This is a genomic window from Pseudomonas sp. 32A, assembly GCF_052682255.1.
Genome location: NZ_JBQYLY010000001.1, coordinates 2,456,881 through 2,514,551, shown reverse-complemented (window position 1 = coordinate 2,514,551; position 57,671 = coordinate 2,456,881). Strand labels below are relative to the sequence as shown.

Sequence of the window (57,671 nt, the reverse complement as noted above, 5' to 3'; positions counted from 1 at the left end):
CGTGCCGGCGTTGGTCGGCACACCGAACTGGGTGATGAAATCGCCTTCGTAGATCGGCGACTTGAGGCGCTGTTCACGGCATACCTCGTGAATATCCAGGTCGGTACCGCGGTACAACTGCGACACTGCAGAATAGGCCGTGGCCAGGTCCAACGCTGCGCTCTCGTTGCTCATCAGGATCTCCTATCTCTTGTTTTTATTGTCCGGGCACCGGCTTTACGTGCGGTGTCCGGGCTGCCAACCTATGGTATGCGCTCGTCCAGGAACGGGCAGTCCGATTCGTTTGACCCGGGGTCAAACGAAGTCCCCGCAAACAACACATGCCGGCAGAAGGAACAGAAGGTGGTGACGAAGACCGCAGACGGTGTCGAACAAGGCAAACGCAGCACCATGAATCGCCTGCTCGCGGCTGCACGCATCGAGTTCGCCCGCAAAGGCCTGGCAGGCGCGCGCGTCGAAGCGATCGCCAGTGACGCCGGGGTCACCAAGCAACTGGTCTATCACTACTACGGTTCGAAAGAGGGCTTGTTCGTGGCGGTGCTGGATGAGTCTTCGGACAACATCATGTCCGAGCTGGTCAACCTCAACGTAGAGTCGCTGCCACCGCCACTGGCGATGCGCACTGTGCTCAATCATTTCTTCGATCAGTACCGTTTTGACCCCTTCCTCGGCAGCCTGGCGCTGGAGGGCATCCGCTATCACGACGCCCACGAAACACCGCGTAACCATTTCCTCGAAATGGCCCCGGCGCTGATCGCCAAGCTCGACGCGATCCTCCAGCGCGGAGCGGCCAGCGGAGATTTTCGCGCGGACATCAACCCACGCCTGCTCCTGGCCAGCGCATCCCTGGTGACCACCGGCTGGTTTACCAACAGCTATTCCATGTCAGCCCTGGCGGGCCTGGATACCGATTCCGAAGAAGGCCTGTCGACCTGGCGGCAATACTCGGCGGATTTCGTCCTGGCGGGGATTTCCCTGCGCACATGAGATTTTTTTAGGCGCGAGCCTCAAGCCCCCGGCGTAAACCGCGCCGAGGGCAAGACATTATGGCGAGGAGCAAGCTCCCGCAGGAGTGCGCCGGGAGTGGTTCAGCGAGCCGTTTTCTTCAGGTACGCGCTCACTCGTCGGGCTGCCAACCGCCCAGCCATGCCATTGACCCCGCCACCCGGATGAATGCCCGCACTGCCTAGGTACAGGCCTGCTACCGGTAATGTATCGCCGCCCAAGCCATGGGCCGGGCGCATCGTGCTGGAGCGCAGTGACGTGGTGTCGATATGCACCACGCAACCGTTGACGGTATTCAAGCGCGCCGTAAAGTCCGGTGCCGCTTCGATGTGCCGGCCAATCACCTGGCCCTCAATGCCCTCGATATAGTCATACAACTGCGTCATCACCTGGTCAGCCACTTGCTCGCGCAGGCCATCCCAACCCTGGGTCGGGTTCACCGGCATCACCGGCGGGTAGATGTACAACACGTCCTGCCCCGCCGGGGCTTGGGACGGGTCCGCAGCACTCGGCGCGGCCACGGTGATATACGGCAATTTCGGCACTTCGCCGCGTGAAGAAGCGGCAAAATTCTCCAGCACCGCTTCCTCGGTTCCGATCAACAGGCAGGTATTGCGCAGGTCCACACCATCACCGCGCCACGCTTCAAAACGCGGCAGCGAAATCTGTCCGCGCAGGGCTACGTCCACTTTCAACGGGCCCGAACCCTTGGCGTTGGCTGGCGCCATGGCGATGCGCGTGAGCAGATGCCGGGGGATTTCGCCGGCGGTGACCATTTCCAGCGCCGGCTTGGGGTGACAGCCCGCGATCACGGCGCGCGCAGTGAAGCTGCGGCCATCGGCGAGCTTCACACCCTTGACCTGCCCGCCTTCGGCCACGATTTCACTGACACTGGCCGACACCAGCACCTGCCCGCCCAATTCCTCCAGGCGTGCCTGCAAGGCATTGCTCAACTGTTGCATCCCGCCCAGCACCCGACCTACACCAAAGCGATGAAGGAAGCCGAGCAACGCGTAGTAAATGCCACCGCCATCGGCACTGATATCCCCGGCCAGGCCGGTCAGCGCACACATCGCGGAAATGGTCACCGGGTGCTCGAAACGCTCGCGCGCCGCCTGCAACGCCGAGCCTGTCATCAATGCCATCAGCTCAGGCTTGAGCGCCTTGCGCTTGATCGCCGTGCCAAGAATTTTAAGCTTGGTGCCCAGGTTGGTCTGCGCCGGATCGACGCGCATCATCGGCAGCGCAATGTCCAGGAACAGGTCGATGACCTTCATGAACTGCAGAAATGCGTCCGCGTCCTTGCTGCTGAACCGGCGAATTTCGGCGGCGGTTTTCTCGCGGTCACGCCAGAACACCAGCGAGGTGCCATCCGGGTGCAGGTACACATACCCCGGCGCCATTTCCACCGATTTGAAGCCGTGCCGTGCCAGTTCCAGTTCAACCGGTACATGGGCGTGCACGCGCATGGACATCATGTCCAACGCACAAGGGTGCACCAAGTGCTGTGGCGCCTCGGGGATCAGGTAGCCCGAAGAGGCCATACCGCCAACCTTGTCGAGTGCTTCGAGCACCAGCACTCTCTTGCCTTCCATGCCCAGGTAGCAGCCCGCCGACAGGCCATTGCTGCCGCCACCGACCACGATCACATCAAAGTCATTGTTCAGCGCATGTGGGTTCTGATTCATCACAGGTTTCCAGGTGGTTCCCGCCATGGCGGCGTCTGGCGGCAATGGCGGCAAAAGAGACCGCGACGCGCCCGGCGGGCGCATCGCACCAGACGTTACATGCCGGTGCGGCCCATTTGCGCGAACAGCGCACGCATGGCCACCAACGACGGTGTATGGCTGCTGAAACCGCCATCGGCCACCAGCGTGGTGCCGGTCACGAAAGACGACTCATCACTGGCCAGGAACGCCACCACGTCGGCGATCTGCCGGGGTGTGCCCAATTCGGCGGTGCAGTGGTTATCCCGCAGGATATCCAGCAGCGCAGCGGGCATCGCATGCTCGGAGGGCGCCAGGCCGATCTGCACGGCATTGCCGCGAATGCCCTGCTTGCCGTATTGCGAAGCGACCATACGCGGCAACATCATCAAGCCGGCCTTGGACGTGGCGTAACCGGTCAACGACATGTCGCCCTGCATGCCCAGGCCCGAGGTGGCAAAGATGATCGAGCCCTGGCCGTGTTCCAGCATCACCGGGATCACATGCTTGGTGCACAGCACGGCGCCGCGCAGGTTGACCGCAATGGCGCGGTCCCAGGCCTGCATGTCGAGGTTGACGAAATCACGGTCCAGCTGGCGTTGTTCGGCGTTGAGAATAGCCGCGTTGTTGTGCAGCACATCGATACGCCCAAAGCGCTGGCGCACCTGGGCGATCATGGCCTTGACGTCGTCTTCGGAGGACACATCGGTGCGAATCGCCAGCGCCTGATGCCCTTCGGCCTGTAGCGCCTGGGCTACCGCGCTGGCGCCTTCAAAATTGATGTCGACTACGGCGATGCTTGCGCCATGGGACGCCAGCACCCGCGCGCACTCGGCGCCCAGGCCGCCACCTGCGCCGGTGATGATCGCCACGCGCCCTGCCAGTTTTCCTGTACTCATGTCCTGTTCCTTATGGTTGTCTCGGCACGCCTTTGCGGCTTATTCGCCGGTGAACTGCGCTTCGCGTCGTTCGCTGAATGCCAGCGCCGCCTCGCGGGCATCCCCGGTCGGGGCCAGCAAGGCGAACAGGTCCAACTCCAGGTTCAAGCCGCTCTTGAGGTCCAGTTCCAGCGCTGCCCGCGCTGCCCGTTTGACAAACGCCGACGCGGTCGGTGGTTTGTCGGCAATACGCTGGGCAAAGCCGCGCACTTCGCTCTGCAACGAGGCGCTGTCACTGGCCAAACGGCTGACCAGGCCAATGCGCTGGGCCTGCTCGGCACTCAAGCGATCGCCGGTGAGCAGCATGTCCAGTGCCTGGCCCGGCGCTACCACCCGCGACAGCCGTTGCGTACCGCCACCGCCGGGAATCAGCCCCAGGCCGGTTTCCGGCAACGCGAACACCGCGTCAGGCGCAGCGAAGCGAATGTCACAAGCCAATGCCAGCTCCAGTCCGCCGCCCATGCAATAACCATGAATGGCGGCGATCACCGGCTTGCTCACCGCGTCGAGCGATTCGATCCAGCGCAGTTTCTCCATGCGCTGGCGCACCTGCAGGCTGGACTCGGCACCACGGCGCTCCTTGATGTCGGCGCCGGCACAGAAACCCCGGTCGCCTTCTCCGCGGATCACAATCACGCGGATCGCCGGGTCCTGTTGCAACAGGCTCAGCGCCTGGGGTACGCCCAGGCGGATAGCGTCGTTGATCGCGTTGATTTGCCCCGGGCGCGTCAGAACGATCCAGCCGACCCTGGCCTCCCGCTCCAGGCGCACCGCCTCGTTGATCTGCACGACTGTTTGCTCAGGGTGCGTGGTGGTCATGCAGGGCACTCCTCAAACTCAAAGACCTGGCCGTTGAATTCCTGAGGGTCGACCTTGATCAGCGAGCGACCGTCCACCGCTTGCGACGACTCGATCCACTGGAATCGCGTGCCACGCGCCCGCAAGTCTTCAGCCTTGGCGGCCAGGTCGTTGACGCCGATCCGAATGTAATACGGACCGGGGCCCCAGTTGTTGACGTAGTGGCCGGCGTCGGTATTCCAGTAAGTCGCTTCCAACACATCGAGGGTCGCGCTGTTGGGCACCGTAAAGCCCATCCGCGCGCGGCGGTAGCCTTCACTCTGGATGTTTTGGACCGGGCCGCTTGGCTCCCAGTCGAGGTTGGTCGAGACCTTGCGCAGGGTTTCATCCAGGTCGCGTACCAGGAAACCACGGGCGGTGACGCGCACCATCTCGCCGGGCTTGAGGTCGTGCGGCTGTGCAGGTGGCAACTGGTAGGTTTGCGCCGGCATCTGCAACGGCTCGGTGGGCATGATCTCGATGCACAGGCCGCCATCCACCGACGGCTGGTAATACGGTTGCTCCGGGGTGGCGCCCAGCCACAGCCGGTCGAACGGCATTTCCGGGGTGCGCTGCGCCATGCGGAATGGCAAGCGCCGGCGCATCAGTTTGGCCACCAGGGCGTCGAACTTGTCGCCATGCAGGGCCAGCACGATGGAGTGGGTCAACATCGGCCGGTGATGGCCCTGGAAATCCTTCAGGCTTTCAAGAAAGTCATGGAACAGCGGGTCGCCGGGGTTCGGTCGATCCAGGTGCCATTGCGGCTCAATGCGTGTCGGCGACACGGCCAGGGACTTGTGCACACGCAAGAAATGCGCAATGTACGGGTGGTTATCGAACGCCTGACGCCAGCGTTCATGTTTGTAGATCCCCAGCTTGTCGACCAGCATTTCGGTCATTCCGTCCGGGTCCGGCACCATCATGTCGGCACTCAGCAATAACTCGAACATTTTTCTCTCCTGGCAATGTGCGGCCGGGGCCTGCCCCGGCGATTAAGTCAGCGGGCGCGCCGGGATAAGGCGGCCTTGGTCAATGCGTGGTTGCGCGAATGGGCCGCCGGCCTGTGGCTGTCTTGCTGCTGGCGTGCGTCCTCCAGGTCGAGAGCGGCCCCGCCCTTGGAGTTGCCCTTGGGGTTAAGCAAAAAGTGCGACAGCGCCGGGATCAGCACCAGTGCACCGAGCATGTTCCACAGGAACATGAAGGTCAGCAGGATGCCCATGTCGGCCTGGAACTTGATCGGCGACCAGGCCCAGGTGATCACACCGGCGGCCATGGTCAGGCCGACCAGCGCGACGACGCGACCGGTGAAGTCCAGCGAACGCCGGTACGCCACGGCCAGGCTGCCGCCACGGGCCTGCACGGCCAGTTGCACGCTGAGCAGGTACAACGCGTAATCGACCCCGACCCCCACGCCCACCGCAATCACCGGCAGAGTGGCAACCTTGAGGCCGATGCCCAGCCAGACCATCAGTGCCTTGCAGATAATCGTGGTCATCAGCAGTGGAATCAGCGCCACCAGGGTCGCGCGCCAACTGCGGAAGGTCAGCAGGCATAACAGTGCAGTGGCGCCGTACACCGCCAAGTACATGGTGATGATGCCCTTCTCGACTTCGATGTTGGTCGCCGCCTCGATGCCCGCATTGCCCGCCGCCAGCAGGAACTCCACCGGATGCTCGGCGTCGGCTGCGGTGTTGTGGGTGTTGGCAAAATCTTCGGCCACCTTCAATACGCGGGTCAGCGTATCTGCCTTGTGGTCCGCCAGGTAGGCAATGATCGGCGTCACCGAGCACTGCTGGTTGGTGATCCCCGGCGCGGAAATCATCGCCGCGTCCACGGCCGAGTTGGTAATAGCCTGGTCACGGCTGATGCTCAGCCATTTCGGGCTGCCCTCGGCCATGCCCGAGCTGATCATGCGCACGGTTTCGCCCAGGGACTGGGTGGTCTGTACCCCCGGCGTCTGGCGCAGGCGCCAGGCCAATTGGTCCATGCTTTGCAGCGACTGGTAGAGGCGGCAGCTGTCTTCGTTGGTCTTGACGATGACCACGAACTGATCGCTCGACAGCCCGTAATTGGCGGTGATGTAGGCGTTGTCGCGGTTGTACCGCGAATCGGCACGCAGCTCCGGCGCGCCGGGGTCCAGGTCGCCCACCTTGAGGTGCATCATCACCGCGGTGCCCGCCAGCGTTACGACCAGCGAAAGCGCAATCACCGCCGTGGCCATCGGCCGCTCGGTAAAGCGGTCAAGGCCATGCCAGACGCGCCCAAGCACGCCGCGATTGGCTTCACCCGCCTGATCCTTGGCGATCGCGATACGCGCCGCCTTTTGGCTCACGCCCAGGTATGAAAGCGCCACCGGGATCAACAACAGTTTGGTGAAGATCAATACCGCGACACCGATACTGGTGGTCAGCGCCAGGTCGCGAATCACCGGAATATCGATGATCACGAGCACCGCGAACCCGACGATATTGGTCAACAGTGCCGTCAGGCCGGTGAGAAACAGACGGCGAAAGGTGTAGCGTGCCGCGACGTATTTATGAGTGCCGCGGCCGATATCCTGGAGGATGCCGTTCATCTTCTGTGTGCCATGGGAGATGCCGATGGCGAAGATCAAAAACGGTACCAGAATCGAATACGGGTCCAGTTCGTAACCCAGGATCTGCATCAACCCCAGCAGCCATACCACCCCGGCCACTGCCACACCCACCAGCAGCAGCGTGCTGCGCAGGCAGCGTGTATAGAAATACACAAACAGACCGGCGATCACCACCGAGGCCCCGAAAAACAGCATCACTGAATACAGGCCGTCGATCAGGTCGCCGACCAGCTTGCTGAAGCCGACGATATGAATCGCCACCTTGGGGCTTTCGAGAACGCGAATCTTGTCTTCCAGCTGTTTGGAGAAGTCGCCGTAGTCCAGCGGTTTGCCGGTCTGCGGGTTGGTATCCAGCAGCGGCGCGACAATCATGCTCGACTTGCCGTCATTGGCCACCAGGTTACCAATGATGCCGGCGCGCATGATGTTACTGCGCAGCGCCTGGATCGACTTCGCGCTGCCGTCGTAGTCAGACGGCATCACAGCACCACCGTCGATGCCCTCCTCCGTGACTTCCTTCCAGCGCACGATTGGCATCCACAACGACTTCATCCAGGACCGATCCACGCCGGGAATCAAGTAGAGGGTATCGCTGACCTTTTGCAGGGCGAGCAGATAGTCGGCGTCGTAAATATCACCGGTCTTGTTTTCCACCACTACGCGAATGCTGTTACCCAGGCCTGGCAACTGACTTTTGTAGGCCATGTAGTTCTTGATGTAGGGGCTGGAGCCGGGAATCATTTTTTCGAAGCTGGCATTGACCTGCAGGCGCGTGGCGAAAAAACCCAGCGTCACGGTTGCAAGTAAGCAGGCAACGATAACCAACATGCGGTTTTTGAAAATGACCCGCTCAAACCAGCCGCCGGAGTTCTTGTCGAAGTCCTCCAGGTTGGCAATCACTGGCATCCCGCTGTTGAATTTTTGCTCGACCATATTTTCTGTCTCGTAGGGGAATCGTGCCGACCGCGTTAATCAGCCTTGGCGATATCGATGACCTTGGCGCCGGTAAAGCGCGCCATGACCAGGCTCCCGGCCTGCTCGGTAGCGCTGGCGGCGTACACCTCGCCCACTCGCCCAGTGGCCAGCGGGGTGACTTGCAGGGTCTGGCGATCCACCTTGACCAGTTGCCCGCCCTGGCTGACCACGATCAGGGCATTACCCTGCTCGACAATGCTCACCAGGCTGCTATTGAGCCGGGTGTCCAGGGCCATCCAGCTCTGCCCGTCATCGCGACTGGCAAACAGATTGCCGCGCAGCCCGAAGGCCAGCAGCAGTTGGTCGAAAGCACGAATGCCGAAATAAGTGCCGGTATACGGCGTGTCGATTTTCACGAAGCGTTGCTGTGCGTTGTCCAGGCGCAGTAACAGCCCCTGTTCACCACTGATGTAGAACGTACCGTTGTGCTCAGCCAACCCATACAGGTGCATGCGCTTGGGGTTGTCCGCGCGTTCGATCCAAGGCACCCAGGTTTTCCCGGCATCCTCACTGCGCAGGATCATGCCGAAGGCGCCGACCGCAAAGCCGTGGCCTTGTGCGTCAAACAGCACGTCAAGCAGTGGCGCCGGCAATACATCAGCGGTCGCCGACGAACCCATCGCGCGGTCGATTTCCTGGACCATATCGGCTGCATCCGCGTCACCTTGGGCTGCGCGCCCGCCGTAGACGGTTGTGAGTACGCCGAGCAATTGTCGGCCATCCATTTGCACCGCCCAGCTGAGGCCGCCATCGGTGGTGTGCAGTACCACGCAATCGTGGCCGACAATCCAACCGTTTTGCGCATCACTGAAACGCACTTGCACAAAATCACTGGAGACCGGGCTGGGTATTTGCTCCCAGCTCTGGCCATTATCGCGCGAGCGTTGGATAAGGCCGTGCAGGCCCACACTTACCAATGCGGTACCGGCGCGTGCCACGCCCAGTAACGGCGATGTCAGTGGGCCGTCCAGCACGCTGGCCGGCTCTTGCAGCGGGTCGATCAACGCAGTGGCAGCGTGTGCTTGACCTGCCGCGAGCAGCGCGGCGATCAGGGCAGAGCTCAGCCCTTGCATGAACGGGTTGGACAGTCGTAAAAGGCGTTGGCTAATCATTATTTTTATCCTCACCATGCCAGGGTCGTTCCGCTCACGCACACCACTTGGGTGATGCGCGCGGGCGTTAGACCACCTCTTCAACTGCGCGCACCGCCAAGGTGGGCGCAGGTCACCGCATACAACTTGACGTTAGCGCTGGGTTTCTCGCGCCACGATCGCTTCGGGGTTCATGTCACGTTCGCTGCGGGGTTTATCGACGAATTTATAGCCGCCCTTCAGGCCGTCGTTGAGCAGCGCCCACATGCCTTTGTTGAAGTCGTAGACGACGTTTTTGACGTTGTACGGCAGGGTCTTGTCGTACAGCTGAACGCCGCTGAGGAAGATCGCACGGTACAGCGCGCCGCTCTGGTCCCAGGCGTCGTAAAGGCCGATGCCATAAGTGTCTTCATCCAGGTAATAGGTACGTTTGCTGTAGACGTGGCGCTTGCCTGGTTTCAACGTGGCTTCCACTACCCACACACGGTGCAGCTCCCAGCGTTCGCACACCGGGTTGGCGTGGTGGGTAAGAAACTGGTCGTCCTGCTTGCACTCGAAGTAGGACTTGTAGGCGTTGTACGGGATGTACATTTCCTTGCGGCCCACCAGTTTGTAGTCGAAGCGGTCCTGGCTGCCGGAGAACATTTGCAGTTCGTCGAACAGGGTCACGCCGCCCTGGCTTGCCACCGGGGTATCGAAGGAAAACTCGGGGGCCAGTTTCACCCGGCGTTGACCCGGTGAATAACTGAACGCACGACGCGGCTTGGTGGTGGGGTCCAGGTAGTCGTTGATGCCGGTTACTTCGCCAGAACGCCGCGCCGGGTAGTTGTTGAGTGAATACACCCGTGCATACATGTTCGGGTCGCGGTCAGCCTGCTCGGTCTGGTAGTACGGCTGCTCCTCGAACGTTGCCTGTTCGGCCGCCTTGGTGCGGCTCCCATTGGCATCCATCACCCAGCTATTGGACGAGCTGGTGGTGGAGTAGCCATGGCCGATCTTGTAGCGCAGTTGCTGATTCCAGATCACCTCGTTGCCCGTCTTCGGGATCGGGAACGGCAAGCCGCCACGGCACGCGATGTCCACTGCCAGGCCTTCCTTGGTTGTACTGCAGGTGGTGGCATTACGCGTGGTTGCAGCCAGCACATCCTGCGGGTAGGCCGTGGTGCGGTGGCTGGGGTAAATATCGAAATAGTAATCGGGGAACTTCTTCAGGGCTTCTTTCTGCCCCTCACTGAGTTTGTCGGCGTATTGCGCCATGTTCTGCGCGGTAATGCGAAACAGGGGTTTTTCATCACGGAACGGGTCGGCCCAAAAACCGCTTTCAGGCTTGAAGTCCGCAGGGGCCTTGGTGAGGCCACCGGTATAGGCCGGGATAGTGCCTTCGGCATTACCTGCCTGAATCGACCCGAATGCAGTAAGGGTCTTACCAATCTGTGCCGCTTCTTCCGGGCTGACGGCGGCGATGCTGCTGGCAGCAAAGCCAAGCAGTGCTATGGACAAGGCGATTTGTCGTTTCATTCAGACAGGCTCCGTTTTTATTGGATGTGTTCAGAAGGAGGTTTTGAACGTGAATGCCAACCAGCCACGGTCGGTATTGCCGACGCCGCCGTTGCCTCCAACGGTACCGTTGGCCAGGTTCTTGGACTGGGCATGGGTGTCGGCGTATCGCAGGCCAAACTCATACTGCTGCTGATAGGTGAACTTGACCCCGGTCGACCAGGCCAGCGCACCTTCACTACCACCGCCGGCGGAAGCGGCGTTACCGTGAATGCCGTAGTTGAGAGTCAGGGGCACTTCCATGTCCCACGATGGGAAGATGTTCAGGTATTGCGGCGTGTAGTTCACCGCAGCGGCATAGTAGTTGCGCGTAGAGCAACCATCAGACTCATCACCGGAACCGGCAATGCCAGGGCTGCGCCCACTGGTACAAGCAGCGTTGCCTTTGTATTTGAACAGCTCGTCGTGCTCGGTGACCTTGGCCAGGTGGCTGAAGGCAAACTCGGCGACCAGCGTGCCGTTCTCGGAGATGAAGTTGCGAGGCACGCCATACACGGCGTTGGCGATGAAGTGGATGGTGTCGCCGCGAGGGCCTTCATCATCCAGGGTGCTAACGCCGGTCGCGTTCAACGCACCGTTCATGCGATAGGATAATTCGCTGCCCACCGCGATTGAGTCGAACACCCGCGCAAAGCTGACGCCAGCCAGTTTCACGCCACGCGGGTACACCACGCGGTACTCACCCAGGTTCGCTTTGATTTGCGGGGCCAGCCAGGGCTGGTAGTCGTCGAACTGGCGGTAGTAGGCGCCGAAGGTCGACTCGATGGCTTCCAGGTTGTATTTGGCCATCACCCCCCAGTTGGCGCCGTCGCGACCAAACTTGGAGTTCTGGCGCTTGAGCGCACCCGCACCTACAGGTAATTGGTCTGGGCCTTCAAAGAGAAAGTCTGCGCCGCCGAAGTAGGTGCCGCCGTAAGGGATACGGGTGTTATCCCATTCATAGAAATACTGCCCGGAAACCGACAGTGAATCGGTAATCTGCGCTTTCGCCGAAACCTGGCCAACAGGCAAAAACACTTCTTTTGTCTCAATACCAGGGCTGGTGGCGGCTTTTACCCCGTCGCTTGGTGCCTGGGAGTAGGAAACCGAGTGCGCCCCGAACAACAGGCCTTCGCCCCAGTAGTTGGTGTGACGACCAATCTTGACGTTGACCGGCATGTCGCCCAAGCGGAAATTCTTCCAGACAAATGCATCCAGGATTTCCCCCGAAGGGCCGCGCACGTAGCGCTTTACACCATCGCTGTAGCTGCCGTTTTCGTAGCTGGTCTGGCCACCCACCTGGCTTTTTACGCCGGTGTCGCGATAAGCGTTGTCGTACCAACCGGCGAGGCTTAGACGAGCGCCCCACTCGTTAAGGTACGAGAAGTCGACCTCAGTAAACAGATCGACCCGATTTGTCACGATGTCGTGTTTGCCGAACTTGCTATCGGACTCATCGTAAGTGGGGGTGTTCATGATGCGACTGTCCTGGCCATCCATGCGCATGCCCAGGTTGTAACGCACCGTGTTGTCCCAACGTAAGCGGTAATCGGGATTGCTCAGGTCAAACGAAACTGCGTGGGCACAGCTCATGCTGCTGAGCACCGCCAGGGCGACAGCGCTACGGCTGAGCACCTGCCGACCATGCTTGGTCTTGCCTTTCATACGAGCCACCTTTTATTTTTATTTTCAGTCGTTTATGTGAGATCGGTAGAACGCTTGCTGCTCTGTTACGGGGGGGGATGCCCCCGCTCCAAGCTTCTCAGCCCTATCTGTTCAACTTCCCAACAGCTGCAGGCCCAGCGGCTTGGAAATTAAATTAACCGAGAAAAACGAATAATTCCATATAAAGATTTCAATTCTATATTAAGAATCTCAAGCTTCAGCGTCCTATTGGTCCCGAACACACAACCTACCGACCTCGGCACAACCACGAAGACATATTGCACATAAAAAACTTAACTGTTCAATTATGTTTTGATCCAGCGCCGCTTTGCGTTTTAATGAGCCCGCCGGACGCGACCGTCGCGCCGTTGCAACGCCAATAAAAATAAAAGGAAAATGCCTCGAATGAACATCGACCTCAGGGGAAAACGAGTCATCGTCACAGGCGCTTCCAGGGGGATCGGCCTTGCTATTGCAAGCGCGTACGCCCTTGAAGGTGCGCGCGTGGCGATTTGCGCGCGCAGCCAGGATGCAGTCGACGCTGCCGCCGAAAAACTGCGTGAAACCGCCGAGCAAATATTGGCGCGCGTGGTGGATGTCACCGACACACAGGGTGTTCAACACTTCGTCAGTGAAGTGGCCGAGGCATGGGGTGGCGTGGACATTTTGGTCAATAACGCCGGTCAAGGGCGTGGCGGCAGCCTCGAAACGCTCACCCCGGAGGCCATTCTTGAACACGCGAATGTGCTGCAAATGGGCCATTTCCGTTTCGTCCAGGCGGTAGTGCCGCACATGCGCAAGCAGCAGTGGGGGCGGATTATCGAAATCAATGCGCTCGCCGGTACGGTCCCGACGCCGGACGGCATTCCCTCGGTGATCAACCGCGCTTCGTGTATCGCCCTCTCGCGCTCACTGGGAATGTCCCTGGCCAAGGACAACATCCTGGTCAACAGCCTGAACATGGGTTGGATCGACACCGGCCAGTGGGACCGCCATTACCGGGAAATGGGGCCTGGGGTCAGCCGCGAAGAGTTTGACGCGATGGTGCTGAAAGTGGTGCCCATCGGGCGTTACGGCAAACCCGAAGACGTCGCCGGCATGGTGTTGTTCCTGTCCAGCGAGTACGCCAGTTTCATCAGTGCCGCCTCGATCGACATCGCGGGGGGCATGGGGGGGCAGATTGCGTATTTCCCGACGCTCAAGCGCGATTTTGCACAGGCGGTCAAGGCGCGTAACGCGGCTGATCAATAACACAGGCAGCTGCGATGACGAATCTGTTGTTTCCCGTATTTGCCACGTTGATCTGGGCGGCCAGCACCGTGGTCAATCGACTTTCGGTGGGGGTAATCGACCCCGCCGCTATTTCGTTCTACCGCTGGCTGGTGGCATTGCTGGTGTTATCGCCCGTGTTGCTGCCCAAGGTCTGGCGCCTGCGTCACAGTATCGTGCCGTTCCTGCCCAAGCTTGGGGTACTGGGTTTGCTGGGCATGGCCCTGTATCAATCGCTGGCGTATTTCGCTGCGTACACCGTCAGCGCAACGTCCATGGGATTGATCCTGGCGACGCTGCCGCTGCTGACCATGTTGCTGGCATTCGCCATTTTGCATACCCGCCCCACCCCGTTAATGCTGGTGGGCGCGGGCGTCTCGTTTCTCGGCCTGGCGTGGCTGCTGTCGGCCGGCAACCTGCCGGCGCTTTGGCAACAAGGGGTTGGCCGTGGGGAGTTGATGATGCTGCTGGCGTCGCTGTCTTATGCGCTGTATTGCGTACTGGTCAAGCGCTGGCGCATCCCGTTGCCGACCTGGGAAAGCCTGTACATCCAGATCGCCTGCGGCACCCTGCTACTGGTGCCGGCATTCGTACTGGCGCCCTCGGTCGCCCTGACGCCCGCCAACATCCCCCTGGTGTTATTCGCCGGGCTATTCGCCTCAGCACTCGCCCCAGGCCTGTGGATGCGCGGCCTCGACACCCTGGGAGCCGAGAAAACCGCGATGCTGATGAACCTCGTGCCGCTGTTTACCGCCGTATTAGCCATAACACTGCTGGGTGAAACCTTGCACCTGTACCACGCCGTAGGTGGCGGCTTGATCCTGCTGGGTATCGCCCTCACGCAGCGAAAATAGCAATCTCCACCGCGGTTTTTGAGTTGTTTTTGATGTGGCTTGTGATCTTGATCTCAAGCGCCCCGTCGACCACGCTAGCCGGAGTGCGGGCACACCGAGCCTAGGCGAGGTGCCCGGTGGTGGGGCATTCCAACCCAAATAAAAATGCCAGCCCAGAGGCCGCCATCGCAGGCAAGCCCCGCACTTAATACGGTTTACAACCGAAAAAAATGAAGGCGCACTCTAGACCGTCATCGGGAGCAATTCCCTTCCACATTCACCGCCCAAGCCGTCAACAACGAATCACGCAAACGCTGCATACCCGCCGAGTCCAGACCGCTGAAGCAACTCAGGTAACGCTCAATCCCACCAAAATCGTTCTCGATACTGGCGTAGGCGGCCTGCAGATACTCCGGCCTCGCGTCCAGCACCGCATCAATCGCTGCCTCATTCACCGCCTTGCCCACCATGTGCTTGATCGCACTGCCCAAAGCAGCCTGGCGCAGCACGTCGAGCTGCTCGAAACGCCGAGCCGACAGCAAGTAGTCAGCCATGATGGTTTGCGGGGCCACGCCCAGCGCATGCAGCAACAACGCCACCACCACTCCGGTGCGGTCCTTGCCTGCGGCGCAATGAATCAACACCGGCGCCTGCCCTCCGACAAACAACTCGAACACCGATGCCAGGTGCGGCACCAGCATGCCAGGAAGCCGGCGATACACCTCCAGCATCGTCTGTCGTGCACCCTCCTGCGCCGGGTTGGCCGCTAACATCGCCGCAACGGCCGGGTCGGCGCGCACATCGCCGGTCAGCTCCAGGTGCACATGCCGTATGACAGATGTGGGCAGGTCACTGGGGTATCGCTCACGCTCGGCACCGCTGCGCAGATCGCACACGGTTTTGAGCCCCAGCTGCTGCAGCACCAGCCAGTCCTGCGGCGTCAGACGATGCAACTGGTCCGCCCGCAGCAGGGTGTCACCGGCAATGCGTCGCCCGCCGTAAGCCGGTAGGCCTTTGAGGCTGCGAAAGTTATCCGCACCGTGCAGGCGCATTGGCGTACTCAAGGTCACAGTCAGGCGTCCAGATGGCGTTGATAAGCCGGCGCCAATGGCCGCGCATCCTTGCCCAGGATCGGCGTGCGCCGGGGCGTGCGGCCTTGGGTCAGCAGGTTGATGGTGCCCCAGTCTTCGGCCGCCGCGAAAAACCGCTCAACCATCGGTAATCCGGTTTGCCCCCAGTCATCCATGTTCGACATCCAGGTCTGCATGCCCCACACCGGCAAGCGACGCAACTGTTCCCAGGCGGCATCCTGGCCAAGCACACCCTGCGCCCCCAGGCTGATGAGTTTCTCGCGGTACACCCGCAACAGTCGCTGGGCATCCGCTTGCCGCTCAGCTACGGTCAGCGCGCCAAGCATGAAGTAGGTGACGTCGCGCCACGGGCGCCCCCATCGCGCCAGCTGCCAGTCAAGCCAGATTCGTTGGCCGTCCTGGCGCAGGAAGCTGTTTCCCTGGTGCGCATCGCCATGAATCAGGCAACCCGGCGAAGTCTGCTCGCGCTCAAACGCAGCCATTTCATCGAAGGCATGACTGAACAATTGCGGCGAGTCATACATCCACGACGGCAGTACTCGTTGATATTCCGGCTTGCTCAGGTTCACCTGAATGTAGTTGTACATCCGCAACAGGCCGTCGCAGTCCACCGGGTTGGCCATCGACACCGGCAGCCACGCTTGCTGCTGCAACTGCGCACTGCCCCAGGTCGCGCCATGCAAGGTGGCCAGTGACTCAAGGCCCGCGGCCACACCGTCCACGCCCAGATGATCGGTGCTGTGGCCAAACTGCCCGGCGGCCAGGCCAAGGTCTTCCATGACCACGATGCCCCGACCGCCGCCGTCGGCGTCCCAGTCGGTGAAGTAGGTCTTGGGCAGAGGCGCCTGCGGCCAACTGCTCGCCACGTGATAGAAGCGCGCCTCAAGCTCGCAGATATCGCCACTTTCAAAGCCCTCCGACCAATTGGACTTCAGGCACAGGTGCGGCGCAATGCCCGCACGCCGGCCCTCATCATTCAAGGTCAGCCTGGCGCGAAACTTGGTCGTGTGGCCGTTACGCACCTGCACCGGCTCGAGCGCCAGCACCTCGATGTCGGGATAGCGTGGCTGCAACAACTGCGTCAACCACTCGGCGGTAACCTCCTGTAGATGCCGCGGCAGGCGCCCGTCACGCTGCGGATAGGGGCGCCCGGCTGGAAGTTCCAGCGAGCCATCACTCACGACGACACCCCGGCGGGCATCTTCAACTTGAGCAGTTCGATGGCGTTGCCACTGCGGATGCGATCACGGTCTTGCGTGGATAAACCCAAGCCGGCGGTCAGGTCGCCGTGGTCGTAGGCGCCGCCGAAATTGGTGCCGTAGAGCAAGCGTTCCACGCCCACCACCTCGGCCACGCCGCGCCGCAGGCCAGGGGCGTGCACGTCGAGGTCAAAGTAGAAGTTCTGCATGTAGTCCATCAGCGGGCGCTGATTGCGCGAATCCGGGGCCATGGCGCGATTGAGCTCGCTCAAGCGGCCCAACTGGAACACCGCCATACCGCCCGCATGGGTGATGTAGGTTTTCAAGGTAGGAAAGACATCCAGCGCGCCGCCGCAGATCAGGTACCAAAAGAACAAGGTTTCATCGACGCAATCGCCAACGATCGACGTGGTTTCGAATTTGTCGTCGGTGTGTTTTTCACCCCAATAGATCGACTGGTTAAAGCCATGCACCATGATCGGCACATCCAACTGCGTAAGCTTTTCCCAAACCGGGAACAGCCGCTCGTCATGCGCCTCCAGCCCATTGAAATTGGCCCCGCCCACACAGACACCCTTGGCGCCCAGTTGGGTCACTGCACGTTCGATTTCGCGGGCTGCGTTCTGCGGGTCCGCCAGGTTGGCGTGGCACCAGAAATCGAAGTGATCAGGATCGGCACGGCAGAACGCGGATAATTCATCGTTACAGACACGCGCATATTCATTGGCAAAGTCACCTGCCCAATACATAAAGCAGTGCGAAGGCGTGGACATCACCAACTTGTCGACCCCGCGCTCGGCCATCAGTGCGCGCCGACTGGCGTGGGTCATGCGCGCCAGGATATTGGCCTGCGCTTCGGCATCGGTGGCAGCCTTGGCAGGTTGTTTGGTACCCAGGGAAAAGTGGCCAACGGTCAGCCCCTGCACCTTCATGAAAGGGCCCCAGAATTCGTGACGGTTGAGCATACCTTCGGTCAACAGGTGGGCGTGGACATCAATCAGCATGGCGTTCTCCTTGTTGTTAATCATCCCTGCGGGATGAGCCATCAAAGCGGATACAGCATCCGAAATAATATAAACACATTTTGCATATCTGTTCATTTAATTCCGTCAACATGCTTGTTTCACGCAAAAAAAACGACCCTTGCGGGCCGTTAAAAGTGGAGTCGAAGGGTGAATCAGCGTTGGGTTTCCTGGGACACAATAGACTCGGGCTTCATGTCCCGCTCGGACTCTGGCACGTCATGCACGCGGTAACCGCCCTTCAAACCGTCGTTAAGCAGCGACCACATGCCCTTGTTGAAGTCATAGCTGACGTTCTTGACGGTATAGGGGATGACTTTGTCGTACAACTGCACGCCGCTGAGGAACAACGCGCGGTACAGCACCCCGCCCTGGTCCCAGGCGTCATACAAACCGGCGCCGAAGGTGTCTTCATCCAGGTAGTAAGTGCGCTTGCTGTAGACGTGGCGCTTGCCCGGCTTGAGCGTGGCTTCCACCACCCACACGCGGTGCAGTTCCCAGCGCTCGCACGCGGGGTTGGCATGGTGCGCGAGGAACTGTTCGTCCTGGCCACAGCTGAAATAGAACTTGTAGGCGTTGTACGGGATGTACATTTCTTTGCGGCCCACCAGCTTATAGTCAAAGCGGTCCTGGCTGCCGGAGAACATCTGCAATTCATCGAACAGGTTCACCCCGCCCTGGTTCGGCACAGGCGTGTCGTAGGCGAACTCCGGTGCCAACTTGATCCGGCGCATCCCCGGCGTATAACTCCAGGCACGGCGTGGCTGGCTCTGCGGGTCGAGGTAGTCGGCAAGGATGATCAACTGGCCGGCACTGCGCGCCGGGTAGCTGTCCAGCGCATAGGCGCGGTAATACAACTGCGGGTCGCGGTCCGCCTGTTTGACCTGGTAGTAAGGCGACTCTTCAAAGGTCGCGGACTCGGCGGTCTTGGTCACCGAGCCGGAAGAGTCCACCACCCAGCTGTTGGACGAGGGCGTTGTGGTGTAGCCCGCGCCTTTGTAGCGCAATTGCTGGTTCCAGATCACCTCGTTGCCGTTCTGCGGCAGCGGGAATGGCAGGCCGCCACGGCATACGGGGTCGACAGCCAGGCCGTCCTTGTTGGTGTGGCAGTTGCTGGCGTTGCGCGCCGTGGCATCGAGCACTTCCTGCGGGTACGCCGCCGTGCGGTGAGAGGGGTAGATATCCAAATAGTAGTCGGGGAATTTTTCCAGCAGTATCTTCTGCCCGCCACTGAGTTTGTCCGCGTACTGCTGCATGTTTTTCGAGTTGATCCGCAGCAGCGGTTTTTCATCCTTGAAGGGGTCGACCCAAAAGCCGCTGTCGGGCTTGAACCCAGGCGGACTCTGCCGCAGCCCGCCCTGATAAGCGGGGATCGTGCCTTCGGCGTTGCCGGCAATGATTGCACCGAACGGTGTCAGGGTTTTACCGATTTGCGCCACCTGATCGGCAGGCGCCGCCGCCAGGCTGCAAGTGGCCACGCTCAACAGCGCCAAGGCCAGGGCAAGGTGTCCGTTCATAGCAGGTACTCCGTTTATTCGCGTTATCAGATGGAGGTCTTGAAGGTGAAGGCCAGCCAGCCACGGTCGGTACCACCTACCGCACCGTTGCCCCCAATCGTGTCGCCAGGGATGCGCTTGGACTGGGCGTCACTGTCGGCGTAGCGCAGGCCGAATTCGTAACGCTGGGCATAGGTGAGCTGCACGCCGGCGGACCAGGTCAGTGCGCCTTCGTTACCGCCGCCTGCTGAAGCGGCATTGCCCGACAGGCCATAATTGACCGTCAGCGGCACGGTCATGTCCCAGGACGGGAATACCGACAAATACTGCGGTGTGTAATTGACGGCCATGGCCGCGTAGTTACGCGTGGAGCAGCCATCGCGCTTGTCGCCCGAGCCCGGCGTGCCGACCCTTGGGTCTACACAATTATTGTTGTGTTCGCCCAGGTACAACTCCTCGTGGTCCGTGACTTTACGCAGGTAGCTGTAGGCGAACTCAGCGACCAGCGTGGCGTTGGGGGCTATGAAGTTTCGCGGTACGCCGTAGACGGCATTGGCGACAAAATGCAGCGTATCGCCGCGCGGCCCTTCGTTGTCCGTAGGGTCGATGCCCACCGCATTCAGCGCCCCGCCCTTGCGATACGACACCTCGCTGCCCACCGAGACGGTGTCGAATACCCTGGAAAAACTCAAGCCAACCAGCTTGACATTGCGCGGGTAGACCAGACGGTAGCTGCCAGTGGCGGCCGAGACTTCTGGCGCGAGCCAGGGCTGGTAGTCGTCAAACTGGCGGTAGTACAGGCCGACGTTCGAACTGATCGCCTCGATCTCATACTTGGCCATCACGCCCCAGTTGGCGGAGTCGCGGCCAAACTTGGAGTTTTCCTTTTTCAAAGAAAAACCCGGGGCCACAGGCAGACGGTCGGGGCCTTCGAAAAACGGGTCCGCCGCGCCAAAATACGTGCCGCCATACGGCAACCGTGTGTAGTCCCATTCATAGAAATACTGCGCAGCCAGGGTCAGGTTATCCGTAACTTGACTCTTCGCCGAAATTTGCCCGATGGGCAAGAACACTTCCTTGGTTTCGATGCCGGGGCTGGTCACCGCTTTGGCCCCGTCCAGAGGTGCCTGGGAATAAGACACGGCATGCGCGCCGAATAGCAGCCCTTCACCCCAGTAGTTGGTGTGACGACCTGCCTTGACGTTGATCGAGGTGTCGCCCACCCGGAAGTTCTTCCACAGGAAGGCATCGAGAATTTCCCCCGAGGGCCCTGCGGCATAACGCTTGACCTCGCCGCTGTAGCGATCGCTGTCATAGCTGCTCTGGTAGCCGGCTATATGGCTGCGCACACTATCGTCGTGGTACGCCTGGTCGAACCAGCCCGCAGCGCTGACACGGGCGCCCCACTCCTTGCGAAAGGAAAAATCGATTTCACTCAAGATGTCGACGCGGTTGGTGACGATGTCACCCTTGTCGAACTTGCCATCGGACTCATCGTAACTGGGGTTGTTCATGATGCGCCGGTTCTGGTCTTCCATGCGCATGCCCAGGGCGTAACGCAGGGTGTTGTCCCAACGCAGGCGGTAGTCGGAATTCGGCAACTCGATGGCGGCTGCCAGTGGCGTACTGCCTTGGCCCACCAGTACCAGCAAGGCCAGGGTCTGCCAGGCTTGCTCACGCCACTGCTTATTTATCGGTTTCATGTAACCACCTTTTGTTTTTATTTTCAGTCGGTTGATCCACGCGCTCATCAAGGCCTCGGGGCTAGCGCCCGATGGGGTAGATGATGGATTTTTCCTGGGTGAACTCCTTGAGCCAGTTGGGCCCGAACTCGCGCCCGATGCCGGAGCGCTTGAAGCCACCGATCGGAGCGTATGGCAGGCTTCCGCTGCCGCCATTGAGGTACACGCTGCCGGCACGGATGCGCCGGGCCAGTGCATAAGCCGTTGCGGCATCGGCCGAAGCGACGGCCGCGTTGAGGCCGAACCGGGAGTCGTTGGCGATGGCCACGGCTTCATCGTCGCTGTCAAAACCAATCACCACCCCCACCGGCCCGAAGATTTCTTCCTGGGCGATCAGCATGTCGTTGCGCACATCATCAAACAGCGTCAGTTCGCTGAAAAAACCACGCGACAAATGCGCCGGGCGCCCGCCGCCACACACCAGCGTGGCGCCCGCGTCGCGTCCCTGGTGGATGAAATGCTCGACCTTGTCGCGCTGCGACGCCCGAATCAGCGGCCCCATCATCACGTGGGGGTCAGCCGGGTCGCCAACCTTCCACTGGCTGGCGACGGCCTTGGCGCACTGCACAAACGCCTCACGCACGGAGTGATGCACCACAAAGCGCGTCAGCAATGCACACCCTTGGCCAGCGTTGACCGCCAACCCGGCCACCGCACCCAGGGCGGTGGCCTGGATGTCGGCATCCGCGCGCACGATCAACGCCGACTTGCCACCCAGCTCCAGGTGCATCCGTTTCAAGGTCGGCGCGGCCTGGCTCATGATGCTGCTGCCGACGCTTTCGGAGCCGGTGAACGAGACCATGTCTACCCGGGGGTCACTGCTCAACAGGCTGCCGACTTCAATGCCGCCGGTGACAATGTTGAGTACGCCCTTGGGCAAGCCGACTTCCTCGGCGATCTGGCCGAACAGCAACGCGCTGTACGGGGTAAACGGCGAAGGCTTGAGCACCAGGGTGTTGCCCGCCAGCAGCGCCGGGAAGATCTTTGCGAGGTTGAGTAAAAACGGAAAGTTGTAGCCTGTGATACCGGCCACCACGCCAATTGACTCATGCTCAACCGTGCCACTGCCGAGGATCAGCGGGCCACCCGGGTTGAAGGGATTGGGGTTGGCATGCACAGGAATCTGCTGACTGTCGCTGTGCAGGGATTGTTCGATCGCCGTCAGCACGTGGGCCAGCGGCATATCCACCTGCATCGCGTACGTCACGCCTTGGGAACAGCCGACTTCGGCAATGATCAGTGCGGCGATCTGCTCACGCTTGCTCACCAGCGCGGCATGCATGCGCCGCAGATAGCCTGCGCGTTCGGCCATGCTCAGCCATGGCCAGGGGCCATTGTCGAATGCATCGCGGGCCGCCGCCAGTGCGGCGTCGGCGCTGTGCAGGTCGCCCGTCGGGGCCAGGCCGATCACCGCTTCGGTGGCGGGGTTGAGCACCTCCTCACGCGGGCCGTCGGCGTTGACCCAGGCACCGTTGATGTAAAGTTGGTCGAGCTGAGTAAAAGGAATAGTCATGCTGTGCTGGCTCCAGAAAGTGTGCCGGTGATCAGTTCGGCCGCACGCATAGCAATCGCCATCGCGGGGGCATTGGTGTTTCCGGATACCAGGCAAGGCATCACAGAGGTATCGACCACCCGCAGGCCCTCCACGCCGCGAACACGCAGTTGCGGGTCCAGCACCGAAGCACTGTCGGCGCCCATGCGGCACGTTCCGGAAACGTGGAAAGCGGTCTGGCCGTAATGGCGAAATGCCGCGAGGATTTGCTCGTCGCTTTGTACCTGCGGGCCGGGGGTCAGCTCCTTGACGATGAACGGCTTGAGCGCGGTTTGGGCCGCCAGGCGACGGAACCAGCGGAATAAGGCAACGGCCGAGGTGCGGTCGATTTCTGCGCTCAGGTAGCGGGCGTTGATCTGCGGTGGCACCGACGGGTCGGCAGATTGAATCCGCACCTCGCCCTGGCTTTGCGGGCGCAGAAAGTAGCCGCCGATCGTCAGGCCGGGCTGTTTGTCGATTTCCACCTTGTTGCCATCGCCGTCCATGGAATACAGGCTGACGCCAATCTGCGCATCCGGCTGCTCAAGCTCCGGCCGTGTCTTTATAAAGCCACCCGCTTCGTGGGCGGCATGCGTCATCGGGCCTTTCTTGCGCAAAAAATACTGGCCCAGCGCGCCGAGCAAACCCAGGCCATGAAAGCAGTGATTGAAACTGCCGCGGGTCACTCGGTACTGCATCGCCATGTACACATGCTCGCGCAGGTTGCGACCCACTTCGGGAGCATCCTGCACCACGGCAATACCCAATGGCTCCAGCACACTGGCAGGGCCGATACCCGACAGTTGCAACAGCTTGGGCGACTCGATGGCGCCGGCGCACAACAGCACTTCGCGGCGTACCTGAAAGCGCGCCTTGCCTGCACGAATCTGCACGCCAATGGCCCGGCGACCGTTGAACTCGATGCGCTGTACGTCGGTCCCGGTCATCACCGTGAGGTTCAGGCGCAAACGCACTGGGTCGAGGAACGCCTTGGCGGCGCTGAATCGCTGGCCGTTCCAGGTGGTTTGCGGCTGGTAACCGAAGCCGCCCTGGCGCACCGAGTCCACGTGGTTGGTGTCGTCGGTGCGTGCCGCGCCCAACTCGCCGGCGGCGCTGATCACCGCATCGCACAAGGCATCACCCGCCGGGTGTACGGTGACCTTTAACGGACCGCCGACACCGCGCCACTGGCTCTTGCCCAACTGGTGATCTTCCAGCGCGACAAACTGACGCCCCATGTCGGCCCAGCCCCAACCGACACACCCCTGGGCTTCCCAGCCGTCGTAGTCCGCTGGCGCTCCGCGCACATACACCATGCCATTGACCGAGCTGGAACCGCCGATGGTCCTGCCTTTGAGCCACTGCTCACTGGCCATGCCTTCGCCGCGCTCGGCCTGGTAGTTCCATACATGAGGGTTGCCTGGGTTGAGCAATTTACCGATGCCACGTGGCATGGCGATCAGCGGGCTGGTGTGGTCCGGGCCGCTTTCGATCAGCAGCACCGAAACCTTCGGGTCGGCAGACAAACGATTGGCCAGCACGCACCCCGCCGAACCCGCCCCGATAATGATGTAGTCATAGATAGTGCTCATTGTTGTTCTCCAGGATCTCTGACGGACCGCAGAAAACATAAGGCGCCGGGCAGCAACCCACAACGAACAGAACCGCGAATCTGTTCGACATCGCAGCTTTTAATTAACACTTTTTTGAAAAATGTCCTAAAACTAAGATGCTTGTCTTGGCGGTCGATGCCATGATTCAAGCCTCAACGCCGAGGTAAATCCTCTCGCCTGGCGCCAAGATTCCTATAAGAAAGCTGCTGAGGTACCGGATGACACACGCCGCCCCCGCACAAAGGCTCGACAACACGCACTGCCACCAGCGCCACCTGCTGCGCTCCCAGCGAACTCGCGATCTGCTGCTGGATAACATGTATCGACTGGCTCTGGAGAAGGACTACAACGAAATCACCGTGCAGGATCTGCTCGACCGAAGCGGTGTGGCGCGCTCGACGTTTTACGCGCACTTTCGTGACAAAGAAGACCTGATCATCGCCGGCTACGAAATTATCGGCGTACCGGCCACCAAGCTCACCGACGCCCAGGGCGACCGGCGCGTAGTGCTGGACGTCTCGACCTGGCTGTTTGGCGCCACCGAACGTCATGCCGCACTCACCACATCGTTCTTCAGCGGCGCCGGACACCGCGTGGTGCTGGCGCACCTGGAAAACATCCTGATCATTCAAGTACGCGAACACTACCGCGAGCAGGGCCTGTACCAGGCCACAAAACTACGCGGAGAAGTCGCCGTGCGTTGCTTCGTCGGCGCGTTGCTAGGGTTGTGGCTGTGGTGGGTACGCCATGATTATCCGGGCTCGGCGCAAGACATGACGGAGGCTTTCGACACGTTGATGAATGATGGGAGCTGGCCTGGTCCTTCGCCGGCATAGGCCTAACGTGATTATTGCTCGGCTCATGCGCGGCTTTTGATCTGCTGTTGATCTGGATCTCAGGCACCCAGTCAACCAGGCTGGCCGAACCAAGGCTTAAATTCGCGGGTAACCCGGCAGCACGACGGCCCACACGTCTGCTCCGGTTTGGATCCGGCAAATGGAGGCGCCTGGGAGGCCGCCACAGGAGCAGCCTCCCTCGCCACACAACCCGCCAATCAACATCCGCGCACAAACACTCAGGACGCACACGCCATAATCAGAAACTGCCTAAACGCCTCGGCCGGCCGCGACAGAGCCCGATCTGGCAACCAGATCAACCCCAACTCCATGGGCGGAATCACGTCCACCAACGGCCGTATCTCGATTTTCTTACCCTCCAGCGACCAAGCGCGGTACAGCATGTCCGAAAGAATCGTCACCCCAAACCCATGCCCCACCAAACCTCTCAGCGCCTCCAGCGACGACGTGCGAAATGCCACCTTGGGCGCCAACCCCCGCGATTCCCAGTAACGCAGCGTCGAGGTGTCGCCTTCATCCAGCGTGGCGAGGATATACGCATGCTCGGCAACGTCTTCAAGGTTGATCGACGCCGCCGCCATCAGCGGGTGTTGGCTGGAGAGCCAGAGCTGGCGCCGCGAACGAATCAGCACATGGTGGGCAAACCCGCGCAGGTCCGGGGTGTTGGACACAATTGCCAGGCCCAGGTCCAGCTCGCCACTGCTGACGGCGGCCTCGATGCTCTGGCGATCCAAGTCCACCAGGTCAACCTCGACCAACGGGTAGCTGCGTTTGAAACGCGCCAGCAGGGCCGGCAAAAAATACCCCAGCACCGTGTAGGAAGCGCCAACCCGTACCGTGCCTTGCATCCCGTGGCTGAGAAACAGTGGCTCGCTGAGTGCGTCTTGCAGCGTGTCGAGGATATGCCGGGCATGCTGGGAAAACTTATTGCCTTCAGCCGTCAGCGCAACGCCGTAGGGCAAGCGATCGAACAGGCTGACACCGAGCGACTCCTCCAGTTGCAACACTGCGGCGGTGATGGCCGATTGTGAGACGTGCACCTTGAGTGCCGCCTGGGAAAACTGCCCGGCGTCGGCGGCGGCCACGAAATAGCGCAACTGGCGCATGGAAATATCTTTGCCTTTGGTCATCTGATTTCCTGATACCTGCCACCTGAATATATGAAACAGCTCAGTCCGCGCGCTGGGTACACTCGGGTCAGGCTGCGCCCCTTGGAAGCGCTGACCCTCGAATTTCAGCACCAACAATAAAAATCGCTGAAGGTAGAAAAATGAACACGATCCAATACAGCGAGTACGACTGTGAAGACACGGGGCATTTCCTCACCGAAGCCTCAGTGGCCAAGCAAGGCTTCGACATCCGCATTGAACACGCCCAGTGGTCCAACAGCGGCACGGCCCTGATTGAAACCGGCGACAGCTGCCTGCTGCGCCTGATGCTGCCTGCCAGTGCGCATGACAACCCCAATTGCGGCAGTTTTTCCAGCCGCGCAGGGCATGCATTCCAGCCGCTGGGGAAACTGCTGTTCATTCCCCACGACACCCAGTTCCACTTGCGCCACGACGCGTGCGCGCAAAAGGCGCTTGTCTGCGTCTTCGACCCTGCCGCCTTGGGCGTGCTGGGATGCTACCGCTGGAACTGGCAAGACAACGTCCACGAATCCATGCTCAACCTGAAAAGTCACTACCTGCATGCCTCGTTGCAGCGTCTGGCCGAAGAAGTGGCTCAACCCAGCTTCGCCAGCGAACTGCAGACCGAATGCCTGCTTACCAGCATTGCCCTGGACCTGCGCCGCGAATACATCGATGCACCTGCCAGCGGTATTTCAGAAGGTGCCAGCGGCGAAAAACTCAGCCCCGGGCAACTTAAATTCCTGCGCGAACTGCTGGATGCCAGCCCCGACGTCGAGTGCTCGCTGCAGCGCCTGGCCCAGGCATGCGACTTGCCGTTGCGCACCCTCTCCAGCCGCTGCAAAAACACCACAGGCATGACCCTGCGCCGCTACGCCGCGCAATGCCGCCTGCAAACCGCCATGGCGTTATTGGCCGACCCGCATTTGTTGGTCAAGCAGGTGGCTTATCAGTCAGGCTTCAACAACGCCGCCGCTTTTGGCGCCGCCTTCCGCAAGGAACTGGGCGTGACGCCGGAAGAGTTTCGCCGCCAGCGCCAACGGTAAAGGGCGCCCTTTCAGGGGCGCTACTGCCTGACGACCTAACGTCGAATAGTTGCGGTAATTTTTGCGTGCGGGCCACTGACCTGCGCCGCCCAGGCTTCGGCTGCCTGGTCGAGCGTGAAATCGAGGTAATCGACCTCGATATGCTGCTCTTTGGCGATACTCAGCAAGCGCAGCCAGATCTGCTCGCGGTCGGCGGGCGGGCGTTGACCGGTGCCGATGCACGACAAATTGCGAAACAGCAGGTCGGCGATATCCAGATTCAACTGGCGCCCGGCGCCGGTGCCGATGGTCATGATTCGCGCGCCCCAGTTGGTCGCCTTCAAGGACGTCAACATTGGTTGGCCGCAGACCAGGTCCAGCACCACATCAAACCCGCCGTCGGCGGCGTCCTTGAGCGCGGCAACATCATCGCTGCCGCCCAGGGTCACCACCTCGTCGGCAATCCCCCGGGATTTCAGGCGGCCCAACGCCTCAGAGGAACGCGCAGCACCCACGACTTTGCCGGCGCCCATGCCCCGCGCCAGTTGCAGTGCGATCTGGCCAAGGGTGCCGGTGGCGCCGAGTATCAGCACCTTCTCGCCCTTCTGGATCTGGGCTTTTTCCAACGGCACGATGGCGCCTGTTGCTGCGATCCCCATGCTGATGGCCGTCTTGTCGTCGACATCATCCGGCACGTTCCAGACTTCGGCCGCAGTTACCAGGGTGCGTTCTGCCCAGGCGCCGAACGGCAACACCGAACGCTCGCCGAAATACACCCGACGACCATCCGGGGCACGGCCCACGCCCTCACCGCGAATCACACACGGGTATTCGACACCCAGGCGATAAGCGCCCAGCACGTCCCAGCCGCCAAGCCCGGCGGTATCCACATCAATCAGTACTGCGCCCTCCTGAGCCTGCGGCTCGCGGAAATCCTGGACTACAGGCGGCGCATTGCGCTCGGTAATGATGGCTGCACGCATCGCATTCTCCTTGTCTGTTTTGTTTTCAGGTTGCGCATGACGCAATAATTGAACACATTTCTATTTATTGTCCATATATTTTACTGATGGCGATTTTACGTAGCCGCCAATGCCTGCCCTTGATGGCGCGGATAACCGCCAAGCGTCAGCAGTAGCAAAGGACCGCCCACAAAACAGATGCCGCTGAACAACAGCATCGCCGAGTAGCCGCCGGTGACTTTGTACAACAGGGCAAACAACAAGGGTGACAGCGCCGCGCCGGCAGTAATCAAGCCCAAGTGCGCACCAAACAGGCGCCCGTAGTCGCGCATGCCGAAGTAGCGTGCGATCAGGAACGCGGCGATATCGAACTCGGCACCTGCGCCCACGCCCACGAGTAAGGTCGCGAGAATGTACAGGCCGATCGTCGAATCACCGTAGGCAAAAATCCCGCAGGCAAACGCTGGCATCAGCAGCGCCAGTGACGCCACCGCCGGTGCCCAAAGCCGGTCAATCAGGTAGCCCACCACCAATCGCCCGAGAATCAACGACACGCCAAAGCTGCTGAATACCTGGCTGGCCTGCAGCGCGCTCAAGCCCCGGTCCTGCAACAACGGCACAATGTTGGTGACCATGCCCACCACGCACGCCACTACCAGGGTCATCGACAGGTTGCACACCCAAAATCGCCAAGAGCGCAGAGCTTCGCTCAACAACAAACCGCCGGCCAGTGCCGTGCTCGTTGTGCTGGTGTGCCGGGCGTCGGCGGTCGACATCAGCCAGCGCAGGGCCAGGGGCAACGCCAGCAACAGCGGCAACAGCCCGAGTGCGAGGAACCCTGCCTGCCAGTTCCAGCGGTTGATAGCCCAGGCGGTGATCAACGGCAAGCCGATGGCCGCCAGCCCTGAACCACTGAGAATAATGGCCAGCGCAAGCCCACGGTTTTCATCGAACCACAGGTTGACCAGGTGCGACCAGGTCACCTGCAAGGTGCCCAGCCCGGCCAGTGGTACCAGGAAAAAACCCAGGTACAGGCTCCAGATCGAACCGTTGATGCCGGTCATGGCCCAGACACTCAGGGATAACGTAACCAACGACACCAGAGTGACCGCCCGCAGGCCATAGCGCAGGTTGAGCCAGCCGGCCAACTGCGAGGCGACGATAGTGCCCAGGGACAGGGCAGTAATAGCTGCCTGCAATTGCGCGCGATCCCAGCCCATGGCGCTTTGCAGGGGAATCACCATGGAACTGAAACTGTACAGCAGCAATGAACTGGAACTGGTGGCGACGCCGACCAGGGCCAGCACCAATACTCTCCAGCTGCGTTTGAACTCAGCGTTATCGAAGCCTTTCATGGTGCATCACCTCAGTCTTTGCCAATGAACACAGCCGCTTGCGCGCTCGTCGCCAGCACGTGCTCGCGCCGCGCCTGGCCCGGTGAGTCGCACAGGGTGTCCTGGGGATGAATCAGCGTCGGGCCTTCGGCCAGATTCTGCAGCGCCCACAGCGCCAGCTCCTCGGCTTGGGGCAGGACCATGTCCAGGGCATCGGGAATGTTCAGCTTGACCATCGCCTCGCGCATGGTGGGGGTGTCGACGGTGCCGATCAGCACGTTAAGGACATCTACTCCCTGGTCCTTCCATTCCGCCCAGAGCGATTCGCCCAGGTTCAACGCGAACCCTTTGCTGGCGCTGTACATCGCCAGTTTGCGCACGCCGCCGAGTGCCGCCTGGGACCCGACCAGCAGCAGCCCGCCACGCCCGCGCTCGAGCATGGCGCCGCCAAAGGCGTGACTGCAGCGCATCACAGTCAGGCTGTTGAGACAGAGCAGGCGCTCCCAGTCGTCCGCCGGGGTGGCGATGAACCGAGTGATATAGGGATCGCCGCCGGCGTTGTACACAAACAACCCGACATGCCGTGTGCCGACAGCGGCCACCAGGTGTTCACAGGCATCGTGCCGGGCCAGGTCCTGGACCACGGCCAATACTTCGACGGCATACTCACGCTCAAGCTGCGCCTTGAGTTCGGCCAGCGGCTCGGCGCGGCGGGCCACCAACACACAATTGAGGCCACAGGCCGCGAGCTGATGGGCAAAGGCTGCGCCCACGCCGTGGGAGGCGCCGGCGATCACGGCCCAGGGGCCGTAGCGCTGCACAAAATCCGGATCAGACATACAGGTTTCCTCAGCTCACAGGTGGCAGGTCGATGTGGCTGGCAGAGGCACCGATCGCTGTGCTGCCATACACCAGCAGCCGACGCTCGACCTGGGCCATGAACAAGCGCAGCAGCGGCTCGTCATATTCGGGCCCCGCGCTTTTAACGAAGGCCTCCAGGGCCACCTCGATTTCGCTGTAGTCGCCGAAGGTGCGGTCCAGCAAGGTTTGCGCCTCGTGTTGTTCGAGCTCGCGAAGTTTCAGCTCCATGGCGTCTCCGCGACCGAGGTACTCCACCAATTTGCCCACCGCACGCAGTTTGGTTTGCTGGAAGTCGCTGGTGACCTCCACTTGCGCCAGCGCGTCCGTCAGCATGGTCAGCAGCTGGGCATTCGGACCGCTGTCGACAATCGGCAGGTGTGGCGTGTGCAACGGTACGCCCATGGCTTCGGCCAGCGCGTGCACTACCACCCGGCGCAGCGCCAGATCGAATTCGGTGTAGGTGTCATGCGGGTCGCCCGGTTGCGGCGTGGCCACCGAGGCGGAGAACTGCAGGGTGCTGACCGTGGCAAACAGCAAGGTGTGGAAGCGCACCACATCGGGGTCGGCCGGCTCACCGGTCAGCGTTTGGTAATGGCGGTACAGCGCGGCAAAGCTATCGCCCAAGGGTTCGTAATTGTCACGCATGCGTGCCGAGGCCAGGTCGGCCAGCGGGTCGCCGATCATTGCGAACTCAAAGTCGTACAGGCCGTGCACCTGGCCATTTTCGAACAGAAACTGCCCCGAGTCGTACTGCACGAAGCCGGGCCGGGTGCGATGCTGCGGCACATTGCGCCGTAGCCAGCCCAGGGCGAACTCGGCCAGGGGCTGGGCACGCGTCTTGTTGCGCTCATACAAGGGCGAGTAGGCATACAGCCCCGCCAGAGCGATGTCCTCTGCCGTGCTGGGCAAATCGATGCCCTGTTCGACAAACGGCTGCAGCGGTAGCTGGTGCATGCGCGCCATGGCCGCGACCCACTGACGAGCCACGCTGTGGCGTTCGGCGTCATCTTTGGCAGTGGAGACGTCACGGCTGCCGGGAACCAGTTCCATCACGATGGCCTGCGGGTCTTCGCACAGCCCGTAGATATGCGGTACCGGCACGCCCTGCTGCTTGAGCTGGGTGAGGATATCCGCCTCGCGCCGCAGTTCAGGAAACGGACTGACATCGCCGCCGCGCTCGCCACGAATATGCAGCTGCAGGGTTTCTTCACCCCGTTGCAGTTGCAGGTTCCAAGCTGGGCGCCAGCGCAACAGGCGCTGCATGGCTGTGACCTTACCGCCCAGCAGTGCTTCAACGAAGGTGCGCAGCTTTGCTTCAACGGCGTCAGCGGTCGGGCTCTCGGTTGTTTGCATGTCGATCTCCATCAGGCGCTGAAGGCCAGCGCCGCTATCAATTGGCACTGGCAGCGCCAGCGTTCGGGCCACCCACCTCTGCCAGCGGTACACCCTTTTTCTTCGCCAGATCGGCGGTATCGAGGTACTCACGCCAGGCACAGATCAGGCCCTGTTCATTCAGCTCGTACACCGCCACCATCGAGTGCGGCATCGGCACGCCATTGTTGACACAGTAATCATCGCGCTCGGTCATCACCACGCGCGCCGAAGACACGATGTGCCGGGTGGTGCAGCGGTTGTGGGTGACGTAACTCATCTGCCGCTCTATCTCCCGGCGCAACGCTGCGCGCCCGCTAATCACCGGGCCTCCGGGCACCCACAGTTGCCATACGGCATCTTCAGCGAAGGTGGCCATGATGCGTTCGATATCCGGCCGGCTGGCGTCGGAGCCATCACCCCAGGCCGCCAGCATGTCGAGAATGAAGTGTTCCTGTTCGTGGGCCATCGGTGGCGCTCCTTTGTCGGGAATAGGGAGAGTCAGGCTGAGGCCTGCGGCAGCAGCAAGTTGCGCACCACGGGGACCATCGGCGTACCGCAGCTCATGCCGCCGTCGACGCGCATCAAGGTGCCGTTGACATAGGCGGCATCGTCGGTGGCCAGAAACGCGGCCATCGCGGCGATGTCGCGCGGTTCGCCCAGGTGGGGCACGTTTTGCAGGTCGAGGAAGGCCGCCTGCATCGCTTCGGTGGCCCAGCTTTCCATGGCCGGCGTGCGGATCACGCCGGGCAGGATGCCGTTGCAGCGGATGCCGCGTTTGCCAAAGGTTGCGGCGATGGTTTGCACGTACCAGTTCAACGCGGCCTTGGACGCGCCATAGCTGAATTGGGAGATTTCGCCGGCGATCGAACTGGTGGACGAGGTAAACAGAATGGACCCACTGCCCTGGGCCAACATGTGCGGCAACGCGTACTTGCACGCCAGCACACCGCCCAACACATTCACGCGCATGCAGTTGTGAAACAGCTCGGTATTGAAGTTGATGAAGTCGACATCCCGAGTAGTTGCCGGGTTGCGGTACACCGCATTATTGAAGAGCACGTCGATACGCCCGAAGGTTTGCACCGTGGCTTCAATCATGTGCCGCAGCTGGTCCTCATCGCCGACATCGACCTTTAGCGCCAGGGCCTGCGGGCCGATTTCGGTTGCTACACGCTGGGCCGATTCGAGGAACAGATCCGTCACCACGACCCTGGCACCCTCCTCGGCAAACCGTAAGGCCGAGGCCCGACCGATGCCACTGCCTGCGCCGGTAATCACGCACACTTTGCCGTCCAGGCGTTTTAAATGCTGGCTCATAAATATCTCGCAATGCGGAAAAAAAGGGCGCCCTGCACGACGCCCACATAGAGCTTGGGGTCAGCGTGTCTGGCCGCCGGCGATGGTCTGCGGGTTAGCCTCGCGCTCGGAGACTGGCGCCGCGCGGTAGCGGGTCGGGCCATTGCCAAACATGCCGTATTGGTCACGCGTGAAGTCGTATAGCGCGTAGGAATCCTGCTGCGGGTTGTTGGGTATGCCGTAGGCCTCAATGTTGAACTGCGAGCCCGTACGGAACAGCGCCCCGCTGTCATCCCAGGCGTCGTACACGGCAGCGCCAAACGTATCCTCGTCGATGTAGTAGCGGCGCTTTTTGTGGGCGTGACGCACACCGTCCTTGCGAGTCGCCTCGACGACCCACACTCGGTGCAGTTCCCAACGTTCGCAGTCGGGGTTGATGTGCTTGGGCATCAGCTTCTTCTGCATGTCGCAGCCCCATTTCAGCGCGTAGTTGCTGTAAGGGATGAACATCTCTTGCTTGCCCACCAGCTTCCAGTCAAAGCGGTCCATTTTTCCGGAGAACAGGAAGATTTCGTCGTAGAACGCCACGCCGCCAAACGCCGAATTGGGGGTGTCGTAGTTGAATTCCGGGGCCTTGCGCACGCGTCGCTGGCCGGTGCTGTAGCTCCAGGCATAACGCGCATCCGCGACCGGGTCCAGGTAGTCCCAATAGCCGGATGCCTGCCCAGCCGTACGGGCCGGGGCGACGATGAACGACCAGATGCGCTGGCCGATTTTTGGGTCGCGCCCCGGCACACCCAATTGGTAGAAAGGTTTCTCGCCGGTAGAGCGGTTGGTATTGGTCAGCGTCGGGTGCCCCTGGTTGACCACGTAGGCGCTGTGGTTCCAGTCCCAACCATTGACGCCCTGATAGTTGAGGATGTAGTTCCACATGACCTCGTGTCCGTCCTTGGGCAATGGAAATGGCAGGCCACCCCGGCAGCCTTCGCTGATCGACAGCCCGTCGTTTTCGGTTCGGCAATCCTGACGGTTGGCATTGCGCTGGCTGGCAGCCAGGAAGTTGGCCGGGAATGTCGCGGTTCGGTGCGTGGGGTACACCTCAAGGTAGTAGGTCGTCGGGTTTTGCTTGAGCAACTGCACCTGCCCGGCCGCCAGTTGGTCCTTGTACTGGTCGACGTTGGCTGCGGTGATGCGCAGGCGCGGTTTCTCCCCGGCAAACGGATTAGGCCAGTTGCCGTCGCCGGGAACCAACCCCGCCGGGACTTTCAAACCGCCGTCATACGCCGGGATAGTCCCCGCCGCATTCCCCGCCACAATGGCGCCGAATGGCGTGAGTTTGCCGCCGAGATCAGCCGTCGTATAGGCATCATCCGCCGCTGCGGAACCTACAAAAACCAACGCCACCAACCCGGCACTCACACCCGCGAGAACCTGTGAAAAACCAGCCAACGAGGGCTTCAGCTTTTGACCTGGCTTTTGATCGGCTTGTGATCTCAATCGCCACGTCAAACCACGCTGGCCAAAGCCTGCGTGAGGGCATGCCGAGCCCAAGCGAGGCACCGAGTGGTGAGGCGAGGACCTTTTGGTGACTGCTGGGTCCCTGCAAAAGTGTCCCGCTGTAAGAACGCAACCATAAGCAGCCGTTACCGCAGCAACGGATACGTCCTGTGCTCCAGCCTCTCCATCAATCGACACACTGCTATCGGGAACAAGCCCCCTCCCACATTCGGACCGAGGTGAATCATCAACCGCCGCATAGAAATCAACCGTCATAACGCTCTCCGTTCAAATGAAGTCGCTGCATTAACCTGCGAGGCGTATCAGAAAGCAGTACTGAGGCTCAGCGACACCCAGTTACGGTCCGTAAGCCCCACATCGCCGCTGCCGCCGACCACGGTTTTACCCACGCCGGGGACGTTTGCGTATTTACGCTCGCTGCCATAGCCGATGTACGACAAGGTCACGTCATAGCGCTCGTCGTAAGTGCCCTTGATGCCCGCCTTCCAGGTGTATTTGCCTTCGTTGCCACCGCCGGTGGCGGCATTGCCGTACACGCCGTAGTCCACACTCATGGGGGTCGAGATATTCCAACCGGGAAACACCCCCAACCATTGCGGGGCAAAACTGACCGCCATGCCGACATAGTTTTTGGTCGCGCAACCGTAGTGTTTGTCCTGCCCGGACGGGCACCCGCCGTACCCTTCGCCCTTGAACAACTCCGCGTGCTCGGTCACCCGTTGCACATGGCTGAACGCGGTCTCGACAATCAGGTTGCCGGTGTCGAAATATGCGGTGCGCGGCAGCAACCACAGGCCGTTGACCACCATGTGCCAGGTGTCGCCCCGGGCGCCTTCGTTGTCGACGGTGCTGATGTTGCTGGAGACCAGCGACGTGTTCTGCCGGTACGACAGGTCGACGCCTAGGGAGCCACCGCCCAGCAATGGCCCGGCGGAAAACCCCAGGCCGTAGAGCTTGACGTCCTTGGGGTAGACGTAACGGGCAAACGTGGGTGCCACTTGCAGGCCCCAGGGGTTGTAGTCGGCGAACTCGCGGTAATACAGGCTCACATCCGAATGCAGCCAATCTAGGCTATAGGTGCCCATCACGCCCCAGTTACCGGCGTTTTTAGGCTTGAGCGGGTCGACCAGTGGCCGCGTGACCCCGCTGAGCAACGGCAATTGATTCGGCCCTTGCAACGCCACATCCGCCGAGGCCAGGTAGGTGCCGCCTTCCGGTGCGCGGGTGGTGTCCCACTCGAGGAAATACTGCGCGGCAACCGATAACTTGTCAGTGATTTGCGCCTGGGTAGAAAGCTGCGTCAGCGGCAAGAAGATTTCGCGCGTTTCGGTACCCGGATTACTCACAGCCTTACGCCCATCCAGCGGCGCCTGCGAGTAGGAGATGGCATGCCCGGCGATCAACAAGCCGTTGCCCCAATACACCGTGTGGCGGCCGGCGCGCACACTGACGGGAATTTCACCCAGGTCAAACCGGGTGAAGGCAAAGGCGTCGAGCAACTCGCCGCTGAGGCCACGGTGATAACGCTTGGTAAAGCCCGAATATTGCCCACCCCGGTAGCTCGGCGTACTCGGCCCGGGAACGGCGCCGGGGTAGTAGACATTGCCATCGGCGGTCTTGACGTCCGTGTCGTCATAGGCCTGGTCGTACCATGCTGCGCCACTGATGCGCACACCGTGATACTGCTTGTAGGCGACCTCCAACTCACTCATCAGGTCGACCCGGTTGGTCACCACGTCGCCGCGATCGAACTTGGCATCGGACTCGTCATAACTCGCGTTACGCGCCAGCGCCGAGTCCCGTGACTCGGCACGCACGCCCAGATTGTAACGCACGGTATTGTCCCAGCGCGCCGATAAGTCAGGATTGCCCGTATCAATTTCGGCGGCGTGTGTCACGCCCGCAGACACCGCACCGGTGCTCAGGCTGAACCAGATGGCCAATCGCAGTGGCTTCAGTTTTGGGTTGCTCATCAACACTCCCGTCACATTTATTGTTATTGGCAGCCGAGGGCTGTGGGTTTCGTTGTGAGCTGCAGTAGACGGCACGTGGCGACGGCTCACAACGCGCAACGCTATCGTCCAAATGCGTTTTGCTATCGCCCAAATGCACGCGCCGTGCAAACGCGCCCAGGTATCTGAAAAGCCAATACCTGCAGGGTGTTTTTGTGATTTTACGATGCCAGGCCTGCTGCCTAGACTGCGGCGAACAAGGCTGCGCCGTGCTCCCGGCGACGCCATAAAAATAAAGTCTGGAGGATCAGCATGAGTGCGTCGCCGTCTCTGGAAGACAAGTACGTTCAGCACAGCGGACACGTTCTGCTCACTGGTATTCAAGCGCTGGTGCGCCTGCCGCTGATGCAGCGCCAGCGCGACCTGGCCAATGGCTTGAATACCGCCGGGTTCATTTCCGGCTACCGCGGATCGCCATTGGGTGGGTTCGACCAGGCACTATGGAAAGCGCGCGATTACCTCAAGGAGCACCACACGGTGTTCCACCCGGGCATGAACGAAGACCTCGCGGCGACCTCGATCTGGGGCACCCAGCAGGTCAATCTGTTCGAAGGCGCGACCTACGACGGTGTGTTTGGCATGTGGTACGGCAAGGGCCCGGGGGTGGACCGCTGTGGTGATGTGTTCCGCCACGCCAATGCCGCCGGCACGTCGGCATTCGGCGGTGTGCTGGCGATTGCCGGCGATGACCATGGCGCCCGCTCCTCTTCGCTGCCGCACCAGACCGAGCATATTTTCAAGGCGGTGATGATGCCGGTGCTGGCGCCTTCGGGCGTACAGGAATACCTCGACTACGGCATGCATGGCTGGGCCATGTCGCGCTATTCCGGGTGCTGGGTGGCGCTCAAGGCCGTCGCCGACACCGTGGAAAGCGCCGCGATTGTGGATATCGACATCCATCGCGTGCAACCGTTGATCCCGGACATCGTCCTGCCCCAGGGCGGCTTGAATATCCGCTGGCCCGACCCACCGTTGGCGCAGGAACAACGCCTGCTGGAGCACAAACTGTACGCTGCCCTGGCCTATGCACGGGTTAACCGCCTCGACCGCATTGTCATGGACTCGCCCAACGCACGCATCGGCATCGTCACGTCCGGCAAGTCCTACCTGGACGTGTGCCAGGCACTGAAGGTTCTCGGCATCGATGACACCCTCGCGCAACAGATCGGCTTGCGCGTGTATAAGGTCGGCATGGTCTGGCCCCTGGAGGCCGAGGGCATTCGCCAGTTTGCCGAAGGCCTGGAAGAGATTGTGGTGGTGGAAGAGAAGCGCCACCTGATCGAATACCAATTGAAAGAAGAGCTCTACAACTGGCGCGAAGACGTGCGCCCGCGCATCGTCGGCAAGTTCGATGACAAGGGTGAGTGGGGACTGCCCCACACCGACTGGCTGCTGCCTGCCATCAACGACCTGACCCCGGCAATGATTGCCCGAGCCCTGGCCAAGCGCATTTTGCGCCTGCATCAAAGCGGGCCGCTGCAGGTGCGCCTGGCGGTGCTGGACGCGCAATTGGCGAGCAAACACCAGTTCAGCAACCTGATGGACCGCGTGCCGCACTACTGCTCCGGTTGCCCCCACAACACATCGACCAAGGTGCCTCAAGGCAGCCGCGCATTGGCTGGTATCGGCTGCCATTACATGGCGGCGTGGATCTACCCACAAACCCAGACCTTCAGCCAGATGGGCGGCGAAGGTGTGGCTTGGATCGGCCAGGCGCCCTTCACGGCCACCGAGCATGTATTTGCCAACCTGGGCGACGGCACCTACTTTCACTCCGGCATTCTGGCGATTCGCGCGGCCGTCGCCGCCAAGGTCCAGATCACCTACAAGATCCTCTACAACGATGCGGTAGCCATGACCGGCGGCCAGCCCGTAGACGGCAGTCTGAGCGTCGCGCAAATCAGCCGGCAGCTGGCCGCCGAGGGCGTGCAGCGCATTGTCGTGGTCAGCGAGGACGTCGATAAATACGAGCACATCGATGACCTGGCCGACGGCGTACCCGTGCTGCGTCGCGACAAAATGGACGCGGTGCAGCAAGAGCTGCGCCAGTTCAAGGGCGTGTCCGCGATCATCTATGACCAGACTTGCGCCGCCGAAAAACGCCGGCGCCGCAAACGCGGCAAATTTGCTGACCCGGCGCGCCGCGTGGTGATCAACGAAGCCGTGTGCGAAGGCTGTGGCGACTGCAGCAGCAAGTCCAACTGCATGTCGGTGGTGGCCGTGGAAACCGAGTTCGGGCGCAAGCGCGAAATCGATCAGTCGTCCTGCAACAAGGACTTCACCTGCCTCAGCGGTTTTTGCCCCAGCTTTGTCACGGTCGAAGGCGGCACACTGCGCAAACCCAAGCCCCTGGCCAACACGGAAGAAACCTGGGACTTGCCGACACCGACCACAGTCGCCCTCGACGAGCCTTACAGCATTCTGGTGACGGGCGTCGGCGGCACCGGTGTGGTCACCATTGGCGCCCTGCTCGGCATGGCGGCCTTTATCGAAGGCAAAGGCACGCTCAACCTGGACATGGCCGGCATGGCACAAAAGGGCGGCGCGGTGTGGTCGCATATCCGCATCGCCGCACGCCAGGAACAGCTGTTCGCACCTCGTATCGCCGAAGGTGAAGCCGGGTTGCTGCTGGGCTGCGATCTGGTGGTGAGTGCCAATACCGAAACCCTGTCGAAACTGCGCCAGGGCGTGACCCATGCGCTGGTCAACTGCGAAGAAAGCATCACCAGCGCGTTCGTACGCACCTTTGCCCTGCAGGCAGAAAGCGGCGACTTGCTTAAACACCCGGATCCGACCTTCCAGACTCAAGGTATGAGCGCACAGATTGTCGAAGCCGTCGGCCACGCCCAGGCAGACTTTGTCGATGCGAGCAAGATTGCCACGGCGCTGATGGGCGATTCGATTGCCACCAACACCTTCATGCTCGGCTATGCGTATCAAAAAGGCTGGTTGCCAGTAGGTGAAGCTGCATTGCTGCAAGCCATTGAACTGAACGGCACAGCGGTGGCGTTCAATTTGTCAGCCTTCGCCTGGGGCCGGCGCAGTGCGCAAGATCTGCCGCGCGTGTTGCGCAAGCTGCATGCGGCCAAAGTGCAGAGCGCCGACCGCGTGCTTTCCCAGGGTCTGGAACAAAGCGTGGCGCGCCGCGTGACCGTTCTCACTGCCTATCAGAACGCCGCGCTGGGCCTGCGCTACCAGCACCGCGTCGAGCAGTTCGTGGCGGCCGAAACCGCCCTGCTCGGGCAGCCGGGCGAGCTGTCGGCCAGTGTCGCCCGGCATTACTTCAAAGTGCTGGCGATGAAGGATGAATACGAAGTGGCGCGGCTGTTCACCGATGGCAGCTTCCTGAAAAACATCCAGGCCCAGTTCGAGGGCGACTACCGCCTGAGCTTTCATTTGGCGCCGCCGGTGCTTAACCGAAACAAACCCGGCGCTGAGGCGAAAAAACGCAGCTTCGGGCCCTGGATGCTGCAGGGTTTCAAACTGCTGGCCAAGCTCAAAGGCGTGCGCAATACCTGGCTCGACCCGTTTGGGTATACCCATGAGCGCAAAGTCGAACGTGCCTGGCTGGCCAACTACGAAGCGATCCTCGATGAAGTGCTGGTGGGCCTGAGTGTGGAAAAACTTGCCCTGGCGCAGGATCTCGCCAACCTGCCAGACAGCGTGCGTGGCTTCGGCGCGGTGAAAGAACGCTACTTGGCCAACGCCTACCAGCGTCAGGCGCAGTTGCTGGAGCAATGGCGTAACGGGCCACAGGCCACGTTCCACGATGCCAGCCAAACCCGCGGCAAAATTGCCGTCACACACCTGTAGGCCACTGCACCGTGCTGCGGCACGCGTGCCTATTGCTGGAGATTGCCATGCAAGATGTCGTTATCGTCGCGGCCACCCGCACTGCCATCGGTACCTTTCAAGGTGCACTGGCCAATACACCCGCCGTGGAGTTGGGCAGCCTGGTGATTCGCGCGCTGCTGAATTCATCGGGCATTGACCCCGCACTGGTCGACGAGGTGATTCTGGGCCAGGTGCTCACCGCCGGTTGCGGGCAGAACCCGGCACGCCAGGCGGCGTTGAATGCCGGCCTGCCCCATGGCGTGACAGCGATGACCGTCAACAAGCTCTGCGGCTCGGGCCTCAAAACCGTCAGCCTGGCTGTCCAGGCGATCCGCTGTGGCGACGCCGACGTGGTGATCGCCGGCGGCATGGAAAACATGAGCCTGGCGCCCTACGCGCTGGCCAAGGCGCGTACCGGCCTGCGCATGGGCCATGCGCAATTGGCCGACTCGCTGCTGCAGGACGGTTTGCTGGATGCGTTCAACGACTACCACATGGGCATTACGGCTGAGAATCTGGTCGAGCGCTTCCAGCTGACCCGCGAACAGCAGGACAGCTACGCGCTGCGTTCGCAACAACGTGCGAGTGCGGCGATCGAGGCCGGCTATTTCATCAGTCAAATCACCCCGGTGCCGATTGCACAGCGCAAAGGCGAGCCGCTGCTGTTTGCGCAGGATGAGCAACCCCGCGACCAGACCACGGCCGACAGCCTGGCGAAGCTCAAACCGGCCTTCAAGGCCGACGGCAGCGTGACCGCAGGCAACGCCTCGGCAATCAACGATGGCGCGGCGGCGGTGCTGTTGATGAGCGCAAGCAAGGCCCAAGCCCTGGGTGTGCCGGTGCTGGCGACCATCAAGGCGTATGCCAGCAGCGGTGTCGACCCGGCGATCATGGGGATCGGCCCGGTGTCGGCCATCGAAAAATGCCTGGCCAAAGCCGGTTGGCAGTTGGCTGACCTGGACCTGATCGAAGCCAATGAAGCCTTCGCCGCCCAGTCATTGGCCGTAGGCAAGGCGCTGGGTTGGGACAGCGACAAGGTGAATGTCAACGGCGGCGCCATTGCCCTCGGCCATCCCATCGGTGCTTCGGGTTGCCGGGTGCTGGTGACGTTGCTGCATGAAATGCGCCGGCGCGATGTGAAAAAAGGCCTGTCCACCTTGTGCATCGGTGGCGGCATGGGTGTGGCCCTTGCGGTAGAACGGCCATGAACGACAGGCGCCTTGCCGCTGTGTCTGCATCGCCATGGCCGGGCGAAACCGACGATGACATGAGCACCCGCCAATTACTGCGCCAGGTAGCACAGGAGCTATTCGCCGAGCACGGTTTCCAGGCGGTCAGTCTGCGCCAACTGGCGGTAGCAATGGGCATGCAAGTGGGCTCGCTGTACAACCACATCGACAGCAAACAGGTATTACTGTTTGAGCTGATCCAGGCCCATGAAAGCGAGCTGTTGGCGCTGCTGTGCAAAGACCTGGTGCGGCGCCCCGAAGGCCTGCCGCAACTGGAGACCTACGTGCGCCTGTATTTGCAGTTCAACTGCCTGCACGACCAGCGCCATACCCTCGCCCGTCTGGAATTTCGCAGCCTGGCACCCGAGCAGCAACACAGCATCAAGCTGTTGCGCCAAACCCACGTCGATCTGCTGGAAGACCTGCTGCGCCGCTGTGCCCTGCCTGCCAAGGACTGCGGCACCATCGCGCTCGGCATGCGCGCCCTGCTCGACGGCGTGGTGACCAGCTATCCCGTTGGAGTAAGGCCACCACTGGGTCACCTGGCAGCGCTGTTCAGCCGTATGTTGATGAGCGGGTTGAGCCAACCACAGGCTTGAAGCACTTCTTGAACTGAAAACAATAAGGCCGCCCCATGAACGAAGAACTGGCCCGGCAATACCGCGAAATTATCCAGGGTATCGGTGAAGACCCGCAGCGCGAAGGCTTGCTGGACACCCCCAAGCGCGCGGCGAAAGCCATGCAGTACTTGTGTCACGGCTACCAGCAGAGCCTGGCGCAAGTGGTCAACGACGCGCTGTTTGAATCGGATAACGATGAGATGGTGATCGTACGGGATATTGAGCTGTACTCCCTGTGCGAGCACCACCTGCTGCCATTTATTGGCAAGGCCCACGTTGCCTACATGCCCACCGGCAAGGTCCTCGGTTTGTCCAAGGTGGCGCGCATTGTCGACATGTATGCCCGTCGCTTGCAGATCCAGGAAAACCTCAACCGGCAAATCGCCGAAGGCATTACCCAAGTCACTGGCGCTGCCGGGGTGGCCGTGGTGATCGAAGCCAAGCACATGTGCATGATGATGCGCGGCGTCGAGAAGCAAAACTCGGTGATGACCACCTCGGTGATGCTGGGTGCGTTTCGCGAGTCGTTCAACACGCGCCAGGAGTTCCTGCAACTGATCCGCAACCATTGATCAACCTCAACTGAGCATCACCATCCCGCCGTCGATCATCAGGGTTTGCCCGGTAACAAAACGCGAACCCTCCCCGGCCAGAAACACCAGCACCGGGGCGAGATCGCGGGCGGGGTCACCCAGGCGCCCGCCCAATGGCAACTGCCCGGCCATGAAAGCGTCATGCTGCGCCAGCTGCTCGCCACTCATGCTGGCGCGGGTTGCCTCGTACATCGGCGTCCACATTGCCGGGGCAATTGCGTTGACCGTAATACCGAGTGGGCCCCACTCCCGAGCCACCGTGCGGGTCCAGGCCAGTACCGCGCCTTTGCTCGCCGCGTAGTGAGCCTTGCCGGGCTGGCCGACCACACCGGCGGCCGAGGCAAAATTGATGATACGCCCGCCTGCATGCTTGAGCCGTTCATAGGCCGCGCGGTTGGTGAGGAAGGTGCCACGGGTATTCACCGCAAAGACCTGCTCCCATTCATCCAGGGTGATCGCCTCGGCACGCGCATTGGGGGCGATACCGGCCGCGTGCATCAGTACATCAAGCCCGCCTAGCTGCTGGTCGGCCCACTCGAAGGCAGAATCCACCGAGTGCCGGTCGGCGATATCACAACTGCGGCTTCTCGACCAACCGCCATCGGCCCCCGCAAGGTCTGCCGATTGGCTGAGATCAAGGCTGACCACATGGGCGCCTTCATCAACGAAGGCCTGGACCATGGCGCCGCCGATACCCCGGCCGCCCCCCGTGACGATGATGCGTTTACCTGCCAGTTGCATGAGCGGTTCCTCGTGGGGTGCGGTTTATTGAGCGATGCGCCACAACGCCGTCGCCAGCAGGCGCAACGCCGAAGCATGGTGTTTTTCGCCAGTGGCCATCGGCGCTTTGCCGGCGCAGGCACGGGCATAACTGACTTCCAGAAAGATGCCGAGCTTGAACCCGGCCAATACCAGGTACCAGGTGAAGTCGGCCAGCGAGCGCGAACTGCCGGCGCGGTAGTGGGCGACCAATTCATCCGTGCTGCAAAAGCCCGCCCAAGGATGTACCTCAATCGTCCCGGCGCCGAAGCCATCGGCGTCGGGCCAGGTGACCACCAGCCAAGCCAGGTCGAGCAAGGGGTCGCCAACGGTGGCCAATTCCCAATCGACCACGGCCGCCAGTTCGGCACTGTCGTGGCGGAACATCACGTTTGAGAGGTGAAAGTCGCCATGCAGGATGCCGGCCTCAAACTGTTGCGGGCAGTGTGCGTTGAGCCACGCAGCCACCCGATCCAGGCCCGGTAACTTGCTGGCGCCCGGCCATCCGTCATAACCCTTGACGGTGTCGAGGTGCGCCAGCCACCGCGCCACCTGACGCTGATGAAACCCTGCAGGGCGGCCAAAATCCGCCAGCCCGACCGCGTTGTGATCGATTTCACCCAGGCGCAGCAGCGCGTCCACCATGGCCAGTCCCATGCGCCGACGTAACTGGGGGTCGCTGGCCTGCAGCGGCGGCAGGCCAGCGGCGTTGTTGGGGTTGAAGCCCTGCACCGGCTCCATCAGGTAGAAACTCGCTCCCAGCACATCCGGGTTAGCGCACGCAGCAATCAGCCCGGCATGCGGCACCGCTGAACCCGCCAACGCCTGCAGCAGTCGGGCCTCGCGCTTGATGGTGGTGTTGCCGACTTCGCGCAGTTCCCGCGATGGGCAGCGCAACACGAATTCACGCGCACCCCGGCGAAAGTGAAGGAGCAGGTTTTGCGTACCGCCGGCCAGGACCCGCGCAGCCTTGATCGGACCGTGCTCCAGGCCGCAGTCATCCATCCAGCGCGCCAGACGGTCCGGCTCGACCAACGCCCGCCAGTCGTTCATGCCTGCGTCTCGTCGAAGTGCGCCAATACGTCGGCATATTTTTCCCTGGCACGGGCGGCGGCGGTCGGCCGATGGTAGGCGGGGAACACCTCGTCACAGGCGTGGTAGTCGCGCAGCAGCTGTTTGGCGAGGGTGGTTTTGTGCACCTCGGTAGGCCCATCCGCCAACCCCATCTGGAATGAGCGAACGATGTAGCCGGTAAACGGCATCTCGTTGCTGACCCCCAGCGAACCATGCACATGCAGGGCGCGTGCGGCAATGTCATGTAGCACCTTGGGCATGGCGGCCTTGACGGCGGCGATGTCTTTGCGCACCCGTTGGTAATCCTGGTACTGGTCGATTCGCCAGGCGGTGCGCATCACCAGCAAACGGAATTGCTCGAGTTCGATCCAGGAGTCGGCGATCTTTTCCTGGACCAGTTGCTTGTCGGCGAGGCGGCTGCCCTGGGTGTTGCGCGACAAGGCGCGTTCACACAACGCATCCAGAGCTTTCTGAGCCTGGCCGATCACGCGCATGGCGTGGTGCACGCGGCCGCCGCCCAGGCGCACCTGGGCCACCACAAATGCCTGCCCCGGCGCGCCGAGCATGGCACTGGCAGGGACACGCACATTGTTGAAAGACAGGTAGGCATGGGTGGCCGCTGGGTCATCGACAATGCCGACGTTGCGGATGATGCTCACCCCTGGCGTGTCGGCGGGCACGATAAACATCGACATGCCCTTGTACACCGAGACACTTTTGTCGGTGACCGCCATCACGATGTAGAACGCCGCGTAGCGCGCGTTGGAGGCAAACCACTTCTGGCCGTTGAGCAACCAGTCACCGCCCTCGCGCACCGCGTCGGTGGTGAAGACCGCAGGGTCAGCGCCGCCCTGGGGTTCCGTCATGGCGAAGCACGACACGATGTCCCCCGCAAGCAGCGGTTGCAGGTAACGCTGCTTTTGCTGGGGCGTGCCGAAATGCGCAAGGATTTCGCTGTTGCCCGAGTCCGGTGCCTGGCAACCGAACACGATGGGGCCGAACAGCGAACGCCCGAGAATTTCATTGATCAGCGCCAGCCGCACCTGGCCATAGCCGGCACCGCCCAGCTCCGGCCCCAGATGGCAGGCCCATAACTCGCGCGCCTTGACCCGCGCCTGCAACGGCTTGACCAGTTGCTGGAACAGCGGGTCATGGATATTCCATGGGCTGCCCAACACATGGTCGAGGGGCTCGACTTCTTCACGCACGAACTGCTCGATCCAGTCCAGTTCAGCTTGAATCTCGGGATCTGTCTGGAAGTCCCAGGCCATGGTGTCTCTCCTAGCAATAAGTGATCAGGCCAGCAGCATGCCGCCGTCGACCAACAGGGTCTGGCCCAGCAGGTAGCCCGCTAGGGGCGAGGCCAGGAACAGCGCCACATTGGCCATGTCCTGCGGTGTGCCCAAGCGCCCCAGAGGGATGCCGCGCAATGCGCTTTCGAGGCGTTTGGGGTTGGCGGTGGTGACCTGGGTCAGCTTGGTTTCCACCAAGCCAGGCGCAATGCCGTTGACCCGTATACCGTCCCGCGCCCACGCTTCGGCCAGGGTGCGAGTAAGGCCAAAAGCGCCGGTCTTGGAGGCGTTATAGGCCGGGTTACCCCGGGTGGAATGGAACGCCGCAGCCGAGCTGACAACGATCAGCGCGCCCTTAGCATCCTTGAGCAGCGGGTAAAACTTCTGCGCGCAAACCATTACGCTAGTGAGGTTGACGTCCAGCACATGCTTAAAGCCTTCGGTGAGAAACTCCTGGCGGTCATAGAGCACCGTGCCCTGGGCCAGTACCAGCACATCCAGCCGCGCAAATGGCACCCGGGTCGCTTCGATCAGGTCGGCATCGGCCACGTTGACCCGGGCATAGTGCAAGCCTTCGAGGTCCGAATCTGCCGAGTCCGCGTAGCCGGCGGCATTCGCCCGCGTCCCCCATACGTGCACCTGGGCACCGCGTCGGCGAAAGTTCTGCGCGATGCTGTTGCCTATACCGCTGGAGCCGCCCACCACCAGCACGGTTTTGTCGCTGAAGTCCAACTCGTCCATGGAAACTCCTTGTGCTGCGTGTCCAGAAAGCATCAGGGTTGCTGCAGCGTCAACCAGCCATCGGCGGCCAATCGCTGTAATTCGTCATCGGCAAAGCCCAGCCCCTGCAAGACTTGGCGCGTGTGTTGGCCCAGCGCCGGCGGCGGACGCGACAACGCCAGAGGCAGGTCGCCGAAGTCCCAGAACTCGCCGATCTGTTGCAGGTGGCCATACTCCGCGTGGTCTGTGTGAGCGTGCAGGCCGGCCGCGGCGTGCTCGGGGTTGTCGAGAAAAGCCTCGCGCTGTGCCTCCAGCACCGCTTCGGCGGGCACACGCGCCTGCGCCAGCGCCGCCAACGCGGTGTCACGCGGTTGGCGGGCGCACCAGTCCTGGGGCGCATCGCCCACCAGCGCGTGAAAACGCTGCACTTCATCAGGGGTCAGGACGGCAACGGCGATCCATGCATCGCGGCAGAGGTATAAGCGATGGTTGTCCGCCAGGCCGGTCTGTTGCCCGTCCATCGGTTCGAACGGTGTGAGGCTGCCGTCTGCACGTACCACCACTTCACTCATGGTGAGCAACGTGGCACCCAGCAAAGAGGCGTTGACCATTTGCCCGGTGCCGCTGCGATTGCGTTGATAAAGCCCCAGCAGCAAGGCGTACAGCGAGGACAGGCCCGCGAAAAAATCCCCGACACCAAAGCGCAGCCACATGGGCGCCTGCCCTTCACCGCCCTGCGCAACCTCCCAGCCGCACGCGGCTTGCATCAATTGATCAAACCCCGGCCAATCGGCGCGCGGCCCGATGGGCCCATAGGCACTGACGTGGCAATACAGCAACTGCGGGTTGAGCGCCTTGAGCGAGGCGTAATCGACCTTGAGCTTGCGCGCTGCCGGCAGGCGCATATTGTGGTGGACCACATCCGCCCAACGCACCAGCGCCTCCACCACCGGCCCGGTGTGCGTATCGCCCAACTGCAGCGCCACACCCAGCTTGCCGCGCTGGGTACCGCTGAACACGCGTTCGAGGCCGCGCATGGCGTCGCCCTTGGGTGCCTCGACCTTGATCACTTCGGCCCCGAGGTCGGCCAACAACATGCAGGCAAACGGTCCAGCCAGATAAGCGCCCAGGTCGAGTACCTTCAAGCCGTGCAGTGGCGGCAATGGTGCCGCCCCCTCAGCGGCTGGTACTACCGAGGCGAGCGTAGGGCGTTCGGGTAGTCCGGCCGCGGCTTCGTTGGCCCGTGGCGCACCAATACCGATGAGCGGCAGGGGCTGCACTTGCCAAGCGCGCCCAGGCTGCCAGGTCGTGCCCAACTGCTCATCCTCGACCTGCACCACGTAGCCGTTGAGGCGGGCTTGCTCGTCGAAATAAATATCGCCAAACGTCGCCGCGATTTGCGCTGCCACATCGTGCTGCCAGAAGTGTTCGACCCAATCCTGTGCAGGGCGCGCGGCGATCACGGCTTTGTTCGCACCGAAGTTCGGTGCTACATGGCTGGGTGGCCACAGTGCGTTCAGACGAGCGACCTCGACCTCCCCCAACGCGGCCAACGCGGTAGCCATCCACGGTGCCTGGTCCGGCGAATAGTGCACATGCAGCCAGCGACCGTCGGCACATTGATGCAGGGGAATGGGAATGTGTTTGTCCAGGCCTTTGGCAAACGCCGGGGTAGGCGTTTGCGCGCGGCTCCAGTGCATGGTCATCGGCACCAGTGCGGCCTGCACCAGGCTGGTGTGGGCGGGCCCGCCCCGGCCGTCACGGTCACGGGCAAGCAGGCGCGCCATCACCCCGACGACACACAGCCAGGCTGCCATCCAATTAGCGAAAGGCATGCGCACGAACACCGGGCCCGGTCGATGCCCTGGCTGCTCGTCCAGCAGCCCCAGGCGCGCCAATATCAGCGTTTCCCTGGGCAAGGCGTTGGCCAGCGCATGACGCCGGGGCCAGCCACCGATGGATGCAATCACCAAGCGGGGAAACGTCGCCGTCAATAGGTCGTCCGCCAGGCCATGGGTGTGTGCCACCTCAGGCGTGAAGTCATGCAGCAGCACATCCGCATCGCTGAGCAGATGCTCCAGTCGTGCCCGGCCGGCAGCCCCCTCAAGGTCGAGCACGATGCTGCGCTTGCCACGATTGAGCGTCGCAAACATCACCGCGTCGTCGCGGGCCGGGTTAAGCGCAGGCTCGACCATTATCACCTGCGCTCCGGCCTCACTCAGTTGCAGGCCAGCCGCAGAACCGGCAATGCCGGAGCACAGACTGATAACGCGAATTCCTTGAAGCACGGCTTGGCTCATGGAGCACCTTCGAGTGTCGGGTTTGCTCACGGCGTCTGGCAGCGAAGCTGCCGGGCGAATCCATGGCTCAACTCTACGACGAACCGAAGCAATTCCCTACTCAGATTAATGTTCCGAATACAGAACCATAAGCATAGATGAGAACACTATCTCAATAACTGTCCAATTATTAGCGGTTTCCGGCCAACGCCATCGTCACGTTATCGATCAAGCGCGTCTTGCCCAGTCGCGCCGCCACTAACACAGCCAGCTTAGTGGCGCCTTCGAGTATCGGGCTCAGGTTGATTGCATTGCGCACTTCAAGGTATTCCAACTGGAAGCCGGCCTGGCGAATGCGCTGGGCGCAGTCATCGATCAGGTGCTGATCGACTTGCCCCCTATCGACGATGGAGGCCGCGATCTGTTGCAGATAGCCGTACAGCAGAGGCGCCTGCATGCGCTCCTGCTCCGTCAAGTAGCCGTTACGCGACGACAGGGCCAACCCATCACTCGCCCGACGGGTGGGAACGCCGATAATCGTAACCGGCATATCCAGGCCGCTGACCATGGCGCGGATCACTGCCAACTGTTGATAGTCTTTCTCGCCAAACAGCGCACTGTCGGGCTGAACCATATTCAGCAGTTTGCACACAATGGTTGCCATCCCATCGAAGTGCCCAGGACGCGCCCCGCCACACAGCCCCCACGACACTCCCGGTACGCTGACGCGCGCCTGAGCGTCCTTGCCATTGGGGTACATCGCTTCGACCGACGGGCAGAACAACAGATCGCAGCCGGCTTGTTCGAGCTGTTGTCGGTCGGCCTCCAGGGTGCGCGGATACGTAGCGAAATCCTCGTCGGGACCAAACTGCAACGGGTTGACGAAGATGCTTGCCACTACGTAGTCGGCGCAATGCCGGGCCCTGCGAATCAGCTCGATGTGCCCCTCGTGCAGGTTGCCCATGGTCGCCACCAGGGCAATGGATTTCTGCGCGCCACGCGCACGCGCGGTGTGCGCGCGAAGCGTGGCGATGTCATTCACAGTCAACATGGGGGCTCGTTCCTGCATTGCAGCCTGCGTATCACACGCACCGGGTTCAGGCCGTCAGGGCCAATTGTGCGTCTATCGCAGACAGCAAGCGTGGATCATCGGCGGCGACATCCGGGGCAAAGCGCGCCACGACCGTTCCCGAACGACCAATCAGGAATTTCTCGAAGTTCCACAGCACTTGGGTGGTGTCTTCCGAGATGATGCCATAGCCCTTGAGGCGCTCGCGGAACGGGCCGTCGCCAGTCGCGGCGGGCTGCGCGGCCGTCAGTTGGGCATAGAGCGGATGCTGGTCGGCACCGCCCACTGACACTTTGGAAAACAGCGGAAACTTCACACCGTAAGTCAGTGTGCAGAAGGCCTTGATGTCTTCGTCGCTGCCGGGCTCCTGTTCCCTGAAATTATTGGCCGGGAAACCCAGCACCTCCAGGCCTTCGGCGCACTTGCTTTCGTAGAGTTTTTCCAACCCCTCATACTGCGGCGTCAGGCCGCATTTGGAGGCAACGTTGACCACCAGCAGCACTTTGCCTTGGTAGTCGCCCAAGCTCGTGTCAGAGCCATCAATCTGCTTCAGGGGAATGTCATACAGAGAGCCGGACATCTGGAAACCTCATATGCATGGATAAAGATCGCCTGCCCAATCTGTGTGCGCAGACCTAAACGAATAGAAGAAGCCTCACGCTCACCCCTTCCAACGGAACAAATAAAACACATCTACAATATTTGTTCAATTTCACAATGTTCGAACGGATAGAGTTTGATGCGTTCAGGCGCAATACCAGTGGGGCGGGAACCAGGAGACGGTCAAGGCGGAGCTGCGCATTCGCTTGCGCCTGAGGGTTCGCGCCCGCGATGAACTCGCCACGCATGGGGCCTGCGAAGCGATCCTGGTATAGGGAAATGTCGAGGGCGCCGGCGGACTCCTCAAGGAGCAAATGCACGACAAAAACTTGGTCGCTCTGGACGTCATCGGTCGTAGCCAAAACCCTGTACTGGCCGTCTCTCGGGTGAGACGCCACTATCTGCATTAGTAATTCCGCCCCCTCGTTTAGCCGATTTGGCCTAGCTGATAGAAGCTTGTATGTTGCCCTAGCGTCAAGTGTGGAACCGGGTTGCGGGTGTGGTCCAGATTTTCGAGGCCAAACATCTGCGCCTTCCCCTGCTTATTCACTTGCTCCTTTCACATTGCCCCAGTCTCTTTGCTGTCGGCTCTGACGGTACACCGCTCCTCACCTGCACCTCGGGGCGGCTTGGATACGGTCGGAATCCCCGCAGGATTAACGTCGCCAGCAGAAATGCACCAAGCAACGTCCACTCAGCCAACACATAAGAGCCGGTCTGGTCATACAGCGCGCCAATCAGCCAGGCACCGAGGCTGATAGACAGGGCAAACGTGAACGGCTGCACCGCCCCGTAGATCACACTGAAGCGGCGCAAACCGAAGTAGCGTGCGACGAAGTACTTGGTCGTACCACTTTCGCCACCGCCACCCAGGCCGATCAAGAATATCGAGAGCCACAAGCCGGCAAAGCCGTTCGCAGACTCGAATATCAGCATGCCGAGTACGGCGATCAAGGCAAAGGGCAGCGCGACTCTGGGCGTCTGGAAGCGGTCCATCAAGCCCCCCATCAGTGGCTGGGACACCACCATGCCGATCGACAACGCCGACAGCACCGTAGCAGCCTGACCCCGAGTCAGTTCACGTTCCATGAGCATTGGGACCCCGTGCGTCATCACGCTCGACACCACAAATACCGTCAGCACCTGGTTGATCAACAGCCACCAGAACGTTGGCGTTCGCCATGCGTCGAACTCGGACATGCCCTGCTCCACCGCAGGTGCGGCTACCTGCACGGCTTGGGCTGCACGCTCGCGAAACAACCACCACAACAATGGCAACGCCACCCCGCCCTCCAGAACGCCATACACGAAATAAGTGGTACGCCACCCCCATGTCTCGATGCACACATGGCCCACCCACAACCCGAACGGGCCTCCGATGCCAAACCCCAGCCCCAACAATCCATAGGCCATGCCACGTCGCTGCACAAACCAACCACCCAGAATCTTGCCGTAGGGCATATTCCCCGGTGCAACGATACCCTGCAGCAAAAACAACCCGCGTAGCTGCCAGACTTCTTCGATGATCGCCAATGCCATCAGCAGTGGTGCCAGCAACGCGGTGCTGACGAGCATCAACCGCCTGGCCCCCCAGCGGTCGATCAGCCAGCCTTTGACCGGGCTGCTCAGCGCCACCGCCAGACCGAACAGCGTCACCAGCAACACGACCTGGGCGCGGTCCCAGCTGAATTCGAGGCTCATCGGGGCGATGAACAAACTGAACGTAGTGAGCAGGATGCCGGTGGGGCCAAGCATCATGGCGACCACCGAAGCCAGCAGCACACCGAGGGCGGCCGGGGAATACTCCGTGTGGCCGCCCTTTTGAGTTTCAAGGGTCATAGTCGTATCCCATCAGCCACTATCCGTTGAGTATCAGAACTGATACCGCGCCTTCACGTAGTAGAACGCGCCGTTGAAACCGATCTGTGAGCCGTAGGTGTCGTAACGCAATACGTCGCCGTAAGTAGTACTCGCGGCCGGCAGCTTGTCGGGGCGTACATCCAGCACGTTGTCGGCGCCCGCGCTAAGTTGCAGGTTGCGGTTCACCGCGTAACGCACGGCGACGTCGGTGATGTATTTCGGGCTGTTAACAAAGTGATTGAACTCCGTAGGGGACCAGGCGTTAGGCCCAACGGTGTAGTCGAGCTCCGAGGTAGTCTTGCCATAGCGTGTCAGACGCAGGCTCACGTCAAGGTTATCTAGGCTCCAGGTACCGCCCAACGACACTTGGCTGCGAGGGGTGGAAGATGTCAACCAGGCAATCTGCTGGGCATTGAGCAGCACGTCACCGTTGGCGCCCTGGTGGTTCTTTTCTACTTTGGTGCGATTGAAGTTGGCCGATGCTTCCCAGTCAATCGCACCATAAGCGCCAAGGGGCGTGAGGTAATGCCCAGTGATATCGACCCCACGCGTGAGGGTGTCGGCACCATTGGCCAGGTAGTGCGTACTGACCGTGTCCAGGCCCGCGGGCAACGAGATACCGGCCAGCGTCAACGCATCGATCGCCTCGGTACCCGAATAGGTGCCGCTGTCGACGATACGGTCACGAATGCGGATCTGGTAGGCATCAATGTTCAGGCTCACATCGTCCCGCGGGGTCAGCACCAATCCGAGGTTGAAATTGGTGGACTTCTCCGGTTTCAGGTCCTTAGCCCCCAACAATTTGGCGGCCGGTGAATTGGCCGCCAGCAGCCCGAGGGCTATGTCCGGCCCCACGCTCAGCCCGGTATAGTGTTCCTGCACCAGAGAGGGCGCGCGAAAGCCGCTGCTCACACTGGCGCGAACAGCCAGCCCCGGCGTGAAGTCATAGCGGGTGGATAATTTGCCATTGGTCGTGCTGCCAAACTCGCTGAAATGCTCGTAGCGGCCGGCAACGTCCACCTGCCATTTCTCGGTGATCGATGACGACAGATCGATGTAGGACGCCAGCACATCACGCGACCATTTGCCCGCACTCAGCGGTGAGAGCCCGGCAAGCCCCTCAGCTCCGCCCAGGTCGTACGAAGCCGGATCGCCGGCGCTGATCTGATAGATCTCCCGCCGGTGCTCCAAGCCCAGCGCGACATTCAACGGTTTGGCAAGGAACCCGACGTCATAAGCGCGGCCGATGTCAAAATTGTTGGTCCACTGGGTGTTGCGGTACGTAGCCAGGTCGAAACTGGTGGGGCTGGTGCCGGTGTTGCGATAGAGCGCCGCGTTGACCGATTGGGTCATGCTGATTTCGGGTCTATCGGCGCCATAGGCGGTGCTCAAGTCCCAGTGCCATTGATCGAATAACGAGTTACCGCGGATGCCGAAGACGGCCGAATAGTCATCCTCGTCATTATTGGGGCGCGGGGTAAAGCCTTGCGGGTAGATCGTCGGAGCCACCGAACCCAGGCGATAGTTCGCCGCCGACGAGCCCTTTCGGCTGGTGTAGGTCCCAAAGCTATACAGCTCGACGTCATCGTCAAAACCATAGCCGCTGTTGTATGCCATCGACTGGCGATGGAAGGCAGGGTCACCGATGGAAATGTTGTCGCGATGGCCCGTGCGGTTATCGATACCACTCCTGACGGTACGCTCCTGCTCCCGGTATTCGGCACTCAGGTTAAGAAAACCGCTCTCGCCGAACGCCAGCCCGCCATCGATGCCCGAGCCCTGGGACAGCCCGTCACCGGCGCCGTACTGCCCGATATCAGTGTTGAACAGCGCCCCATGGTCGGCAGACTTGAGGATGATATTGATCACCCCGGCGATGGCGTCCGAGCCGTACTGTGCGGACGCCCCGTCTCGCAGCACCTCGATGCGCTAGATGGCGCTAACGGGAATGGTGTCCAGGTCGACGCCCGTCGAGCCTTTCTGCAAACCACCACTGATGTTCAGGTTGGCCGTCTCGTGGCGACGTTTGCCGTTGACCAGGACCAGCACATGGTCGGGGCTCAGGCCGCGCAACGACTGGGTATGGGTCAAGGCTGAGGCATTGAACGGCTGCGCCTGTCGAGTCAGCGCGGGCAGCAACTTGACCAGCATGTCGCGCAGGTCAGTCGCCCCGCTGCTCTGCAGTTGCTCGCTGCTCACCACGTCGATGGGGCTCAGGCTCTCGCTGGCTTTCACATTGGTCTGGCGAGTGCCGGTCACCACTACCGTCGCCAGCGTGCCCGTCGACGTCGACGCACGCGGCACAACGGATGCTGCCGGCGCGGACGCTACGGGGTGCAACGTCAGTACGCCATTGTTGCGGCTAAACCCCAGGCTACTGCCGCGCAATGCTTGCTCCAGCGCCTGATCAACACTCAACGAGCCCTTGATCGCTGGCGCCGACAACCCCTCGACCTGCGCCTGGTCAAACGAGATCGGCGTACGACTCTGCCGGACAATGCTCAACAGCACCTGGGATAGGCTTGCGCCAGGAATATCAAAAGCCAGGGCCTGGACCTTGCCGGCCACGGCGACAGGCTCGGCCCAAAGCGGCGGCGCCGACACCAGGCAGGTGAGCCCCACCGCCCAGATCATTGAGCTGCGAGGCTCGCGAGACAAACGTTTTATGGTCATTATCGATTTACCTGAGGGATGCACGTTCCTATGTGTGCAATTGCCCCCAGGATTGTTTAGCGCCGATCGAGACTGTTTTCTTATAAGGTTATGCCGTCATTCCGCGCGGAGTGGCATTGCCTCTGGAGCAGCGTGTGCCCAGTGCGAACCTGTGGAGATCACCTCGGGCCAGCATTCACCACCGAGGCAACCTAAGTGGGTTGCTATGAGGCAGTAATACTGACCCAATAATCGCTATACCGGCTGACCGCCACCGGCAGGCTGCGCTCCAGCATCTCAAGGGAGATGGGCATATCGTCCAGCGGGAACAGGCCGTTGACGCGAATTTTCGCAGCCTTGTCGTCGAGCATGACCACACCGGGCAGATAAGGCCTGAACGCCTCCGCGACCCAACTCAACGGCTTGTCATTGACTTCAAGCCAACCGCTGGCCCAGGAGCCTTCGCCCGGTTGCAGCGATGCCTCTGACAGCACGCCATGGGCATCGAACAGCAGGGAATGGGCGCCGGGCACCGCCACGTTCTCGCCATTGGGTAAACGCAGGAGCACATCGCCTTGCAAGGTCAGCAGACGGATACCCGCCCCCTCTTCTCCTACCTGCAACCGCCCCGCCTGGCTATGCACGACCCCGACCGCCGTCGCGATCTCGAAGGACGAAACAGTGTTCTCGACGATGTCCAGCAGCAGCGTGCCCTTGCGCAAGACCAACGCCCGCTGCTGGTCGAAAAAGCGCGGCAATACGCGGCTGCGAGCGTTGAGTTCCAAGCGGCTGCCGTCGTCGAGCTGCCAGTGTCGCCGCTCGCCGGTACCGGTCGCCCACTCACCAGGCAGCCCCATGCCCGATTGCAACCAGCGTCCGAACAGCCCGGCGCCCAGGGCAACCCCGAGCACGCCGAGGCTATTGCCGATAAATCGCCTTCGACTGGAAGGCTGCTCCAGGGCACGTAGTAAAGGCGTGCTGGTACGCCCGCGCCAGGGAGAGGCTTGAACGGCCTCCAGCCCTTTGAGCAACTGATCGAACACCTGGGCATGGCGTGGTGATTGCCCACGCCACCGCTCCAGGGCGCGTTGCTGCTGGCTGTCAAACGCGCCGGACTGAATTCGCGCCATCCATTCAATCGCCTCTTCCAGCACCGGGTCGTCGCGCTCGTCCGTGCTCATTCGGCCAGCCCCCGGTAGCAGCAGCGCAACGCCTCTTTCATCAACTGATGAATGCGCGCCTGAGACAACCCCACACGTTCACTGATCTGCAGGTAGGTCAGGCCCTCCAGTTGACTGAGCACGAACACCGTCTTGGCTTGCCCCGAGAGGCCGTCGAGCAGGCGGTCGATGGCTTGCAGGCTTTCGATGAGCATCCACTGTTCATGGGGCGAAGGGTGGACCTGATCCGGCGCCTCCGCCAGTACCTGCAGGTAGGCGCGCTCCAGATCCTTGCGCCGCCAGGTCTCGTACATCAGACGCTGGGCAATGGTCGCCAGCAGCGCCCTGGGCGAACGAATCGCCGCTGGATCCGGCAGCAACCAAACCTGCAGAAAGGCCTCCGCCGCCAAGTCCTCGGCGCTATGACTGCAACCGGTATGGCGCGACAGGCGCCGGCACAACCAGCCGTAGTTCTGCTGGAACAATTGAGCAATCAGCGTGTTCTTGAAAGATGACGGGCTATCCATATGCATTCAGTCACTTGAGACACCCCACGCCAACGGAAAAGACGGTAGTGAGCTTGCCGGTTTGAAGGTTCTCGACGGTCAGTCGTTGTCCTGTGTGTTGGGCAGCCGTGCCGACCACCAGCCGCACCCGGCACCGCCGAGTACCAGGGCCGCTCCCAGCCACGGCAGCAGTTGAACGGAAAAATGATCCACCACACCGGCACCGAGGAACGCCCCCAGGGCCACGCCCAACTGGATTGCACTGGTGTTGAGGCTGATCTGCACGGCTGCGGTTTCGGGGTTGAGTTGCACCAGGTACTTCTGGATCGCGGGGCCCGGCGCCATGTTGAAAATGCACCAGGTCACCATCGCCACCAGCAGCGTCAGCAGGGAAATCGTCGCAAGGGGCAACAGGCTCATCGCCAGGGCATGCAACAGCAGAAACACCACGAACGTGCGTGGCCCGGGCCACCGGTCCGCCGCGCGTCCGCCCTGCACCGCGCCCACGATGCCACCGATACCGTAGACCAGCAGCACCAGGCTGATCACGGTTTTCGACAGGCCCATGCTGCGCACCAGAAACGGCACGATGTAGGTGTAAAGCGTGAATTGCCCGGTCATTTGCAACAGCGCCGCCCCATGGGCGAGAAAGACCTTGGCCCGCACCAGCTCCGCCCATTGCCGGGACGGCGCTATGCCGGGTGCGCCGGGAATATCCGGCAACCACTGTGACACCAGCGGCACACTGAGCAACGCCACGCCCGCCAGCAGCAGGAACAGGCTGCGCCAACCCCAGTACTCGCCAATCAGCGTGCCCAGGGGCACCCCCAGCACCAGCGACGCCACGATGCCGGCGAACACCAGGCCGATGGCTTGCCCGCTGCGATTGGCCGGCACCAGCGCCACAGCG

At 61.5% G+C, this 57,671-nt stretch carries 45 protein-coding genes and 1 pseudogene (2 of these 46 only partly in view); 9 read left to right on the top strand and 37 right to left on the bottom strand.

Translation table 11 applies throughout. The annotated features are described in order from the left end of the window. Positions 1 to 174: the 5' end (the start) of a cytochrome P450 gene (locus tag ACUN0G_RS11505; protein ID WP_445573451.1), read on the bottom strand. Its footprint begins 1,104 nt before the window's first position; the window shows 174 of its 1,278 coding nt (coding positions 1–174); it begins with the start codon at positions 172 to 174; the stop codon falls past the left edge of the window. Positions 175 to 390: 216 nt separating this feature from the next. Here ACUN0G_RS11505 and ACUN0G_RS11500 point away from each other — a divergent pair, with 216 nt between their 5' ends. After that, positions 391 to 987: a TetR/AcrR family transcriptional regulator gene (locus ACUN0G_RS11500; protein ID WP_445575547.1), complete on the top strand. Its 597-nt coding sequence runs from the start codon at positions 391 to 393 to the stop codon at positions 985 to 987. A gap of 101 nt (positions 988 to 1,088) precedes the next feature. Here ACUN0G_RS11500 and ACUN0G_RS11495 read toward each other — a convergent pair whose 3' ends face one another. The 8 genes from ACUN0G_RS11495 to ACUN0G_RS11460 all read right to left on the bottom strand — a co-directional run bounded on the left by ACUN0G_RS11495 (position 1,089) and on the right by ACUN0G_RS11460 (position 12,349). Beyond that, on the bottom strand, positions 1,089 to 2,693 hold the full coding sequence (locus tag ACUN0G_RS11495; RefSeq protein WP_445573450.1) for a phytoene desaturase family protein: 1,605 nt from the start codon (positions 2,691 to 2,693) through the stop codon (positions 1,089 to 1,091). 95 nt (positions 2,694 to 2,788) lie between these two features. Further along, positions 2,789 to 3,610: an SDR family NAD(P)-dependent oxidoreductase gene (locus ACUN0G_RS11490; RefSeq protein WP_445573449.1), complete on the bottom strand. Its 822-nt coding sequence runs from the start codon at positions 3,608 to 3,610 to the stop codon at positions 2,789 to 2,791. A gap of 39 nt (positions 3,611 to 3,649) precedes the next feature. Beyond that, positions 3,650 to 4,468 carry an enoyl-CoA hydratase/isomerase family protein gene (locus ACUN0G_RS11485; protein WP_445573448.1) on the bottom strand — a complete coding sequence of 273 codons (819 nt, stop codon included), beginning with the start codon at positions 4,466 to 4,468 and terminating at the stop codon, positions 3,650 to 3,652. Next, positions 4,465 to 5,436 (bottom strand): lactoylglutathione lyase, encoded by a 972-nt coding sequence (locus ACUN0G_RS11480; RefSeq protein WP_445573447.1) that lies wholly within the window; start codon positions 5,434 to 5,436, stop codon positions 4,465 to 4,467. The genes ACUN0G_RS11485 and ACUN0G_RS11480 overlap by 4 nt, the downstream gene beginning before the upstream one ends. A 47-nt stretch (positions 5,437 to 5,483) precedes the next feature. Beyond that, positions 5,484 to 8,015: an efflux RND transporter permease subunit gene (locus tag ACUN0G_RS11475; protein WP_445573446.1), complete on the bottom strand. Its 2,532-nt coding sequence runs from the start codon at positions 8,013 to 8,015 to the stop codon at positions 5,484 to 5,486. 35 nt (positions 8,016 to 8,050) lie between these two features. Then, entirely contained in the window at positions 8,051 to 9,169 is a 1,119-nt protein-coding gene (locus ACUN0G_RS11470; RefSeq protein WP_445573445.1) for a WD40/YVTN/BNR-like repeat-containing protein, read from the bottom strand. Between the two features lie 132 nt (positions 9,170 to 9,301). Then, positions 9,302 to 10,666, bottom strand: coding sequence for a DUF1329 domain-containing protein (locus tag ACUN0G_RS11465; RefSeq protein ID WP_445573444.1), 1,365 nt, complete (start codon positions 10,664 to 10,666; stop codon positions 9,302 to 9,304). 30 nt (positions 10,667 to 10,696) lie between these two features. After that, positions 10,697 to 12,349: a DUF1302 domain-containing protein gene (locus ACUN0G_RS11460; RefSeq protein WP_445573443.1), complete on the bottom strand. Its 1,653-nt coding sequence runs from the start codon at positions 12,347 to 12,349 to the stop codon at positions 10,697 to 10,699. A 405-nt stretch (positions 12,350 to 12,754) separates the two neighbouring features. Here ACUN0G_RS11460 and ACUN0G_RS11455 point away from each other — a divergent pair, with 405 nt between their 5' ends. Both ACUN0G_RS11455 and ACUN0G_RS11450 read left to right on the top strand, forming a co-directional pair. Continuing rightward, complete coding sequence (locus tag ACUN0G_RS11455; RefSeq protein WP_445573442.1) at positions 12,755 to 13,600, top strand: SDR family oxidoreductase; 846 nt, start codon at positions 12,755 to 12,757, stop codon at positions 13,598 to 13,600. A gap of 14 nt (positions 13,601 to 13,614) precedes the next feature. Then, positions 13,615 to 14,472, top strand: a complete 858-nt coding sequence (locus ACUN0G_RS11450; RefSeq protein WP_445573441.1) for a DMT family transporter — start codon at positions 13,615 to 13,617, stop codon at positions 14,470 to 14,472. Between the two features lie 230 nt (positions 14,473 to 14,702). On the opposite strand, the gene ACUN0G_RS11445 is transcribed toward ACUN0G_RS11450, so the two are convergent. From ACUN0G_RS11445 to ACUN0G_RS11415, 7 genes are all read right to left on the bottom strand, one after another. Beyond that, entirely contained in the window at positions 14,703 to 15,503 is an 801-nt protein-coding gene (locus ACUN0G_RS11445; RefSeq protein ID WP_445573440.1) for a tyrosine-protein phosphatase, read from the bottom strand. Between the two features lie 20 nt (positions 15,504 to 15,523). Beyond that, positions 15,524 to 16,723, bottom strand: coding sequence for a phosphotransferase (locus ACUN0G_RS11440; protein ID WP_445573439.1), 1,200 nt, complete (start codon positions 16,721 to 16,723; stop codon positions 15,524 to 15,526). Further along, positions 16,720 to 17,745, bottom strand: coding sequence for an amidohydrolase family protein (locus ACUN0G_RS11435; RefSeq protein ID WP_445573438.1), 1,026 nt, complete (start codon positions 17,743 to 17,745; stop codon positions 16,720 to 16,722). Before ACUN0G_RS11435 ends, ACUN0G_RS11440 begins: the two co-directional genes overlap by 4 nt. A gap of 173 nt (positions 17,746 to 17,918) precedes the next feature. Next, positions 17,919 to 19,280, bottom strand: a complete 1,362-nt coding sequence (locus tag ACUN0G_RS11430; RefSeq protein WP_445573437.1) for a DUF1329 domain-containing protein — start codon at positions 19,278 to 19,280, stop codon at positions 17,919 to 17,921. Positions 19,281 to 19,306: 26 nt separating this feature from the next. Further along, positions 19,307 to 20,962, bottom strand: a complete 1,656-nt coding sequence (locus ACUN0G_RS11425; RefSeq protein WP_445573436.1) for a DUF1302 domain-containing protein — start codon at positions 20,960 to 20,962, stop codon at positions 19,307 to 19,309. Between the two features lie 61 nt (positions 20,963 to 21,023). Next, complete coding sequence (locus ACUN0G_RS11420; protein WP_445573435.1) at positions 21,024 to 22,514, bottom strand: aldehyde dehydrogenase family protein; 1,491 nt, start codon at positions 22,512 to 22,514, stop codon at positions 21,024 to 21,026. Beyond that, entirely contained in the window at positions 22,511 to 24,124 is a 1,614-nt protein-coding gene (locus tag ACUN0G_RS11415) for a GMC family oxidoreductase (RefSeq protein WP_445573434.1), read from the bottom strand. Before ACUN0G_RS11415 ends, ACUN0G_RS11420 begins: the two co-directional genes overlap by 4 nt. A gap of 239 nt (positions 24,125 to 24,363) precedes the next feature. Here ACUN0G_RS11415 and ACUN0G_RS11410 point away from each other — a divergent pair, with 239 nt between their 5' ends. Continuing rightward, positions 24,364 to 24,981, top strand: coding sequence for a TetR/AcrR family transcriptional regulator (locus ACUN0G_RS11410; protein ID WP_445573433.1), 618 nt, complete (start codon positions 24,364 to 24,366; stop codon positions 24,979 to 24,981). Between the two features lie 239 nt (positions 24,982 to 25,220). Here ACUN0G_RS11410 and ACUN0G_RS11405 read toward each other — a convergent pair whose 3' ends face one another. Next, positions 25,221 to 26,132, bottom strand: coding sequence for a LysR family transcriptional regulator (locus tag ACUN0G_RS11405; protein ID WP_445573432.1), 912 nt, complete (start codon positions 26,130 to 26,132; stop codon positions 25,221 to 25,223). A gap of 140 nt (positions 26,133 to 26,272) precedes the next feature. Between ACUN0G_RS11405 and ACUN0G_RS11400 the strand changes: the two genes are divergently transcribed. Continuing rightward, complete coding sequence (locus ACUN0G_RS11400) at positions 26,273 to 27,178, top strand: helix-turn-helix domain-containing protein (protein ID WP_057023692.1); 906 nt, start codon at positions 26,273 to 26,275, stop codon at positions 27,176 to 27,178. Between the two features lie 35 nt (positions 27,179 to 27,213). On the opposite strand, the gene ACUN0G_RS11395 is transcribed toward ACUN0G_RS11400, so the two are convergent. From ACUN0G_RS11395 to ACUN0G_RS11360, 8 genes are all read right to left on the bottom strand, one after another. Then, positions 27,214 to 28,140, bottom strand: a complete 927-nt coding sequence (locus ACUN0G_RS11395) for a quinone oxidoreductase family protein (RefSeq protein WP_445573431.1) — start codon at positions 28,138 to 28,140, stop codon at positions 27,214 to 27,216. Between the two features lie 95 nt (positions 28,141 to 28,235). Beyond that, a complete protein-coding gene (locus ACUN0G_RS11390; protein WP_445573430.1) occupies positions 28,236 to 29,474 on the bottom strand; it encodes an MFS transporter in 1,239 nt (412 codons plus the stop codon). A gap of 11 nt (positions 29,475 to 29,485) precedes the next feature. Then, complete coding sequence (locus ACUN0G_RS11385; RefSeq protein WP_445573429.1) at positions 29,486 to 30,292, bottom strand: SDR family NAD(P)-dependent oxidoreductase; 807 nt, start codon at positions 30,290 to 30,292, stop codon at positions 29,486 to 29,488. Positions 30,293 to 30,302: 10 nt separating this feature from the next. Continuing rightward, on the bottom strand, positions 30,303 to 31,667 hold the full coding sequence (locus ACUN0G_RS11380) for a phosphotransferase (protein ID WP_445573428.1): 1,365 nt from the start codon (positions 31,665 to 31,667) through the stop codon (positions 30,303 to 30,305). A gap of 37 nt (positions 31,668 to 31,704) precedes the next feature. Continuing rightward, entirely contained in the window at positions 31,705 to 32,154 is a 450-nt protein-coding gene (locus ACUN0G_RS11375) for a nuclear transport factor 2 family protein (protein ID WP_445573427.1), read from the bottom strand. Between the two features lie 32 nt (positions 32,155 to 32,186). Further along, positions 32,187 to 33,005: an SDR family NAD(P)-dependent oxidoreductase gene (locus tag ACUN0G_RS11370; protein WP_445573426.1), complete on the bottom strand. Its 819-nt coding sequence runs from the start codon at positions 33,003 to 33,005 to the stop codon at positions 32,187 to 32,189. Positions 33,006 to 33,065: 60 nt separating this feature from the next. Then, a complete protein-coding gene (locus ACUN0G_RS11365) occupies positions 33,066 to 34,403 on the bottom strand; it encodes a DUF1329 domain-containing protein (protein ID WP_445573425.1) in 1,338 nt (445 codons plus the stop codon). Positions 34,404 to 34,804: 401 nt separating this feature from the next. Then, complete coding sequence (locus ACUN0G_RS11360; RefSeq protein ID WP_445573424.1) at positions 34,805 to 36,475, bottom strand: DUF1302 domain-containing protein; 1,671 nt, start codon at positions 36,473 to 36,475, stop codon at positions 34,805 to 34,807. A 291-nt stretch (positions 36,476 to 36,766) separates the two neighbouring features. Between ACUN0G_RS11360 and ACUN0G_RS11355 the strand changes: the two genes are divergently transcribed. From ACUN0G_RS11355 to folE, 4 genes are read left to right on the top strand one after another with little or no spacing between them, the layout of a single operon-like run. Further along, entirely contained in the window at positions 36,767 to 40,327 is a 3,561-nt protein-coding gene (locus tag ACUN0G_RS11355; protein ID WP_445573423.1) for an indolepyruvate ferredoxin oxidoreductase family protein, read from the top strand. A gap of 47 nt (positions 40,328 to 40,374) precedes the next feature. After that, on the top strand, positions 40,375 to 41,556 hold the full coding sequence (locus ACUN0G_RS11350; RefSeq protein WP_445573422.1) for an acetyl-CoA C-acetyltransferase: 1,182 nt from the start codon (positions 40,375 to 40,377) through the stop codon (positions 41,554 to 41,556). Then, entirely contained in the window at positions 41,553 to 42,176 is a 624-nt protein-coding gene (locus ACUN0G_RS11345) for a TetR/AcrR family transcriptional regulator (RefSeq protein WP_445573421.1), read from the top strand. The genes ACUN0G_RS11350 and ACUN0G_RS11345 overlap by 4 nt, the downstream gene beginning before the upstream one ends. Before the next feature lie 35 nt (positions 42,177 to 42,211). Next, complete coding sequence (gene folE, locus ACUN0G_RS11340; protein ID WP_445573420.1) at positions 42,212 to 42,769, top strand: GTP cyclohydrolase I FolE; 558 nt, start codon at positions 42,212 to 42,214, stop codon at positions 42,767 to 42,769. Between the two features lie 6 nt (positions 42,770 to 42,775). On the opposite strand, the gene ACUN0G_RS11335 is transcribed toward folE, so the two are convergent. From ACUN0G_RS11335 to ACUN0G_RS11280, 12 genes and pseudogenes are all read right to left on the bottom strand, one after another. Continuing rightward, positions 42,776 to 43,531: an SDR family NAD(P)-dependent oxidoreductase gene (locus ACUN0G_RS11335; protein WP_445573419.1), complete on the bottom strand. Its 756-nt coding sequence runs from the start codon at positions 43,529 to 43,531 to the stop codon at positions 42,776 to 42,778. A 24-nt stretch (positions 43,532 to 43,555) separates the two neighbouring features. Further along, positions 43,556 to 44,602, bottom strand: coding sequence for a phosphotransferase family protein (locus ACUN0G_RS11330; protein ID WP_445573418.1), 1,047 nt, complete (start codon positions 44,600 to 44,602; stop codon positions 43,556 to 43,558). Continuing rightward, positions 44,599 to 45,894: an acyl-CoA dehydrogenase family protein gene (locus ACUN0G_RS11325; RefSeq protein ID WP_445573417.1), complete on the bottom strand. Its 1,296-nt coding sequence runs from the start codon at positions 45,892 to 45,894 to the stop codon at positions 44,599 to 44,601. Before ACUN0G_RS11325 ends, ACUN0G_RS11330 begins: the two co-directional genes overlap by 4 nt. A 24-nt stretch (positions 45,895 to 45,918) precedes the next feature. Then, positions 45,919 to 46,656 (bottom strand): SDR family NAD(P)-dependent oxidoreductase, encoded by a 738-nt coding sequence (locus tag ACUN0G_RS11320; protein WP_445573416.1) that lies wholly within the window; start codon positions 46,654 to 46,656, stop codon positions 45,919 to 45,921. 32 nt (positions 46,657 to 46,688) lie between these two features. After that, positions 46,689 to 48,935 carry a CoA transferase gene (locus ACUN0G_RS11315; RefSeq protein WP_445573415.1) on the bottom strand — a complete coding sequence of 749 codons (2,247 nt, stop codon included), beginning with the start codon at positions 48,933 to 48,935 and terminating at the stop codon, positions 46,689 to 46,691. A gap of 169 nt (positions 48,936 to 49,104) precedes the next feature. After that, the gene (gene panC, locus ACUN0G_RS11310; protein WP_445573414.1) at positions 49,105 to 49,965 is read right to left on the bottom strand and encodes a pantoate--beta-alanine ligase; all 861 of its coding nucleotides are present in this window, start codon (positions 49,963 to 49,965) and stop codon (positions 49,105 to 49,107) included. A 46-nt stretch (positions 49,966 to 50,011) separates the two neighbouring features. After that, positions 50,012 to 50,563, bottom strand: coding sequence for a glutathione peroxidase (locus ACUN0G_RS11305; protein WP_445573413.1), 552 nt, complete (start codon positions 50,561 to 50,563; stop codon positions 50,012 to 50,014). A 566-nt stretch (positions 50,564 to 51,129) separates the two neighbouring features. Further along, positions 51,130 to 52,422, bottom strand: a complete 1,293-nt coding sequence (locus tag ACUN0G_RS11300) for an MFS transporter (protein ID WP_445573412.1) — start codon at positions 52,420 to 52,422, stop codon at positions 51,130 to 51,132. Positions 52,423 to 52,455: 33 nt separating this feature from the next. Continuing rightward, a pseudogene (locus tag ACUN0G_RS11295) lies at positions 52,456 to 55,116 on the bottom strand (TonB-dependent receptor domain-containing protein). A gap of 203 nt (positions 55,117 to 55,319) precedes the next feature. After that, positions 55,320 to 56,276 (bottom strand): FecR family protein, encoded by a 957-nt coding sequence (locus ACUN0G_RS11290; RefSeq protein WP_057023669.1) that lies wholly within the window; start codon positions 56,274 to 56,276, stop codon positions 55,320 to 55,322. Continuing rightward, complete coding sequence (locus ACUN0G_RS11285) at positions 56,273 to 56,782, bottom strand: sigma-70 family RNA polymerase sigma factor (protein ID WP_177081592.1); 510 nt, start codon at positions 56,780 to 56,782, stop codon at positions 56,273 to 56,275. The genes ACUN0G_RS11290 and ACUN0G_RS11285 overlap by 4 nt, the downstream gene beginning before the upstream one ends. Before the next feature lie 78 nt (positions 56,783 to 56,860). Further along, positions 56,861 to 57,671, bottom strand: the 3' portion of a protein-coding gene (locus ACUN0G_RS11280; RefSeq protein WP_445575546.1) for an MFS transporter. Its footprint extends 377 nt past the window's final position; only the last 811 of its 1,188 coding nucleotides appear in the window; the start codon falls outside the window, past its right edge; it ends in the stop codon at positions 56,861 to 56,863.

Bases quoted from the DNA above. Each gene is read 5' to 3' on its own strand.
- ACUN0G_RS11415 (WP_445573434.1), bottom strand. From the start codon at position 24,124: ATGAGCACTATCTATGACTACATCATTATCGGGGCGGGTTCGGCGGGG.
- ACUN0G_RS11355 (WP_445573423.1), top strand. From the start codon at position 36,767: ATGAGTGCGTCGCCGTCTCTGGAAGACAAGTACGTTCAGCACAGCGGA.
- ACUN0G_RS11380 (WP_445573428.1), bottom strand. From the start codon at position 31,667: ATGCAAACAACCGAGAGCCCGACCGCTGACGCCGTTGAAGCAAAGCTG.
- ACUN0G_RS11390 (WP_445573430.1), bottom strand. From the start codon at position 29,474: ATGAAAGGCTTCGATAACGCTGAGTTCAAACGCAGCTGGAGAGTATTG.
- ACUN0G_RS11460 (WP_445573443.1), bottom strand. From the start codon at position 12,349: ATGAAAGGCAAGACCAAGCATGGTCGGCAGGTGCTCAGCCGTAGCGCT.
- ACUN0G_RS11290 (WP_057023669.1), bottom strand. From the start codon at position 56,276: ATGAGCACGGACGAGCGCGACGACCCGGTGCTGGAAGAGGCGATTGAA.
- ACUN0G_RS11410 (WP_445573433.1), top strand. From the start codon at position 24,364: ATGACACACGCCGCCCCCGCACAAAGGCTCGACAACACGCACTGCCAC.
- ACUN0G_RS11500 (WP_445575547.1), top strand. From the start codon at position 391: ATGAATCGCCTGCTCGCGGCTGCACGCATCGAGTTCGCCCGCAAAGGC.
- ACUN0G_RS11345 (WP_445573421.1), top strand. From the start codon at position 41,553: ATGAACGACAGGCGCCTTGCCGCTGTGTCTGCATCGCCATGGCCGGGC.
- ACUN0G_RS11475 (WP_445573446.1), bottom strand. From the start codon at position 8,015: ATGGTCGAGCAAAAATTCAACAGCGGGATGCCAGTGATTGCCAACCTG.
- ACUN0G_RS11400 (WP_057023692.1), top strand. From the start codon at position 26,273: ATGAACACGATCCAATACAGCGAGTACGACTGTGAAGACACGGGGCAT.
- ACUN0G_RS11325 (WP_445573417.1), bottom strand. From the start codon at position 45,894: ATGGCCTGGGACTTCCAGACAGATCCCGAGATTCAAGCTGAACTGGAC.
- ACUN0G_RS11420 (WP_445573435.1), bottom strand. From the start codon at position 22,514: ATGACTATTCCTTTTACTCAGCTCGACCAACTTTACATCAACGGTGCC.
- ACUN0G_RS11480 (WP_445573447.1), bottom strand. From the start codon at position 5,436: ATGTTCGAGTTATTGCTGAGTGCCGACATGATGGTGCCGGACCCGGAC.
- ACUN0G_RS11315 (WP_445573415.1), bottom strand. From the start codon at position 48,935: ATGAGCCAAGCCGTGCTTCAAGGAATTCGCGTTATCAGTCTGTGCTCC.
- ACUN0G_RS11385 (WP_445573429.1), bottom strand. From the start codon at position 30,292: ATGTCTGATCCGGATTTTGTGCAGCGCTACGGCCCCTGGGCCGTGATC.
- ACUN0G_RS11430 (WP_445573437.1), bottom strand. From the start codon at position 19,280: ATGAACGGACACCTTGCCCTGGCCTTGGCGCTGTTGAGCGTGGCCACT.
- ACUN0G_RS11495 (WP_445573450.1), bottom strand. From the start codon at position 2,693: ATGAATCAGAACCCACATGCGCTGAACAATGACTTTGATGTGATCGTG.
- ACUN0G_RS11320 (WP_445573416.1), bottom strand. From the start codon at position 46,656: ATGGACGAGTTGGACTTCAGCGACAAAACCGTGCTGGTGGTGGGCGGC.
- ACUN0G_RS11350 (WP_445573422.1), top strand. From the start codon at position 40,375: ATGCAAGATGTCGTTATCGTCGCGGCCACCCGCACTGCCATCGGTACC.
- ACUN0G_RS11405 (WP_445573432.1), bottom strand. From the start codon at position 26,132: ATGACCAAAGGCAAAGATATTTCCATGCGCCAGTTGCGCTATTTCGTG.
- folE (WP_445573420.1), top strand. From the start codon at position 42,212: ATGAACGAAGAACTGGCCCGGCAATACCGCGAAATTATCCAGGGTATC.
- ACUN0G_RS11335 (WP_445573419.1), bottom strand. From the start codon at position 43,531: ATGCAACTGGCAGGTAAACGCATCATCGTCACGGGGGGCGGCCGGGGT.
- ACUN0G_RS11455 (WP_445573442.1), top strand. From the start codon at position 12,755: ATGAACATCGACCTCAGGGGAAAACGAGTCATCGTCACAGGCGCTTCC.
- ACUN0G_RS11395 (WP_445573431.1), bottom strand. From the start codon at position 28,140: ATGCGTGCAGCCATCATTACCGAGCGCAATGCGCCGCCTGTAGTCCAG.
- ACUN0G_RS11370 (WP_445573426.1), bottom strand. From the start codon at position 33,005: ATGAGCCAGCATTTAAAACGCCTGGACGGCAAAGTGTGCGTGATTACC.
- ACUN0G_RS11285 (WP_177081592.1), bottom strand. From the start codon at position 56,782: ATGGATAGCCCGTCATCTTTCAAGAACACGCTGATTGCTCAATTGTTC.
- ACUN0G_RS11375 (WP_445573427.1), bottom strand. From the start codon at position 32,154: ATGGCCCACGAACAGGAACACTTCATTCTCGACATGCTGGCGGCCTGG.
- ACUN0G_RS11300 (WP_445573412.1), bottom strand. From the start codon at position 52,422: ATGACCCTTGAAACTCAAAAGGGCGGCCACACGGAGTATTCCCCGGCC.
- ACUN0G_RS11450 (WP_445573441.1), top strand. From the start codon at position 13,615: ATGACGAATCTGTTGTTTCCCGTATTTGCCACGTTGATCTGGGCGGCC.
- ACUN0G_RS11435 (WP_445573438.1), bottom strand. From the start codon at position 17,745: ATGCTGATTGATGTCCACGCCCACCTGTTGACCGAAGGTATGCTCAAC.
- ACUN0G_RS11470 (WP_445573445.1), bottom strand. From the start codon at position 9,169: ATGATTAGCCAACGCCTTTTACGACTGTCCAACCCGTTCATGCAAGGG.
- ACUN0G_RS11490 (WP_445573449.1), bottom strand. From the start codon at position 3,610: ATGAGTACAGGAAAACTGGCAGGGCGCGTGGCGATCATCACCGGCGCA.
- ACUN0G_RS11445 (WP_445573440.1), bottom strand. From the start codon at position 15,503: ATGCGCCTGCACGGTGCGGATAACTTTCGCAGCCTCAAAGGCCTACCG.
- ACUN0G_RS11465 (WP_445573444.1), bottom strand. From the start codon at position 10,666: ATGAAACGACAAATCGCCTTGTCCATAGCACTGCTTGGCTTTGCTGCC.
- ACUN0G_RS11485 (WP_445573448.1), bottom strand. From the start codon at position 4,468: ATGACCACCACGCACCCTGAGCAAACAGTCGTGCAGATCAACGAGGCG.
- ACUN0G_RS11305 (WP_445573413.1), bottom strand. From the start codon at position 50,563: ATGTCCGGCTCTCTGTATGACATTCCCCTGAAGCAGATTGATGGCTCT.
- ACUN0G_RS11425 (WP_445573436.1), bottom strand. From the start codon at position 20,962: ATGAAACCGATAAATAAGCAGTGGCGTGAGCAAGCCTGGCAGACCCTG.
- ACUN0G_RS11360 (WP_445573424.1), bottom strand. From the start codon at position 36,475: ATGAGCAACCCAAAACTGAAGCCACTGCGATTGGCCATCTGGTTCAGC.
- panC (WP_445573414.1), bottom strand. From the start codon at position 49,965: ATGTTGACTGTGAATGACATCGCCACGCTTCGCGCGCACACCGCGCGT.
- ACUN0G_RS11330 (WP_445573418.1), bottom strand. From the start codon at position 44,602: ATGAACGACTGGCGGGCGTTGGTCGAGCCGGACCGTCTGGCGCGCTGG.